Source organism: Pseudomonas baetica, from assembly GCF_051216495.1.
Classification (GTDB): domain Bacteria; phylum Pseudomonadota; class Gammaproteobacteria; order Pseudomonadales; family Pseudomonadaceae; genus Aquipseudomonas; species Aquipseudomonas baetica_B.
In genome coordinates this window covers 1-56,763 of record NZ_JBPKAM010000003.1, presented here as the reverse complement: position 1 = coordinate 56,763, position 56,763 = coordinate 1, and the positions used below count along the sequence as shown (strand labels likewise).

Here is a 56,763-nt window from a genome sequence, read left to right as displayed (position 1 = left end):
GAAGTGCTTCCGGCCACTTTGCCACTGAGCATCACGGCATTGCCGGCCTGGCTAGGCAGCCCCGAGTTGCCCGCACTCTTATCCACAGTCGATAGCAGTGTGTTGCAGGTGCATGCCGTGAGTGATCCACGTCTTGGCTTGTTTGATCCGGATCAGGCGCGGCAGTGGTCCGAGGCTTGGAGCCGTATCACTACCAAACGATTCTATCTGGCACTGCCGGCCTATGGCGTAGCGCTGCTACCGGATGCCGGCGGCGCGCCTATCGTAGAAAGTGAAGTGACCATCGAGCGTGCGGGTGAGCGTCGGGAGTTGCTCGCCGATCCTCGGCAACTGAGTCAGCTCAACACCCAATTGCGTTCTGATCCGCCAGCGCATCTGGCGGGCCTGATCTGGTTTCGCTTGCCACTGACCAACGACCGCCGAGCCTGGAGCCTGACCACCCTGCGTGCAGTGGCCCGTGGTGATGCCCTTGGCAGTCAACTGACGCTGAACCTCTTGACGCAAAAAGGACTCTACGAGATCGGCATCCGTAACGAGGGCAACCTCGACAGAGCCTGGCCCGAGCGCCTGACGCTTGCGGTTCGGGGGTGTGAGGGGGCCGACGCGCTGGCCGGTTATACATTGCAACAAAGTCCGGATCTGCTTACCTTCACTCGCCTGCGCGAAGGTCGGATAGCGGCCGGCGGGCAGCGCGCAATCGGTTGGGCGCGCTGCGCAAACGTTGATCAAGGAGCGTCGAATGTTCACCCGTAACTGGCCATGTCATCTGTTGTGCCTGAGCCTCAGCCTGCCGCTGGGTTCGGCGTTGGCTTGCGGCCCGGACTTCCCCATGCGCCTGCTGGACAACCGTGACCAGTCGTTGGCCGAAATGCCGGAAGGTAACTTCCGCTTTGAGATCAATCGGCTTGGTCATGGGATCGCGGGTCTGAAAAGTGTCAGCGAAATCACCTATGGCATGGACGCCACGGACTATGCAGAACAGCGCAGCCAGGCCGAGCAAGTCGGTTTGAGTGCCGAGCAACAAGCCTTGGTGACGCAGTTGCGTGGTCTAATCGATGCCCGTCAGGTTGAAGCGCAAGGCGCGAGTCTGCCTGCCGAACTCAGGTTGTATCTGGCCGGCGCTGTAGCCTTTGCTGCCGATGACCAGGGTTTGGCGGCGGAGTATTTTCAGAAAGTACTGGCACTGCCGGCAGATCAGAGAGCATTACGCAGCACCTGGGCGGCGTATTCGTTGGGGCGGGTGTTGTTTGCCATGAGCGCGCAGACGGGAGCAGATTCCGATCTGCTGACACGCTCAAGAAAGGCGTTTGAGCAAACCCGGCAACTGAGTATCGAGGGTTTCAGCGATCCGCTGGAACTGGGTGTCGCCAGCCTCGGTGAAGAGGCCCGTGTGGCTCGCACCGCCGGTGACTGGAACAGCGCCATCGAACTCTACGCTACGCAAAACCGCCATGGTTCGACAGTGGGCTACACCTCGTTGAAATTGTTGGCGGCCGATCTAGCGACGATGCCCGAGGCGCAACTGGCGGACTTGCTCAAGCATCAACCGGTGCAGCAACTGGTGACTGCGTCGTTGATCAGTCGACTGGGTTGGTCGTTCGGTGATCAGCCGCCGAACGAGCAAAAACTGGTCAAGCTCCTGCAAGGCAGCACACACGGCAGTCTCGACAACGCCGATCGCTTGGCCGCACTGAATTATCAACAGGGCGATTACGCTAGCGCCAAGGCGTTTCTCGAACACGCTGGCGATGGCGGCCTGGCCTGGTGGTTGCGGGCCAAACTGGCGGTGCGCGATGGCGATAAAAATGCGGCTGCTGCAGCGTACGCGAAAGCAGCCCAGGCCTTCCCGCAGAGTGAATCCTGGGGCGAGCGAAGGACCCCGGACTGGGCTTTCGAATCCTTGCAGCCCAAGTGTCGGGTCGAAGGCGAAAGCGCGATCCTGGCCCTGCAGCGCGGGGATTATCTGCAAGCGTTCGATCAGCTCTATCGCAGCAAAGACATCTATTGGTTCGATGCGGCAACCGTGGCCGAAAGGGTGCTGACCCTTGATGAACTCAAGCACTACGTCGACACCCAAGTGCCGGCGCCACCGCCGTTGACTCAACAGGAGCGCGACAACTATGTACCGTTGCCAGTGGCGGCGAGTTTGCGCAATTTGCTCGGGCGGCGATTACTGCGTGAGGGCCACTATGAGGAAGCACCGGCTTATTTCGACAACGACGGGCTGCGCCACAAAGCCAGGTTGTATGGCCAGCAACGCCTGGCTGCCGATTCGGCGTGGTGGCCAACGCGTCGCGCCGCTGCACTGTTCAATTCTGCCTGGACGGCGCGCGAGTGGGGCATGGATATCCTCGGTTATGAAATGGCCCCGGATTACGCCACGTTCGGGGGTAACTACAGCCTTGAAAATACTGAATTGAAAGTCGGGCCGCTGGTGGCTGAGGACGAAGTGAAGCGTCAGCAGGCCAGCGCCGCGCAACCCGATCAACGCTACCACTACCGGTTTGTCGCCACGGCATTGGCCAGTCGCGCCGCCGACAATTTGCCCCACACCAGCCAGGCGTTTGCCGCTGTGCTGTGCGAAGCGGCCGGGTGGAACAGCAGCCTGGATGAGCAAAGTGCCCTCTATCAGCGCTACGTCAAAGAAGGCCCGTTTGTGCCATGGGCGGCGGATTTCGGTCATCAATGTCCGTATCCCGACTTCGACAACGCTGACAAGCGTTATGTCACCCAGGTCACCGATGCGGTTCGTTCAACACTAAAACCATACAAAACAGCTCTGCAGGTCGGTGGTGTGTTGGCCGTTGCGGCAGCGGGGCTGATGCTGATCATTCGCCGCCGCAAGGTCCGGTGAATCTCAAGCCTGCTGAGCGAAGGTTAGCCGCACGGCGAAACCGATTAACAGACTGCCGAACAGCCATTGCTGCAAGCGTTGGGCCGATGGACTGCGTTGCAACCATCGGCCGAGCGCGGCACCGGTCAGGGCATAAGCGCTGTCGAACAGTAATCCCACGGCCACTAGCACTACTCCCAGAGTGGCGAATTGGGCGAGTACCGGTCCTGTGTGGGGATCAATGAACTGTGGCAGTAGCACCGAGCAGAACAGCAAGGCCTTGGGGTTTAGCAGGTTGGTCAGCAAGCCACGTTGGATGGCTTCCCGATATTGCGGTTTCTCGTCGGTTGAATTCGAACCGTTCAGGGTCGGCAACAGGGTCGTGCGCAGGCACTGGATGCCGATCCACAGCAGGTAAGCGGCGCCAGCCAGGCGTACCGCATCGAAGGTCCAGGGTGCCGCTTTGAAAAGGGCCGCCAGACCCAGTGCCGCCAACGCTACATGACAACCTCGTGCGATGGCCAAACCCACGGCGGTGGCCAGTGCCGTACCTTTGCCCTGGCGGGCGCCGGTCTGCAACAGCAGGATCATGTCAGGGCCGGGCAATAGGTACACCACCGCCAGCGCCATGAAAAACAGCCAGAGACCTGTCATGTTGCACCCCATTCGTTGTCGATTCGGTACGGCCAGTCTAGGGCGAAGGGGCGGGGCAGGTGCTTGCGTAGTTGGCTTCTAAAGCGCGTTCGTTTGGCATAACCTGCTATTAAATGACCGATAATCTCTCTGGATCTGCCAAATAATGAAACTCGATGCCTACGACCGAAAGATCCTCGCCGCGCTGCAACGGGACGGTCGCTTGAGCAATGTGCAACTGGCCGACGAGATCGGTCTTTCCGCGTCACCCTGCTTGCGCCGGGTAAGGATGCTGGAAGACGCCGGAGTGATTCGGGGCTATCAGGCCAACCTGGATCGCGATGAAGTCGGGCTCGGGTTGACCGTGTTCGTTGGCGTGAAAGTCGAGCGCCATAACGACGAACAGGCCGAAGCCTTTCGCCTGGCAGTGACGGCGCTGCCTGAGGTGGTCTCGGCGTTTCTGGTGTCGGGGGAATCGGATTTTCTACTGCAAGTGGTGGTCCCGGACCTGCGTGCCTATGACCGCTTTCTCACGGGATGCTTGCTCAAGTTGCCGGGAGTGAGCGATATCCGCAGCAACTTTGCGATTCACACGGTGAAGGCACCGGGGGCGTTGCCGTTGGGGCATCTGCCCGCTTGATACCGGGTTGACTTCGTTCGCGAGCAGGCTCGCTCCCACAGTACCTCGGTGATTTCCTGTGGGAGCGAGCCTGCTCGCGAAAGCGGTAGTCCGCGCACAGCGGGCCAACAGGCTTACATCTGCGTCGCCATCCCCTCCACATTCATCGCCGCTTGGCGCAACGCCTCGGAGCGGGTTGGATGTGGATGGCAGGTCAGGGCAATGTCTTCGGCTGAGGCGCTGAACTCCATGGCCACGCAATATTCGCCAATCATTTCACTGACGCTAGGCCCGACCAGGTGCACGCCGAGGATTTCGTCGGTGCGCTCATCGGCCAATACTTTGGCGAAACCTTCGGTTTCATGGTTGATCTTCGCCCGGCTGTTGGCGGTGAAGGGGAATTTGCCGACCTTGTACGCCCGGCCCTCGGCTTTCAGTTGTTCCTCGGTCTTGCCCACGCTGGCCAGTTCGGGCTTGGTGTAGATCACGTTGGGAATCAGCTCGTAGTTAACTTCGCCGGCCTTGCCGACAATCTGCTCGACGCAGGCCATGGCTTCGTCTTCGGCCTTGTGCGCGAGCATCGGTCCGGATGTCACATCGCCGATCACCCAGACGCCGGCGGCCTCGGTGCGATGGTCCTTATTGGCGAGCATGCCGCGTTTGTCGGTGGCGAGGCCGACGTTCTCCAGGCCCAGACCCTGTGTATAAGGCCGGCGCCCGATGGCCACCAGCACGTAATCGGCTTCGAGCGTTTCGGCGGTGCCGCCCGCGGCGGGCTCAACACTGAGCTGGACGCCGGTGTCGGATGTTGTCGCGCGGGTCACCTTCGAACTCAACTTGAAGCTGATGCCTTGTTTGCTCAATGAGCGCTGCAGGGTTTTCCCCGCTTCACCGTCCACGCCGGGGCAGATTCGGTCAAGGAACTCGACCACGGTCACCTGTGCGCCCAAACGTCGCCACACCGAGCCCAGCTCCAGTCCGATCACGCCAGCGCCGATCACCACCAGGTGCTTCGGCACTTGCGCCAGTGACAGTGCGCCGGTGGAATCCAGGATGCGCTTGTTATCGATGTCCACGCCGGGCAGGGGAGTGGGCTCGGAGCCGGTGGCGATAATGATGTCCTTGGCGCTCAGCTCGGTCTTGCTGCCTGCGCTGTCCGTTACCGTAACTTTGCCCGGTCCGTCGATGTGGCCCCAGCCTTTGATCCAGTCGACCTTGTTTTTGCGAAAGAGAAACTCGATGCCCTTGGTCAACCCGGTCACGCTTTCATCTTTCTGTTTCATCATCTGGGCGAGATTGAGGCTGGGTTTGACCTCGATGCCCAGGTTGGCGAATTCCGCTCCCATGGCCGCGTCGTACAGTTCGGAGGCGTGCAGCAGCGCCTTGGAGGGCATGCAGCCGACATTCAGGCACGTGCCGCCGAGGGTGGCGCGTCCTTCTACGCAAGCCGCTTTCAAACCCAGTTGGCCTGCGCGAATCGCTGCGTTGTAGCCGCCGGGGCCACCACCGAGTATCACGACATCATAGGTGCTCATGGATCTACTCCTGGATCTTGAAGGGGGGCGAGAGGGGTAAACGTAGTCCTTGAATAAAATTACGAACGTAATATGTGTGTTTTCACGCATTTCGGTCAAGGCTTCAGCGAAGCGACAGGTTGGGCATCTTTAGATAGCGCGAATGAACACGAAAATTTCACCGATTTCGTTATATCGTAACGAATTGCGATGTGAGCAAAGCTGAGCACTGGGGTGGTATGCAAGTCGATCTCGATGTGGAAGGGGTGCAGGTAACCGAGCTACCGCGCTTTCAGCAGGCAGTTTTTCAAGGGCGACGATTGCGCCAGCTCGCGATTGGCTTCGGTGTGCTGGCGGCCTCGGGGTTGGTGCTGGGGTTCTTTGTCGGGCTGTTTGCGCCGCAATCTCTTTGGCCGGCGTTGTTGTTCAATCTCAGCGCTGCGCTCCTGGTATCGGTGGCGGGCCTGCAATCAGCGTGGTGGGTGACGCAATGGCGGGCGCGGGCGTTGAATCCCGCGGAACCTGTGGTTGTGACTGAAGAAGTCGAGTCTCCGATTGGCTGGTACGAACGACTGCTGGATCGTTTGGGCCAGCGATGGCTTCATCTAATGAGGCAGATCGGCGCGCCGACGCTGTGGTTCGGCGGTTGGGCATTGCTGGCGCTGCTATGCGTGGAACAGGCCTGGAACCTTGGATTGCCCGCTGCTGCCTTGGGGTTGTCAGCTACTGTTGGCGCGGCCCTGGCACTGTTGCTGGCTTTCAGTTTGCTGGTGCTGGAGCGGCACCTGGCCCAGGAAAATGCCGCTCAATGGCCCGAAGCGGGAGCATTGGCGCAACTGACGCGGATCGCCATTATCAGTCTGGTGCTCGGTGCGCTTTGCCTGCTGTTTGCCAATGAAACCTCGATCTGGCCCGTGCGTCTGGCGGTGCTGATCGGACTGCTGCCGGGGTTGGTCGCCATCGAGTTGCTGCTACGCGCCGTACTGTCATTGTTCAGTCCCCGTCGTGAACAACTTGAACCAGCATTGCTGGCGCGCAGTTTTGTTGCCGACATGTTGCGCTGGCCACCGCAGCCATTGCTGGCGTTGCAGCACGAGTTGCACAACCGTTTCGGTATCGATCTGCGGCAGATCTGGGCGTTCACGTACATGCGCCGTGCGTTTTTACCGGTGCTGGCTGTTGTTGGGGTTGTCGGCTGGTCACTCACCGGCATCCACGAAATACCGCTGCAAGGGCGGGGCGTGTACGAGCGTTTTGGTAAGCCGGTGGCGGTGTTCGGTCCGGGTTTGCACGCGGGTTTGCCATGGCCGTTGGGTCGGGTGCTGAGTGTCGAAAACGGCGTGGTTCACGAGTTGGCCACCAGTGTCGGCGAATCGCCTGCACCGATGCAGGCTGACCCTGCTGAGGGGCCGGCGCCGATCACTGCCAACCGTTTGTGGGACGCGAGCCATGTAAATGACAAGTCCCAGGTGATCGCCAGCAGCCGCGCCGACCAGCAGAGCTTTCAGATCGTCAACATGGACGTGCGTTTCGTCTATCGCATCGGTCTGAGCGATCAAGCAGCATTGGCGGCGACTTACAACAGCGCCGATGTACCGACACTGATCCGCAGCACCGCCAGCCGGATTCTGGTTCATGACTTCGCTTCGCGAACCCTCGACGGATTGCTCGGCGAAGACCGTGTTGGGCTTGCCGAAGAGATCGGTCGCGCGGTGCAGGCGGACTTGAGCACACTTCACAGCGGCGTGGAAATCCTTGCCACGGTGGTCGAAGCGATTCACCCGCCGGCGGGCGCCGCCAATGCCTATCACGGTGTGCAAGCGGCGCAGATCGGTGCACAGGCCTTGATTGCCCGTGAACGCGGAGCAGCCTCCGAAGCCACCAACCAGGCGCAGTTGCAGGCCAGCATCGCGCGGGATCAAGCAACGGCTAGCGCTCGTGAAATCAGTGCGGGGGCGCAAGCGGCCGACCTTAAATTTGCAGCCGAGCAGAAGGCTTATGCCAGCGCCGGGCAGGCCTTTGTGCTGGAGCAGTACCTCAGTCAACTTTCCCAGGGCCTGGCCAACGCCAGGTTGCTGGTGCTCGATCATCGTCTGGGTGGTAGCAGCAATGCGCCGACCATCGACCTGCGTACCTTCACGTTGCCGGCTGACCCTGCGCCGTCCCGTCAAACCGCTCAGCCAGGAGCTGCCCATTGAGCCAGACTCACACTCATGATCATGATGATCACGCCGGCCACGATCATGGCCATGGTGGGCATCACCACCACGGTCACCACCATCACCATCACGGCGACCCACAAGAAGCAGGTCCGTTTCCCTGGCGGCGAATGGGATGGGCGGCGTTGCTTGTGGCGTTCGCCGTTGCGGCAGCGAGTCTGGTGCAGGTGAGGTCGGGGGAGGCCACCGTGATCACGCGTTTCGGTAACCCTTCGCGGGTGTTGCTGGAGCCGGGGCTTGGCTGGCGCTGGCCGGCACCGTTCGAAGCAGCGATACCGGTGGATCTGCGGCTGCGCACCACGTCCAGTGGCTTGCAAGACGTGGGTACACGGGACGGTCTGCGCATCATCGTTCAGGCGTATGTAGCCTGGCAGGTGCAGGGCGACCCGGACAATGTGCAGCGCTTCATGCGCGCCGTGCAAAACCAGCCGGACGAAGCGGCACGGCAGATTCGCACCTTTGTCGGCTCGGCACTGGAAACCACAGCCAGCAGTTTTGATCTGGCCAATCTGGTCAACACCGATGCCAGTCAGGTCCGCATCGCCGATTTCGAAACGCAACTGCGCAAGCAAATCGATCAGCAATTGCTCACCACCTATGGCGTGCGTGTGTTGCAGGTCGGTATCGAACGCCTGACCCTGCCCTCCGTCACGCTCACTGCGACGGTCGATCGCATGCGTGCCGAGCGTGAAACCATTGCCACCGAGCGCACTGCCATTGGCAAGCGTGAAGCCGCGCAAATTCGTTCTGCTGCCGAACGTGATGCGCGGATCGTGCAGGCCGATGCCACGGTGAAGGCGGCGGATATAGAAGCTCAATCTCGAGTTGAGGCCGCGCAGATCTACGGACGTGCCTATGCCGGTTCACCGCAGCTCTACAACTTGCTGCGTTCGCTCGACACCTTGGGCACGGTGGTCACGCCGGGGACAAAACTGATTCTGCGCACCGATGCCGCGCCATTCCGGGTGCTGGTGGACGGTCCGCCGAGTCTAGAAAACAAATCCGGGCCGCAACCATGAGTGGGGTTCCACGTGGAACACATGCGTTGAGCAGTCCCTGGATTCAGGCCGGGCGCCTGGCATTTCTCGCGTTATACGGCGTGACGGTCCTGACCGCTTTGGCGTGGGCTTTCTCCAACGTGCGGCAGATCGATCCGCAAAATCGTGCGGTAGTTTTGCATTTTGGCGCGCTGGATCGCATCCAGAATGCCGGGTTGTTGTTGGCCTGGCCGCGACCGTTTGAACAGGTGATTTTGTTGCCAGCGGCAGAACGGGTCATCGAGCGTCGTGTGGAAAATCTGCTGCGCAGTGATGCGGCATTGCAAGCCGATCGCGTCGCGAGTTTTGCCACGCCGATCAGTGATGCACTGGCAGGGTCCGGTTACCTGCTGACCGGTGATGCCGGGGTGGTGCAACTGGATGTGCGGGTGTTTTACAAAGTCACCGATCCCTACGCTTTTGTGCTGCAAGGCGAACACGTGCTGCCGGCCCTGGATCGACTGGTCACTCGCAGCGCATTGGCACTGACGGCGGCCCGTGATCTGGACACCATTTTGGTGGCGCGACCGGAGCTCATCGGTGCCGATAGCAAGGCAGCAGAAAGGCGTGAGCGCTTGCGCGGCGACTTGGTGCAGGCCATCAACCAAAGGCTGGCCGAGCTGGCGACAACCGGGCAGGGGTTAGGAATCGAAGTCGCGCGGGTCGATGTGCAATCGAGTTTGCCCGGCCCAGCGGTGAACGCTTTCAACGCCGTGCTGACCGCCAGCCAGCAAGCCGACAAAGCGGTGGCCAACGCGCGTACCGAAGCCGAGAAACTCACCCAGACCGCCAACGAACAGGCTGATCGAACACTGCAGGTCGCCCACGCTCAGGCGAGTGAGCGTTTGGCCAAAGCGTCTGCCGACACCGCCACGGTATTGAGTCTGGCCAAGGCACAACAGCAGGGCACCGACCCGCAAATGTTGCTGCGGATTTACCGCGAGCGGATGCCGAAAATTCTGGGTCAGGCGGGGTCGGTGACCACGGTCGATCCGAAAGACGATTCCCGCCTGATCATTCAGGGAGCTTCACAATGACTGCGCAAACCGCCGCTGCCCCGAGCCTGTTGTCCTCGGCCGAACAACGCAGCGCCGCACGCCAGTTGACTCTGGCCATGCTCGCCCTTGGCTTGCTCGCCTTGGGCTTGGTCTGGCGCTGGTTGTCGCCCGAACAGACCGGTGTCAGCCAACTACTGCTGGGTGTCGCTTCCGTGCTGGTGGCCGTACCCGTCATGCGTTCAGCCTGGTACAGCCTGCGCTATCCGAGTCTGCACGGCATCACCGATCAGTTGATCGCCCTGGCCATGCTCGGTGCCTGGGCGACCGGCGATCTGCTGACGGCGGCACTGCTGCCAATCATCATGATCTTTGGCCATGTGCTGGAAGAGCGCAGCGTGATCGGTTCGCAGGAAGCGATTCACGCCTTGGGAAAACTGACGCGCAGCCATGCACGAAAGATTCAGGACGACGGCTCCATTGTTGAAGTCGACAACGGCACGCTCAAGACCGGCGACCGGGTTGAGGTGCGCGCGGGTGATCGGGTGCCGGCGGATGGTCGGGTGTTGTCCGGTCAGGCGAGTCTCGACACCGCCTCCATCACCGGCGAATCAGTGCCGGTAGAGGCGGGCATCGGCATGACGGTGTTTGGTGGGGCCATCAACCTTGATGGCCTGCTGCGCATCGAAGTGACCCGTACCGGCCACGAGTCGACCCTTGGTAAAGTGATCGCGCTGATGCAAAACGCCGAGCGTTCCAAGCCGCCGATCACGCGACTGCTGGAGCGCTACGCCGGCAGCTACATGGTGCTGGTGTTGCTGCTGGCAGCGGTCACCTGGTTCATCACCAACGATGCCCAGGCCATGCTCGCGGTATTGGTAGCGGCCTGTCCCTGTGCGTTGGTTTTGTCAGCGCCGGCCACGGCGATTGCCGGTGTAGCGGTGGCCGCGCGACACGGCATTCTGATCCGCAGCTCGGCGTTTCTTGAAGAGTTGGCAGACCTGACCTCGCTGGTGGTCGACAAGACTGGCACCCTGACTTTCGGCACCTTGCGCCTGCAATCCATCGAGAGCCCGTTGGAGGATCGCAGTCCCGTCCTGAAGCTTGCCGCCAGTCTTGGTTCGGCCAGCAGCCACCCGGTCAGCCGTGCGCTGGCTGGATTGGTGACTCAGGAGCATTTTGTGTTGCTCACGGATATCCATGAACGGCAGGGATTGGGTGTGGTAGCCATGACGGAGCAGGGTGAGGCTGCACTTGGACGACCTGAGTTGTTCGCCCAATTGAAGATCCCCACTTCAACCGTTCCCGAACACGACGGCCCGATCGCCGGGCTGGCGCTTAACGGTGAGTTTCTCGCCTGGCTGCTGCTGGCTGACAGCGTGAAGCCCGAAGCCAGGTTTGCCCTGAATGAATTACGTGACCTTGGTTTGGGTCGGCAACTGTTGCTCACCGGCGACCGGCAAAGTGTTGCGCACACGCTGGCGCGGGATGTCGGGATCAGCGATGTCGAGGCACAGGCGTTGCCCGAGGACAAACTCAACCGTGTGCTGAAAGAAATCGGTAACGGTTTCCGGCCTATGGTGGTGGGGGATGGCATTAACGACTCGTTGGCCCTCAAGGCTGGCGTGGTCGGCGTGGCCATGGGGGCGGGTGGTGCGGATATCGCTCTGGCTTCGGCTGACATCGTGCTGATCGGCAGCGACCTGCGTCGCCTCGGTACATGCGTGCGTTTGAGCCGTCAGTGCCGGCAAACCCTTCAGGTCAACGTGATCATCGGCCTGGGCTGGACCCTGGCGATCGTTGCCTTTGCCGCATTTGGCTGGCTGGGTGCGGCTGGGGCGATGATTGCTGCGTTGCTGCATAACTTCAGCACGTTGTTGGTGCTGGGCAATGCCGGGCGATTGCTGCGGTTTCAGGAGCCGTTGCTCAAACTGTAGGAGCGAGCTCGCGATGGTCGTTAACGATTACGTGTGTTTTCTGGCTACACGCGGTGCGCTTGAGTCCATCGCGAGCAAGCTCGCTCCTACAATCGAACGGGTTAAAGGTTTAGAGAACTGCGCGTCGAATTTGTAGTCCTTTAAGGTAAGAGCGATCATTTCTGTGAATTCTCGGCCAGTTGTCGAGAGTGTCGTGATCATAGAAATCCGCTATTAATTCGATAGGCAGCTATTTTTCAAGGATGGTCTAACCTCTCAGCAGACGTCTGAAACAAGGGGGATTTTCCATGCTCGCGCAACTTCCACCGGCCTTACAGAATCTGCAGTTACCGCTACGCCTGCGCCTCTGGGATGGCCACGAGTTCAATCTGGGGCCGACGCCCAGCGTCACGATTGTGGTCAAGGACCCACTGATGGTCACCCAGTTTACCCAACCAAGCCTGAGCTCATTGGGAGCAGCGTTTGTCGAGGGCAAACTGGAGCTCGAAGGCTCCATCAGTGATGTGATCCGCGTCTGTGATGAATTGAGCCAGGCGTTGCTGGCGGATGAGGACAATCAGCCCGTGCGTACCGCCCACGATAAAGAGACGGACGCCAAGGCCATTTCCTATCATTACGACCTTTCCAACGCGTTTTATCAGCTGTGGCTCGACAGCGACATGGCCTATTCCTGCGCCTATTTCGAGACCGGCAGCGAATCCCTTGAGCAAGCGCAGCAAGCCAAATTCCGCCACTTGTGCCGCAAGTTGCGACTGCAACCGGGCGAGTATTTGCTGGATGTCGGCTGCGGATGGGGCGGATTGGCACGCTATGCCGCCCGGGAGTTCGGTGCGAAAGTGTTCGGCATCACCCTCAGTAAAGAGCAACTGGCCCTGGCCCGGGAGCGGGTAAAAGAAGAAGGATTGGAAGACCAGGTCGAACTGCAGTTGCTCGATTACCGAGACCTGCCACAGGATGGTCGATTCGACAAAGTGGTCAGCGTCGGCATGTTCGAACACGTCGGTCATGCGAACCTGGCCGAGTACTGCAAAACCCTGTTTGGCGCGGTGAAAGAGGGTGGCCTGGTGATGAACCACGGGATTACCGCCAAACACATCGACGGCCGTCCGGTGGGCCGTGGCGCCGGTGAGTTCATCGAGAAATATGTGTTCCCCAACGGTGAGCTACCGCACCTGTCGATGATTTCTGCCGAGATCAGCGAAGCAGGGCTTGAGATCGTTGATGTCGAGAGCCTGCGCCTGCACTACGCGCGCACCCTGGATCACTGGAGTGAACGACTGGAAGACAACCTTGAGGCCGCCGCCAAGCTGGTGCCGGAGCAAGCGCTGCGGATTTGGCGCCTGTACCTGGCCGGTTGCGCCTATGCATTCGCCAGGGGCTGGATCAATCTGCACCAGATCCTTGCCGTGAAGGCGCACCCCGATGGCAGCCATGAACTGCCGTGGACGCGGGACGACATCTACAACCCTTAGAGTATTGGAGAAATGAGCCGGGCGATCCGCATGCCGACCTGCTGCAGGCGTGCGGTCTCCCGGCCTTCTTCTTTTGCGATTTCGTGGGCCTGGGCGAAGTCATCGTTGAGCATCTGCTCCACCTTGGCGGCAAATGCATGGTCGACGGTCAGCAACATCACTTCGAAATTCAACCGGAACGAACGGTTGTCCATGTTGGCGCTGCCAATGGCGCTGATATCGTTATCGATCAGCACCACTTTCTGATGGAGGAAGCCGGGTTCGTAGCGGAACACCCGCACACCTGCGCGCACGGCTTCGAAGGCATAGAGGCTGGAAGCTGCGTAGACGATTCGATGATCGGGCCGTGACGGCAGCAAAATCCGCACATCGACCCCGCGCAATACCGCCAGGCGCAAGGCGGCGAACACCGGTTCGTCAGGGATGAAATACGGGCTGGTGATCCACACCCGTTCGGTCGCTGCGTGGATGGCTTCAACGAAGAACAGCGAACAGGTCTCGTAGGAATCCGCCGGCCCGCTGGCGAGCATTTGGCACAGCACGCCGGTGTCCGGGTAGACCTCCGGCAGAATCAGCGGCGGTAACGATCGGGCTGCCCAGAACCAGTCTTCAGCGAAGGATTCCTGCATGCAGGCCACCACCGGTCCGCGCACTTGTACGTGGGTATCGCGCCACGGCGCCAGGGGTGGTTTTTCGCCCATGTATTCGTCGCCCACGTTATGCCCGCCGACGAAGCCGAGTATGCCGTCGACCACCACGATCTTGCGGTGGTTGCGGAAGTTGACCTGGAAGCGATTGAGCCAGCCGCTACGGGTCGCAAAGGCTTTGACCTCGACACCGCCATCTCGCAACGCCTGTACATAACTGTGGGGCAGCGAGTGACTGCCGATCCGGTCATAAAGCAGATAGATCGCAACGCCCTCGGCGGCTTTCTCCAGTAACAGGTTGTGCAGGCGCTGACCGAGACGGTCGTCATGAATGATGAAGAACTGAATCAGCACCGCCTGTTTGGCCTGGCGGATGGCGTTGAAAATAGCATCGAACGTGGCCCGGCCATTGATCAGCAATCGCACGTCGTTGTTGGCCAGGCAGGGCATGCGGCCCAGCTTCGGCATCGCTCTCAGGGAGGCGTATGCGGTGGAAGCGCGCGCGGTGAGTGCTTCCTCTACCCATGGCCGCCAATTGAGCTCGGAGACGGCCTTGCGCATTTCTTCGTTGGCTTGGCGCCGGGCCTTGATGTAACCATCGAAAGTGCTACGACCGAACACCAGATAAGGGATGAGCGTCAGGTAGGGCATGAAGACCAGAGACAAGGCCCAGGCGATGGAGCCTTGGGCGGTTCGGACGGTCAACACGGCATGGATCGCTGCCAGTGTTCCCAGTGTGTGCAGCAATGCGATGGTGTAGCCAAAAATGTGCGGTCCAAAATAATCCATGGGGGGCAGCCTTGCTCCTGAAGATTCAATGCTTAACAGACCATGTTCCGTGCAGAATGTCGCTATTTAATTGGCCCATGAACCGAAGCCCGTGGCTGGCGTCTAACAGCCACCATTGATCAGGAGTTACTCGATGAACGTTCGTCTGCTGGGTTTGGCCATTACGCTGGGTTTGGCACTTCCTGTGGCTGCTCAGGCGCAGATGCTGCAGCCAGGTTTGTGGGAGTTGACCACCAGCAACATGAAGGTGGATGACCAGAATCTACCGGATCTGCAACTGATCCTCGGTCAGCTACAAAGCCAGATGACCCCTGAACAGCGTGCGCAGCTGGAAAAACAGGGCATCACCATGGGCGGCAAAGGCATTCGCGCGTGCCTGACGCCGGAGCAAGTCAAGACCGACGATATCCCGCTGACCGACCCGCAATCGGGCTGCAAGCAGGAAATCACCGATCGCACCGGCAACCAGTGGAAATTCCGTTTCAGCTGTCCGAAGGCGCAGGGTGCGGGCGTTGCAACGTTCCTCAGTGACCGTGAGTTCACCACCAAGGTCAACGGTACGTTCAATGCCACCGGCATTCAGCAGAAGGGTAGCCTTGAAAGTCGTGCCGTGTGGTTGGGGCAGGATTGCGGCACCGTGAAGCCAAGAGCTTAAAAACATAAAAGCTTCGTCGGAACGCCGCCCGGAGCCGGCTCGCTCCCACAGGGGAATGGTACTTAACTGTGGGAGCGAGCCTGCTCGCGAAGGCGTTCGTTCAGATACCGGCATTCCCAGGCTGACCCAACCATTCACACACAGCTTCAACCTTCATCCTTCCGAAATCCTCTCCATCGCGACTGCGCACACTGACAAACCCGCCAACCTTTTCCATCTCTCCAACCACGACCAGGTACGGCACTGACTGACTGTGATGGCGGATCTTATAGCGAACTTTTTCATTACGCAGATCTGAAAGGGCATGCACGCCACCGCGACGAAGGTGCTCGGTCACCGCGTGCGCATAACCGGTCTGACGATCGTCCATGCTGACGACCACTACTTTTGGCGGTAGGCGCCATTGCTGCAGTTCCTGGTGGCTCGACCAGCAGGTACCGTAGATGCGTTGTTGCAAGGTTCCGTTGACGTGGTCGAGGGCGAACGCCTGCAAGACCTTGGTGGTGGGGACGTGCGGGCCGGTCGTCAAATAGTCGGTATCCCCTAGACGGTAAAGCGACAGATTGTCGGGAGGAGCCGAAGAGGAGGGGATAGGGCGGCGGCGAATCGAGTGGTTGGTTGCGGCCAGGGATTGCATGCGCGCCTCGATCACTGGCAGGTCCGACGTCGTTAATGGGCGCTCGACATCGAACTCGCAATAGAATCCGTCACCCAACGCCGAACCCGTGCGCAGTTGCGCATGCGCGTGGAGTTGCTGGACAGCCATCGCCAGCATCAGTGAACAGGAGCGACGCATGATCTCCAGTCCGTCCGGCTCCTGCGCGGTCACGATACTGACCCGGGCATCCGCCTTGATCATGAACTCACAGTCCACCAATTCGCCGTCCACCCGACCCGCTACTGCTGCATTGGCCAATCCGGGGCCAATACTGGCCGCAACTTCATGCACGGACAGCGGTTGGTCGTACTCACGCAATGAACCATCGGGCAGGGTGATCTGGATCATGGTTATTGTTCTCGGATGCATCGATCACACGCGTTAGCGAATCAACAGTAGAGGCAAACCCTGGTCGTTGTCATGTAGACATTTGTCGTGTCCTGTCATTACAAGCTCAGAACTCATTTTGCCGGGCCTTGCAGCCACGCACCAGATCGACATTGGTGAGGGACACATTTTCAGAAAATTCCGAGGCACTGACTGGTGGGAATTGGTCATGCGGATCATGGTTTGCTCAACGCGTTGTAGAGGGTGTTGAGGTTGTATTCGAACAACCCGGTAAACGTACTGGCCGGTCCGCTCGCCGCGAGCGCATCGGAGTACAGGGTGCCGCCGATTTGCGCGCCACTTTCGTCAGCGATCTGCTTGAGCAAGCGAGCGTCCTTGATGTTCTCCATGAACACCGCTTTGACCTTGGCCTGACGAATCTGAGTGATCAACGCAGCGACTTCAGCGGCCGAAGGTTCGCGTTCGGTAGACAGCCCCTGCGGCGCCATGAAGTTGATTCCGTAGGCTTGGCCGAGGTAGCCGAAGGCGTCATGGGAGGTCACGATCTTACGGTTGCCCGGTGGGAGTGAGCCAAGCTTGGCCTTGGCTTCAGCGAGCAAAGCGTAGATCTGTTTCAGGTAGGCCTGGCTGTTGCGCTGGTAGTCGTCCTTGTTTGCCGGGTCGGCGGCGATCAAGGCTTTGGTGATATTGCGGATGTACAGCTCGGTGTTGGCCAGGTTGTGCCAGGCGTGGGGGTCGGGAACCTTCTCGCCGTCTTCATCCAGGGAGCGCGGAATCACGCCTTGGCTCGCGCTGATGACAGGTGCTTTGGTTTCGGTGCTGGTCACCAGGCGATCAAGCCATGGCTCGAATCCCAAGCCGTTTTTGATGATGAGGTTTGCCTTGAGCAGCGCTTGGCCGTCGTCCGGGGTTGGCTCATAGGTGTGAGCATCGGCGTCGGGGCCGACCATGTTGATGATCTGGACGTGATCGCCGCCGATCTGGTGGGTCATGTCGGCGAGGATGCTGAAGCTGGTGACCACTTGGAGTTTTTCCGCCGCGGACAACGACATCGATAACATCAAACTGAACAGCACGAATAAAGCGCGCATCGGGTAACACCTCATTGGGATGTAAGCAAAGGCGGGCGGCGCAGCAAACCGTGCACCGGCCCCAGCACCACGGACAGTAGGTAAAAAGTACCGGCAACCAGCACGATGGCCGGACCGCTGGGCAACGCGTAGTGGAACGACAGCAACAGTCCAAGCCACACCGAGAGGCAGCCGATCAGCGCAGCAATGGCCATCAACGTCGGCAAGCGACGACTCCAGAAGCGTGAGGCCGCGGCGGGTAGCATCATCAAACCGACCACCATCAAGGCGCCGATAGCCTGGAAACCGATCACGAGATTCAGCACCACCAACGTCAGGAATACACCATGGGCCAGTGGTCCCAGGCGGCTGACGGAATGCAGGAAGAGTGGGTCGAGGGTGTCCAACAGCAGAGGGCGGTAGATCAGCGACATGGCGATCAGGCTGATCGCCGAGACCCAGAGCATGCCGGTCAGGGTCGGGCCATCGACGGCCAATGCCGAGCCGAACAACAGGTGCAACAGGTCGAGGCGCTTGCCAGCGATGCCGAGGATCAGCACACCACCGGCCAGGGAAATCGGGTAGATCGCGGCGAGGCTGGTGTCCTCTCGCAAGCCTGTTCGACGTGTGATCCAGGCAGCGAGCCCGGCCATTCCAAGACCGGCACCAAGGCCTCCGAGGGTTAATGCGGGAAGGCTCAGGCCAGCGAACCAGAACCCCAGCGCAGCACCGGGTAGAATTCCGTGGGCCACGGCGTCACCGATCAGGCTCATTCGCCGCAGGATCAGAAACACACCCAAAGGCGCGGTGCTGCAAGCCAGAACCAGTCCGCCAAGCAATGCCCGACGCATGAAGACGAATTCGTGGAAGGGCTGCCACAGCTGAGCGGCGGCAAGCATCAAGCCACCTGCGCTTCAGGTTGTTGGCGGATGAGATCGGAGCTTGGAGCAAACACGCATCCGCTGCTTTTGATCAACAACGTGTAGGGAATGTGTTGGCGAACGGCGGCCAGGTCATGGCACACCACAACCAGGGTTCGACCTGTGGCATGCCAGGCATGGAGATGCTTCCACAGCAGCGACTGACCGAGTTCGTCAAGAGCCGCATGGGGTTCGTCGAGCAGCAACAGCGGCGCATCGGTGAGGCTCAAGCGAGCGAGCAGGGCGCGCTGCAATTCTCCGCCCGAGAGCGCCATCAAGGGGCGACTCTCGAGCCCGTCCAGGCACCAATCGTTCAGAACGGAATCAAGACGTTGCCTACGCTGCTCAGGCGATTGCTTGCTGCCCCAGAACCCGGCGGCGACCAGTTCTTCGAGGTTGATGGGGAACTGGCGATCCAGGTGTTGTTGCTGGGGCAGGAATGAGAGCGCGCCCTTGCGTGGAACATTCAGCATGACCTTGCCCGCGAGTGGCTTCTGCAGGCCGGCGATGACTTTCAACAGGCTGCTTTTGCCACAGCCGTTGGCACCGATCACTGCGGTCAGGCTTCCTTTCGGGAGTTCGATGTTCAGGGCGGGCGTCAGTGGCTGGCCGGGAGCGCCCCAACGCAAGGCTTGGCAGCGGATCATGCGGCCTCCCAGTTCCAGCGGCTTTCGGCGACTGCGTCGTGGGCGTGGAGGCTCTCAGCGTGAACCACTCGCAGGTGAAAACCCGTGATGCCCGGAGAGCGTTTCAGGGCCAGGTTCAAGCGTCGCGCGGCGTCCTCGCAGAACATCAGGTTCTGACCGTTGGCCAATGCGAAGGCTTGTTCATCGGCGCGTTTTACGGCGGTTTGCACGGCGGTGCCGAGGGCTGCTTCGGCGTCATTGATGAGTGCGATCAGCGGTAGCTCGTCCAGGTAGTCGTCCAGACGTAGGGACAATTGTGCGGTGCTGCGTTGGCTGTGGGGCGTGGCGACTATGCCTTTGGGGGAGCCGAGCCAAGCCAATACATCGGCGTGGTTGATTGCCCTGTTGGCAAAGTCATCGACGAATTGCTGCTGAATCAACTGTCGGGAAAGCGCGGCTGAACAGGGGCACGTCGAGGAATAAGGCACGTCGATTTTTAGTTCCACGTGGAACATTGCGCTTTTCAAACGCGCTTTGATGCTGACGGGATAGCTTTTCCAACCAGTCAAAGGGCTGACCAGCGCTGGCCTTTTCAGCAGTAAATCGAAGTGAATGTTCAAGTAAGCGCTGTTCGACAGTCCTTTATGACTGACCAGGAAACTCAGCAAAACGCGCCGAAGCAGATCGGGCGAAAGGGTGTCCTGCTCTAGCATTTCCAGCGCCAGGTAGAGCCTCGACATGTGAATGCCGCGTGCTTCGCCGTTATCCAGGCTCACACCGGCATCCGCCGTTGCAACCAGTCGTTTTCCATCAAACAAAACAGGAAGAGCAATGCCGCACATGCCCACCCACTCCAGTGGCAGGGCTTGGCGTGAGGCCTGCGCGGCGATATCCGGCAGAGTCAGCGCATTCATGAGCAGGTCCATCGAGGAAGTTGAATTGAATGTTATACTATAACAATCAATTCAACGATGTCTTTTTCATGAACAGGTTTTCATCAGGCGTGGACGCTGCTTGCTCGGTTTGATCTCGCCTAACAGCCAGCAATCCGATTGCAGGTGAACTTGCCACTGCTACCGCCGGAGCTGGAAAACCGATTGATCGTGGTCCAGCCGACGCGCCGGTTATAGCCGACCCAAGCTTCACCGTCGGAAGCGATGCCGGTGAAAAACGTCAACTGGCCGTAGCGACTGTTGGTCTGCGCCCAGTAGCGTTTTCCGGACGCATCGAAGCCCCTCAAATACATCGTGCTACCCGCGGTATTGACGCTGTAGGCGTTGCCGTCACCATCCACGCAGGCCAGCAGGTTGGCGCTGCGGGTGCATTTGGCCAGGGGAGGGATTTGCGCGCTGGCATCGAATGCGACCAGCAGTGAAGCGCTCAAGAGCGCGGATCTCAGGGCATTACGCATGGCACTTCTCACCAACAGAATGGGTTCCAGCATTGCACTCTTTTGTCGTTGCGGGCGAGAGAGAGTGGTTTGAATGTGTTGTTATACTATAACATTAATAGGAGCCCGACGAATTGACCGGGCACCCTGTGAGGAACATCTGATGCCCCATCGCCTCCCCGTTACCGTCCTGTCGGGCTTTTTAGGTGCAGGAAAAAGTACGCTTCTTAATTACGTACTACGTAATAGAAATAATCTGCGGGTCGCTGTCATCGTCAATGACATGAGTGAAATCAATATAGACGGCAGCGAAGTCCAGCGTGATGTCAGCCTTAACCGAGCCGAAGAGAAGCTCGTGGAGATGAGCAACGGCTGTATTTGCTGCACGTTGCGCGAAGATCTTTTGGAGGAAGTGGGCAAGCTCGCGAAGGACGGTCGATTTGATTATCTTTTGATCGAGTCGACGGGTATTTCCGAGCCAATGCCAGTGGCGGAGACCTTTACGTTCCGCGACGAAAGTGGCCAGAGCCTCAGCGACATCGCTCGGCTGGACACCCTGGTGACCGTGGTCGATGGCGTGAATTTCTTGCCCGACTACGAGGCCGCCGAAAACCTGGCTTCCCGTGGTGAAACACTGGGTGAAGAGGACGAGCGCTCGATTACTGATCTGCTGATCGAACAGATCGAATTCGCCGACGTCATCCTGATCAGCAAGATTGATCTGATCAGCAGCCGCGAACGCCAGGAGCTGATGGCCATTCTCGAACGCCTCAATCCTCAGGCGGACATTATCCCCATGGTCATGGGTGAGGTGCCGCTGGAGAGGATCCTCGATACCGGTCGCTTCAACTTCGAGAAAGCGTCGCAGGCGCCGGGTTGGTTGCAGGAATTGCGGGGTGAACACGTGCCGGAAACTCAAGAGTACGGTATTGCTTCCAGCGCCTATCGGGCACGTCGGCCCTTCCATCCTGAGCGTTTTTTCAGCTTTCTCGATCGTCCATGGCCCAATGGCAGGCTGCTGCGCTCGAAGGGGTTTTTCTGGCTGGCCAGCAAGCACATGGACGCTGGTAGCTGGTCCCAGGCCGGTGGGTTGATGCGTCATGGCTATGCCGGACGCTGGTGGCGTTTCGTGCCGAAGAATCAATGGCCGCAGGACGAAGAAAGCACCACCGCCATTATGAAAAACTGGTCTGCGGCCAGCGGTGATTGTCGGCAGGAGTTGGTGTTCATCGGCCAGGGCATCGATTTTGCGCAGCTCATCGCCGAGCTCGATGATTGTTTGCTGACCGATGATGAAATGGCATTAGGCGTTGAGGGCTGGCAACTGCTGCCGGACCCGTTCGGCCCTTGGTTTGATGAGGCCGCGTGACGCCCGGCAAATCAAGGCTTGAGCCAGGAACCTTGGCTCTGGGCTTCGCAAAACGGCTTAAGATAGGCCGCATCCGTAGCAACGCCGTAATAGTGAATATCCTGCCGGTAAGGCATATTGGCGACTTGGGCGTTGCTGCACACGCCGAACGCCCCGTTGGGGCATTGGTCGACGTACTGCACCTCGACTTTTTGCCCGGCCAGGGTCGGCTGGCAGAATCCGTCGGCGAATAGTTTTTCCGGGATGTTGCGGTTCTCCTGACAGACCTTCACGTCGAGCCGTTCCGCCTGGCTGTGGACGACGCAGGCTTGCGCCAGCGCTTCGCCGCATACCAGTGTCAGCAGTAACGACAATCCCATCCACCGCATTCTTGCCTCCTCAGAACCTGTGATCATGTTGCAGAACATCCCCACCCATGTCATCGCCGGGCCTTTAGGGGCCGGCAAGACCAGCCTGATCAAGCACCTGCTGGCGCAACGTCCGGCCGGTGAGCGCTGGGCCGTGCTGATCAACGAGTTCGGCCAGATCGGCCTCGATGCCGCACTGCTGACCCGCGATGCCGATGGTATCGCACTGGGCGAGGTGGCCGGGGGCTGTCTATGTTGCGTCAACGGTGCGCCGTTTCAGATCGGGCTTGGCCGGTTGCTGCGCAAGGCACGGCCGGATCGTCTGTTCATCGAACCATCCGGGCTGGGGCATCCAGCGCAGTTGTATAGGCAGTTAATTGAAGCGCCGTGGAAAAGTGTACTGACGGTACAGCCATGTGTACTGGTGCTGGACGCTCAGGCGCTTGCCGCCGGCAAGGCTCTACCACAGGCGCAACTGGAAGCATTGGACAGTGCTGGCCTGTTGCTGATGAACAAATCGGACAGTCTCGATGAAGTCACTCGTCAGCGCCTCGCCGCGCAAATGCCAGCTCGTCCTATGTACTGGACACAGCACGCGGCGATGCCATTGAGTAAATTGCCAGGTTTGGCGGCTCAGGCCGTGTCAGGTGTGGGTCATTTAGTGCTGCCCAAGGGACTGGCGCAGATTCCGGCGATCTGGACCGATCCGGCGCTGCCGATTTGCCTGAGCCAGGAACAGGAGGGCGGGTGGAGCATCGGCTGGCGTTGGCATCCGAGCCAGACATTCGATGTGGCGCTTGTCAGTCAATGGCTTGCAAGCCTTGCCTGGCGGCGGGCGAAGCTGGTTATCCACAGCGTCGAGGGGTGGGTTTCAACAAATGCAGTGGATAACTCGGTACAGGAATGGCAGCCAAGTGAGTGGCGGCAGGATTCGCGGATTGAATTGATTTTCAGTGAACCGCAGGAAGTTGGGGTGCTGCAAAGAGGTCTGGCCGGCTGCCGGTCGGGTTAACGTTCAAAAGATCGCAGCCTGCGGCAGCTCCTACATTACGAAGCAACCTGCCGTAGGAGCTGCAGCAGGCTGCGATCTTGTATTTTCAAGGCCGCCACTTGTTATGTTCCTGCCGCCAATGACTCAGCTCAATCACTTCGGCGCTGGGCCTGACCACATCGACGACAGGAGGGGTGTCGTCGAATGGCATCGGATAGGGTGCCAGTTCAATTTGTGCGCTGTGAGCACCGAACTGGGTGATGGTGCCGTTATGGCGAGTCTCGCCGGTCACGGTAAATTCAAAGTTGTACACACGGGCCAGGCGACGCCGACCGCGTGCATCCTTGATGAACGTGATTTTTTTCAGCGCCACGTTACCATCCAGCAACTCGACCCCGACGTTGCTGCAATGCTGCTTGACCCGCTCCAGCGCGCGTTCGCGCAAGCCGTGGTTGTGCCACAGCCAGCCGCCAGCGGTGGCGAACAGCATCAGCACGAAAATATTCTCAAGGGTCAGCATCAACAGGGCGCTCCAACTAGATAGTGTCAGCTTAACTGCGTCGCCGGTCTGTCGTACAGGCTGCGTTTGGTCGCATACTGCGCCGTTAGAATTTCAATCGTTTTACGGAAACTCACCGCATGAAACGTACGCCCCATTTGCTTGCTATCCAGTCCCACGTGGTGTTCGGTCACGCTGGCAACAGTGCCGCGGTTTTCCCGATGCAGCGGATCGGTGTGAATGTCTGGCCGCTCAACACCGTGCAATTCTCCAACCACACCCAGTACGGCCAGTGGGCTGGCGAGGTGCTGGCTCCGCACCAAATCCCCGATCTTGTCGAAGGCATCGCGGCGATCGGCGAACTGGGCAATTGCGATGCGGTGTTGTCGGGCTACCTCGGCAGTGCGGCCCAAGGCCGGGCCATCCTCACGGGGGTAGCCCGGATCAAGTCGATGAATCCCAAGGCGCTGTACCTGTGTGACCCGGTGATGGGCCACCCGGAGAAGGGCTGCAGCGTGCCTGCGGAAGTCAGCGATTTCCTGCTGGAGGAGGCCGCTGCGGTGGCCGACTTCATGTGCCCGAATCAACTGGAGCTCGACAGTTTTTCGGGGCGCAAGCCGCAGTCGCTGTTCGATTGCCTGGCGATGGCGCGGGCACTGTTGGTCCGTGGGCCTAAAGCGGTGTTGGTCAAGCACCTGGACTATCCAGGCAAGACACCGGACGTGTTCGAGATGTTGTTGGTGACAGCCGAAGGCAGTTGGCACCTGCAGCGCCCACTGCTGGCGTTTCCGCGCCAGCCTGTGGGTGTAGGCGATCTGACGTCCGGGTTGTTTCTGGCGCGCGTGTTGTTGGGTGACAGCCTGGTGGCCGCTTTTGAATTTGCTGCGTCGGCGGTGCATGAGGTACTGCTGGAAACGCAGGCCTGCGCCAGCTACGAGCTGGAGTTGGTACGGGCGCAGGACCGGATCGCGCATCCTCGGGTTCGGTTTGAGGCAATCCCGATCAGTCTTTGATTTCGCGCTGACGCCATTCGCGAGCAGGCTCGCTCCCACAGGAAGAACGTAAGCCCATGTGGGAGCGAGCCTGCTCGCGAAGACTATCTAAAGAGCGTCCATCAAACCTCAGGCGTCGCCCTTGATTTCCTGATAGCGCTTTTCCAGCTCCTGACGAATCTGGCGACGCTGCTGGGCCTGGATAAAGCGGCGCTTGCTTTCGCTGTTATCCGGTTGCAGTGGCGGTACCGGTGCGGGTTTGCGCTGGTCATCCACGGCAACCATGGTGAAGAAGCAACTGTTGGTGTGGCGCACCGAGCGTTCGCGAATGTTCTCGGTCACCACCTTGATGCCCACCTCCATCGAGGTGTTCCCGGTGTAATTGACCGAGGCCAGAAAGGTCACCAGCTCGCCGACATGGATCGGCTCACGGAAAATCACCTGGTCCACCGACAGGGTTACCACGTAACGACCGGCATAACGGCTGGCGCAAGCGTAGGCGACTTCGTCGAGGTACTTGAGCAGGGTACCGCCGTGAACATTGCCAGAGAAGTTGGCCATGTCGGGGGTCATCAATACCGTCATCGACAGTTGGGCGTTTCCAGGTTCCATAGCATTCTCACGGATCAAGGCAAGGTTTGAGGGAGGCACCTCTGCGGGTGCCTGCGTGGTTTTTTCAAACCAACAGTTATCGGGACGCCGGGCGGGAAGCCGCCGTCACGCCGGATCGATCTGTTTCCATATATTGCACCGCCTTTCTGCCGGAAGTCGCGGTGTTACCCTGCAAAAGCCCGGCTATAGAGGCAATTTCCTACGCGAATAGCGAGTTTTTTCTCTGCTTGATCGGACGTTTCCTACGTTCGCGATTGAGCGATGTGACCAAGGAGCCCCATGCCATGCATGCCATCAGTTTTATTCAGGACCTGGCAGTGATCATGTTGGTCGCAGGTGTGGTGACCGTACTATTCCATCGCCTGAAACAACCGGTGGTGCTGGGCTACATAGTCGCGGGCTTCATCATCGGTCCGCACACGCCTCCGTTCGGCCTGATCCACGACGAAGACACCATCAAGACCCTCGCGGAGCTTGGGGTGATTTTCCTGATGTTCTGCCTGGGGCTGGAATTCAGCCTGCGCAAGCTGTTCAAGGTGGGCGCCACGGCGTTTATCGCCGCGTTCCTGGAAATCGTGCTGATGATCTGGATCGGCTACGAAATCGGCCGGTGGTTCGACTGGAACACCATGGATTCATTGTTCCTCGGTGCGATCCTGGCCATTTCCTCGACCACCATTATCGTCAAGGCACTCAACGATCTGAAGATGAAAAACCAGCGGTTTGCGCAGCTGATTTTCGGTGTGCTGATCGTTGAAGACATCCTTGGCATTGGCATTATCGCTTTGTTGTCGAGCATCGCAGTCAGCGGCACGGTCAGCTCGGGCGAAGTGTTTTCGACCGTCGGCAAGCTCTCGCTGTTCATGATCGTAGCGCTGGTGATTGGCATCTTGCTGGTGCCGCGATTGTTGGCCTACGTGGCCAAATTCGAAAGCAACGAGATGCTGTTGATTACCGTGTTGGGGCTGTGTTTCGGCTTCTGTCTGCTGGTGGTCAAACTTGAATACAGCATGGTGCTCGGTGCGTTCCTGATCGGCGCGATCATGGCTGAGTCCCGTCAGTTGCTGAAAATCGAACGCCTGATCGAACCGGTTCGCGACTTGTTCAGTGCCATTTTCTTCGTGGCGATCGGGTTGATGCTCGACCCGCTGATCCTCCTGCAGTACGCCTGGCCAATTGCGGTGATCACGGTGGCGGTCGTACTCGGCAAGATGTTGTCCTGTGGCCTGGGGGCATTTATTGCTGGCAATGACGGACGCACGTCTTTGCGCGTAGGGATGGGGCTTTCGCAGATCGGTGAATTCTCTTTCATCATTGCATCGCTGGGCATGACCCTGCAGGTCACGAGCAACTTTCTTTATCCGGTCGCTGTAGCGGTTTCGGTGATCACAACGCTGCTGACGCCGTACCTGATTCGGGCTGCGGATCCGTTGTCGATCAAGTTGTCCGCGGCGATGCCTCAGCGCGTGGGGCGGGTCCTGGGGATGTATGGCGAATGGTTGCGCAGCATTCAGCCGCAAGGCGAGGGCGCGCTATTGGCTTCGATGATTCGGCGGATTTTGCTGCAGGTGGGGGTCAATCTGGCGTTGGTGATCGCGATCTTTTTTGCTGGGGCCTATTTCGCCGAACGTATCTCAACTTACTTGCAGGGCTGGATCAGCGACCCGAGCTGGCAGAAAGCGTTGATCTGGGGCGGGGCGCTACTGGTGTCGCTACCGTTTTTGATTGCGGCCTATCGCAAGCTCAAGGCGCTGTCGATGCTGTTGGCGGAAATGGGTGTGAAGCCGGAAATGGCAGGACGTCACACGCAGCGAGTGCGTAGGGTGATCGCCGAAGTGATCCCGATCCTCTCGCTGCTGGTGATTTTCCTGCTGTTGGCAGCCTTGTCGGCCAGTATTCTGCCAACCAACAAGTTGCTGGTGCTGATCGCTGTGGTGGCGGCCGCCGTGGCGGCGCTGCTGTGGCGCTGGTTTATCCGTGTCCACACGCGCATGCAGGTGGCCTTGCTGGATACCCTGGATAACCACAAAGATTCGCCAGGGCACTGACACCGCGAGGGCGTCAGCCGACTCAGCTTTCCAGCCAGACGTCCCGCGCCCAGTGCCACACCGATTCCCAGGATTCTTCGGTGATCAACTCTTCTTCGCCCGACCACAGCACGACGGTGCCATCTTCTTCGACGCAATAGTAGTCGTCACCGTCCTGGCAGATCGGGATCAGGTCACGCGGTACGCCGGCATCCCAGGCATTGGCGGCAACGTCCGGCAGGTAAGTATGGGATTGCGGGTCGGTGACGGTCACTGGTTCAAGGCTGCCGTAGACCACGTCGCTGACCGTCAGCAGGAATTCCTTGAAGACAAACGGGATGTTGATGAAGAGTTCTTCTTCGACTTCGACCAACTGGTCTTCGTCGGGCAATTCCAAGGGGACCGGTACCGGTTCGTTGGCTTCACGCAGTTGTTCGATGATTTCTTCCACGTCCGGGATCCTCTTGCTTGAATGGCGCGGTTTATATGGGGCGGTTTATACAGTAGCTTGCTATAGATGCAACCGCGAAATAGAAAACCCCGGCAGAGGCCGGGGTTTTTATTACAGCACGTGAAGCGAGGAGGGTTATCAGCCGTTCTGGCGGATACCTGCCACCAGCCAAGGCTGGTTTTCGCCTTGGGCACGTTCCATGTTCCAGCTTTCGCTGAACACTTCGCCCTGGTCGAAACGCGAGGTTTTCGACACGCCACTGAACGTCAGGGTAGCGATGGTCTTGTCGGCGCGATCATCCACACCGTCCAGTTGTACATTGAGGTTATCAATGTAGGTGGACTGGAAGCCGTCGCCCAGATCCGCACGTTCACGCTTGAGGAACTCCAGCATCTGCGGGGTCACGAACTCGGCGATCTTGTCCATTTCGTTGGCGTCCCAATGCTGTTGCAGGGACTGGAAGTGATTGCGGGCCGCTTCGACGAAGTTCCTTTCGTTGAACCAGGCAGGCGCATTGATGATCGGGCGAGCGGCAGCAGGAGCAGCCGAGCCACCGAAGATCGAGCCCATGGCCGGTTTCTGTTCGAACACTTCACGCTGCATCGGCGCGTGACCGGCCGGAGCGTATTGCTCCTGCTGCTTGCGACGACGGGCGGCGATGAAACGGAAGACCAGGAACGCGATGACCGCCATGATCAGGATGTCGAAGATCTGCATGCCCTGGAAGCCGTCGCCCATGAACATGGACGCCAGCAGGCCACCGGCGGCGATGCCGGCCAGAGGGCCGAGCCAGCGCGAAGCACCGCCGGCCTTGGCAGCAGCGCCAGCGGCACCGGCAGCACCAGCGGTCGCCGCAGCGCCGCCCATGCCTGGAGAAGAAGGAGCCATTTGGCTGGTCTGGTGAGTCGGCGCAGCGCCTGCGCTTTTGCCACCACCGAAGCGCTTGGCGGCATTGACGTCGAGACTCATCGTCAGGCCGATGCACAACGCCATGGCGATGCTAAGAAAACGTTTCATAAAGGGAATTCCCGTTTGTGGAAGGCACGCGCGCCATGTTGCACAGCTGAAGTGTTACTGGCTAGCGGCAGAGTGTTTCGGGCTTTTGCCTGACAGGTTCGGTTCAGCTTCCGTCAGCGCAATAAGGCGTGTTCACTTTGGTCTGTAGGATGAGTGGATAAGTTCTGTAGGAAGGATGCTTAACGTCGCAGCGCTAAAAGGATGACCCCGGCTGTGATCAGGCCGATTCCGCCCCATTGGCGCAGGTCGAGCTTTTCGCCCAGTAAAATGGCGCCGAGCAAGGCCACCAGCACCACGCTGAGTTTGTCCACCGGAGCGACCAGTGACGCCGGGCCGACTTTAAGGGCGCGGAAGTAGCAGATCCATGAAGCTCCGGTCGCCAGACCAGACAGCAGTAAAAACAGGTAGCTCCTGGCCGAAATCGATCCTAATGCCTGATATTGGCCCGTGGCGTACAAAATCAAGGCCAGACTGACCAGTACCACCACCGTTCGCAGCAGCGTGGCAAAATCTGAATTGACGTTTTCTACGCCGATCTTCGCGAAAATGGCGGTCAATGCGGCAAATGCAGCTGATAACAGGGCCCAGAATGTCCAGGAAGAAAAGAAGCCTGAGCCCATGACTTTTTCCTTTAGTCAGACACAATTTGTGGGAGCGAGCCTGCTCGCGCAGACCACACCGCGGTTTTCCAGAAAGACCGAGGTGCTTTCATTCGCGAGCAGGCTCGCTCCCACAAAATGCACCCCGGCGTAACTGTCAGATCGCTTCCAGCTTCGCATACCCCAGCATCAGCCACTTGCTGCCTTCGCTGAAATTCACCTGAACCCGTGCCTGAGCGCCGGCGCCTTCGAAGTTGAGGATCACGCCGTCACCGAAGATCGAGTGGCGTACAGTCTGGCCCAAGCTGAAGCCTGTCTGTGGAATCTCGCTGCCGCTGAACAGGTTGCTGCCACTCATCGACTGGTTGCTGCCGTACGGACGGCTGACGCTGTTGGAAAGCCGCACTTCCTGGATCAGGCCTTTCGGCACTTCACGTACGAAGCGTGACACCTTGTTGTAAGTCTCACTGCCGTAAAGGCGTCGAGTTTCAGCATAGGTCATCACCAGGTTATGCATCGCCCGGGTGACGCCGACATACGCCAGGCGGCGCTCCTCTTCAAGACGACCGGGCTCTTCCAGGCTCATCTTGTGCGGGAACAGGCCTTCTTCCATGCCCACCAGGAACACGTACGGGAATTCCAGGCCCTTGGCGCTGTGCAGGGTCATCAACTGGATGCTGTCTTCGTGTTCGTCGGCCTGGGTGTCCCCGGCCTCCAGCGAGGCGTGACCGAGGAACGCCGCCAATGGCGTCAGGTCCTCGTCTTCCTCGCTGTTTTCGAAGTTGCGTGCGGCGCTGACCAGTTCCTCAAGGTTTTCTACCCGGGCCTGGCCTTTCTCGCCTTTTTCCGCTTCGTGGTAGGCAATGAGCCCCGATTGCTCGATGACGGTCTGGGTCATCAGGTGCAGCGGCATTTCCATGCACTTGGCAGCGAGGTTTTCGATCAGTTCGATAAACGCGCCAAGCGCGCCGGCCGCGCGACCGGTAACGCCCTTGTTGGTCACCAGTTGGCGCATCGCTTCCCACATGGAGACATCGCTGTGGCGCGCATGGTCGCGAATCGCTTCGACGGTTTTTTCGCCGATGCCACGGGCCGGTACGTTGATCACCCGCTCCAGCGCGGCGTCGTTACCACGGCCTTCGAGCAGGCGCAGGTAGGCCATGGCGTTCTTGATTTCGGCCCGCTCGAAGAAGCGCTGGCCACCATAGATGCGGTACGGAATGCGTTCGCGCAATAAGGCTTCTTCCAAAACCCGCGACTGGGCGTTGGAGCGGTACAAAATCGCGATATCACTGCGGGCAAGGCCAGTTTTCAGCGCGCTTTCGATGGTTTCGACAACATAGCGTGCTTCGTCGTGTTCGTTGAACGCGGCGTATAGATTGATGGCTTCGCCGTCGCCACCATCGGTCCACAGTTCCTTGCCCAAGCGCCCGGTGTTGTTGGCAATCAGGGCGTTGGCGGCCTTAAGGATGCCTGCGGTGGAGCGATAGTTCTGCTCCAGGCGAATGGTCTCGGCGTCCGGGAAATCGTCGGAATACTGGTAGATGTTTTCGATTTTCGCGCCGCGCCAGCCATAGATCGACTGGTCGTCGTCGCCGACCACCATCAGGCTGTCGCCACCTTTGGCCAGCAGGCGCAACCACGCGTACTGCACGGCGTTGGTGTCCTGAAACTCGTCCACCAAAATGTGCCGGAAGCGCTTCTGATAGTGCGCCAGCAGCCCGGGATGGTCGCGCCAAAGGTCAAGGGCGCGCAGCAACAATTCGGAAAAATCGATCACGCCGGCGCGCAGGCACGCGGCCTCGTAGGCTTCATAAATGCTGCGCATGGTGGCCAGGAACAGATCGCCGCTGGCTTGAATGTGTTGCGGGCGCAGACCTTCGTCCTTCTGCCCGTTGATGAACCATTGGGCCTGACGGGCCGGCCAGCGTTGCTCGTCCAGACCGAGCTCGCGGATCACCCGCTTGACCAGGCGCTGCTGGTCATCACTGTCGAGAATCTGGAAAGTCTGGCTCAGCCCGGCTTCCTGCCAGTGCGCCCGCAGCAACCGGTGCGCCAGGCCGTGGAAGGTGCCGACCCACATGCCGGCCGGGTTGATACCCATCAACTGCTCGATGCGATGACGCATCTCGGCAGCCGCCTTGTTGGTGAACGTCACCGACAGGATGGAGTGGGGGGATGCGTTTTCGACCTGGATCAACCAGGCGATACGGTGCACCAGCACTCGGGTTTTACCGGAACCAGCACCGGCCAGGACCAACTGACGACCCACGGGGGCCGCTACGGCCTGACGTTGGGCATCGTTGAGGGAGTTCAGCAGAAGGGAGAGATCATCGCGCATCGGGGCATTCTAGGGGGCGGCGCCACACCGGGCAAACCCCGCTTTGCTTTAGCCGATGAAAGAGGCGTGCGGGACGACCGGTCAGTCATCCCCTGCAAGCGTTAGCCGGCTTCGCGTACGGCTATTGAGTGGAGCGGGGCGTTCGGCGCTTTTGTCTGTTTTTTGATCTGTAGCAGTTTGGTCCGGGCATTGGCTTGTGTATGCTCCGTCGACGTTTCGGGCCTCAAGCCCATCATTATAAGAACAAGAAATTACCTATGACCCTCAGCTCAGACCTGTCGGGCCCTACTGTGGAGCCTCGGGTTATCCGTAAACAATACGCCATGGAAATGGCGGTCGAACGCACGCGCCTGTTGTATCAGGGCTCCTTGTTACCCACGCTGTTCATGCTGATCAATGGTCTGGTTTGCGCCGGTTTGCTCTGGAGTCCGCAGCGCTACTTCCTGGTCTCTGTCTGGCTGGTGTGGTTGTTGTCGCTCGTGGCATTACGGGTAATTCAGGTCGCAGCCTTCGACTCGGCGATTCCCAATCGTCAGGCTCATCCGATTTGGCAGCGCATGTTTTGGCTGGGCTCGGGTCTCACAGGCCTGACGTTGGCCGGTGCCGGCATCGCGCTGGTTCCCGCCGACAATTTCATTCAGCAAGCTTGGGTTTTCGGCCTGATCGGTGCGGCGGCCCTTTCGGCCAGTGTCGCCTACGCCGTCAGCCTGCCGGCGTTTCTGTCGTTTACCTTGCCCTGTCTATTGCCGGCCATTGCCTTCATGTTCTGGGGGCAGGAGCAGGGATGGGGCTGGTTCGGCCTGATCCTGCTGGGTGCATTAAGTGTGGTCGCCTGGCAGGTCAATCGGTTGATCGATCGCAGCTTGTTGCAACGCTTCCAGAATCAGGCGCTGATCGAGCATTTGCAGCAGGCGCAAAATCGCAGCGATCAACTCAATCGCAAACTGGCCAGGGAGATCGACCAGCGTCGGCGTGCTGAAGAGGAGCTGCGCGAAATCCAGGTCGAACTGGAAAGTCGTGTTGCCCAGCGCAGCCTTGAGCTGGACGCCGCGAACCAGGCGCTGAGCAAGAGCGAGGCGCGTCTGGCACTGGCGTTGAAGGCCAGTGAGCTGGGGTTGTGGGACTGGAATCTGCAAACAGACGAAGTCCACCACACGCATATTCAGGAATTGTTCGGTCTGGCGCCCGAATACGTGACGGCGATGCTGCGCCACCTCAAGCCACGCCTGCATCCGGAGGACCTTCCTGCGCTGAGAAAGGCGTTGGTCGAGCATTTGAAGGGCCGCACCGAGGATTACCAGGTCGAGTACCGCGTGCGGCATGGCGACGGTCACTGGGTCTGGATCGAGGACCGCGGGCGCGCGGTCGAGCGTGCCGAAAATGGCCGGGTGATCCGCATGGTCGGCACTCGCCGCGACATCAGTGTCAGTAAAGCGCTGGAAGAACAGCAGCAACTGGCCGCAACCGTGTTCGAGGCCGCCAGCGAAGGCATTGTGATTTTCGATCCCGACTATGCCCTGATCGCCGCCAATCAAGCCTTCAGCCGGGTCACCGGTTACGAAATAGAAGACATGCTCGGTCGCAAGGTTGTCGAGTTGCCATGCAGTCGCGATGCGCGCCGCCATTACACGGTCATTCACCAGGCGCTGGAACAGCACGGCAGCTGGCAGGGTGAGCTGGTGGAAACTCGTAAGAACGGTGAGATGTACCCGCAATGGCTGCAGTTGAGCACCGTGCGCGATACCAAGGGAAATGTGAGCCATATTGTCGGTTTCTTCGCGGATCTTTCGGCTCGCCGTGAGTCCGAAGAGCGCATGCGCTACCTGACTCACTACGACGAACTCACAGGCCTTGCCAACCGCTCCATGTTCCGCGAACGGCTCAGTGAAGCGCACCAGCGTGTGCGTCAGGGTGGCTACCGCAGCCTGGCGTTACTGCACATCAATCTGGACCGTTTCAAGCAGCTCAACGACAGCCTCGGCCATGAAGTGGCCGACCAACTGTTGCAAAAAATGGCCCGGCGACTGGTCAATGCGCTGCCGGAAGCGGACACCATCGCACGCTTGTCCGGCGACGAGTTTGCGGTGTTGTTCAATACCTACGGCAACCTTTCGAGCCTGGCGCGAGTGGCGACCCGCTTGTCGAACAAGCTGCGCATACCGGTAACGGTCGAAGGTCATGAGCTGGTGGTCAGCGCGTCGATGGGCATCAGTTTGTTGCCGGACAACGCCCGGGAAATTTCCGCCTTGGTCAGCCAGTCGAACATGGCCATGCAACACGCCAAGCATCTGGGTGGAAACAACTTCCAGTTCTACACCGACAGTCTGCAAGCCAGCACACTGGAGCGTTTGCAGCTGGAAAACCAACTGCGTAAAGCCGTTGAAGAGCAGCAGTTGAAGGTGTTTTACCAGCCGAAACTGTGTCTGGCCACGGGCAAGCTGAATGCCGCCGAGGCGCTGGTGCGTTGGGATCATCCAACCATGGGGCGCGTGCCCCCCGGGGATTTCATCGGCCTGGCCGAAGAAACCGGATTGATCGGTCCGATCGGCGAATTCGTGTTGCGCCAGGCGTGCTTGCAAGCCTGTGAGTGGCAGCGGCAGGGGCTTGAACCTATTCGGGTATCCGTCAACTTGTCGGTGCATCAGCTGCGTCAGGGCAAACTGGTCAGCCTGGTGCGGCAAGTGCTGGAGGAAACCGGGCTGGCGCCGCACTACCTGGAGCTGGAGCTCACCGAAAGCCAGTTGCTGGACAGCGTCGAGCACATCATTGCGACTTTCCAGCAACTGCGTGATCTGGGGGTGAAGCTGGCGATTGACGATTTCGGCACCGGCTATTCATCCCTGAGTTACCTCAAGCGAATTCCGGTGGATTACGTGAAGATTGATCAGGCCTTCATTCGCGGCCTGGGGGAGGGCACGGAGGATGCGGCGATCACCCGGGCGATCATTGCCATGGCCCATGGTTTGTCGTTGAAGGTGGTGGCGGAAGGGGTTGAGCGGCACGAGCAGCTTGAATTTCTCAAGAATGAGCAGTGTGATGAGGTGCAAGGGTACCTGATCAGCCGTCCAGTCGAGGCGGACGGGCTGGCAGGCCTGCTACGCGAACAAGGCACGGAGTGAGGGGAAACTCCCCACCGCCCTTTTTTCGAGGGGCGATGGGAAGCCAGGAAGCGGATGTTTTCTTAGTGGGTAATTAGAATTTCATCGATATGGTGCAGTAACTTTCCTTCGTGGAAGATACTAACCCCAGTGACATTTGAATCGCCCATTACTTTATATTCGACAACTTTGTCGGTTACGACTTGCAGTGCAATGTCCTGGGGCTTTGCAAGTACTAAATTCAGTCGCAGATTAAAGGATTTATCCTGCATGGGGCTGAATTCCAGTTTTGGTATTACACTCGGATCGGCAACGGTTACGGTGCCGTAGACGCGGAAAGATTGGTTGCCAGGCATCCGGTCGATTTGTGCGGTCCAGTCTTTGGTTTTAATGCTCATAGTTAAACTCCAGTGATTAGTTATATTGCTTCCTGCCGAGTCAATATATCCATCCGAAGTTGCGATTGATAAATTTTTTAGTTTGGTTTTGTAAGGCTGTGTGTTCCGGTAGTTGTCCTTTGATTATCGACATGCGACGCATTGATGGAGGGAGCGCTGTCCCCTCCAGTTATGTTGCGATGGTGCGCATGAGCATCGTGTGCGAGTGCTACATGAGGTGCGAGCACCTGAAATCGAGGGATCCGGTTACGCATTGAGCAGGCAAAAAGCCGATTCATGTAGTATAACTACAAGCGTGCTACATCCCCGGCACCTGCCAATAACAAAGAGTCCATCCCTTTGAATCTGCTGCAACACATCGCCCAGTCTCGTCACCTGTTACGCAAGTCGGAGCTCAAGGTCGCCGATCACGTGCTGCTTGACCCCGCGGCCGTGATGCACAGCTCCATGGCTGACCTGGCCCATAGCGTCGGTATCAGCGAGCCGACCATCGTGCGTTTTTGCCGTGCCATCGGCTGCTCCGGGTTCCAGGACCTGAAGTTGAAGTTGGCTCAGAGTCTGGCGGCAGGCGCGAGCTTCGGGCAGTTCGCGATCCACGAAGATGATTCAGTCGCCGACTACAGCCTCAAGATTTTCGACACGACCCTGCACACCCTGATGGAGGTTCGTGAGAAGCTCGATCCGGTGGAACTGCAGCGAGCGGTGACGCTGATGTCCCAGGCCCAGCGTGTGGAGTTCTATGGCTTCGGTGCCTCGGGTGCGGTCGCGGCAGATGCGCAGCACAAATTCTTCCGTTTGCTGCTGACCGCGGCGGCGTATTCCGACCCGCACATGCAAGCGATGTCGGCGGTGACCCTGAAGCCGACCGATGTGGCGATCTGTATTTCCCAGTCCGGGCGTTCCAAGGATCTGCTGATCACCGCCAACCTGGTGCGTGAAAGCGGGGCTTCGTTGATTACCCTGTGTCCAAGCCAGACGCCGTTGGCCGAACTGTCGACCGTCAACCTGGCGATCGACGTGCACGAGGACACGGAAATCTACACACCGCTGACCTCGCGGATCGCGCACTTGGTGGTGATCGATGTATTAGCGATGGGTGTGGCCATGGCGCGCGGGCCGAGCCTGGTCAACCACCTCAAGAGCGTCAAGCGCAGTCTGCGCAGCTTGCGGTTGTCGCCCAAGTCGGTGAAGGCGCTGGACGACTGACGTCGTCCTCAGGTCGTTCCGACCTGAATCGCGAGCAGGCTCGCTCCCACAGGATTTAGTGGTGTGCACAACTTCTGTTAACACCGAAGACCCACTGTGGGAGCGAGCCTGCTCGCGAAGACTTTCTTGAATTCACCGCAACATTCATCAGTATGTAACGCCCGAGCCGCCAAACCGTCATCCCCCGCGCCTATCTTGAAGCTCCCGTACTCGCCTTGGGAGACTCGAAATGGTTCAGCCCTACGAAGAACGCAACAGCGCTGTCAAAACCCGCCGCCAGCAGGAAGACCAGCGCCGCATGGCGTTCCGCCGTGCTATCGAAGATCGCTGCGAGCAGCGTCAACTTCTCGCCGAAATTGGCGAATTTCCCGAAGAGTTCGAACTCAATTACTGGCAAGCCGCCTCGACGACCTCCCGTCGAAGCGCTCAACCAGGGCGCTGATCTGCACCCGCTCGCTGCGCACGAACGCAAGGAATGCATGAGCCACCGGTGACAGCCGTTTAGCCTTGGCCTGCACCACGCACCAGCTACGGAATAGCGGCAGCTCCTCGACCGGCAACTCAATCAACCCGCCGGTCGCCAGTTCCAGGTTCAGGGCGTGGCGCGTCAACAGTGCCACGCCCAGGCCCGCCAACACACATTCACGCTGGGCTTCGGCTGAAGAGACTTCCTGGGTCTGGTTGAAGTGCACGCGTTTCTCCTTGAAATACTCCTCGCACGCCAGGCGCGTACCCGAGCCGGGCTCACGCAGCAGCAGTGTGTAGGGTTCAAGATCCTGAAGGCGCAACGGGCCCATGTGGCACAGCGGGTGATCAGGTGGTGCGACAGCGACAATGGGATTGTTGAGGAACGGCAGAAACTCCAGCCCCATGTCTTGCGGCACCATGGACATGATCACCAGGTCATCCCGGTTGTCGGAGAGCCGGCGTATCACCTGTCCGCGATTGACCACCGTCAGCTGCAGGTTAACCTCCGGGTGTTGGCGCTTGAACGCGGCAAACAGGTGCGGGACGAAGTACTTGGCGCTGGATTCCACCGCCAGTTTCAACTGACCCTGCAGCGAGCCCTGCATGTCGGAAAGCTGCATGTCGAGGTTTTCAAGGCGGCCGAAAATGTCCCGGCTGGCGCGTTGCAGTGCTTCGGCCGCTTCCGTCATGTAGAGTTTTTTGCCGACGTAATCGAACAAAGGTTGACCAATCAGCTCTTCCAGCTGACGAATCTGTAGGCTGACGGCCGGTTGTGTGAGTGACATTTCGTCGGCTGCGCGGCTGTAGGATCGCAGATCACAGACTTCATTGAAGATCTGCAATTGACGCAATGTCATACGCATCAAGGACTTACGCATTTTCCAAGCACTCTTGCCGCAGGCTGATGCGATAACTATAAGTCTTTACTTATGCGTGACCCAATAATTATTCATTTTTGTTAATCCCTTGTCGGCGCTAGTGTTGGCCTGCGACCAGATTGAAACATTTGGTCACGCGTCGACCTGGGTCTAGCAGGTCGTGGGTACCACCGGCTCAAGGGAAACTCCAAGTGATAAAAAAGATCCTGATCGCCAACCGTGGTGAGATTGCCGTACGAATCGTACGAGCTTGCGCCGAGATGGGTATTCGCTCGGTGGCGATTTATTCCGACGCCGACCGCCATGCCCTGCATGTGAAGCGTGCGGACGAGGCTCATAGCATTGGCGCCGAACCACTGGCCGGTTACCTGAACCCGCGCAAGCTGGTGAACCTGGCGGTGGAAACCGGTTGTGACGCACTGCACCCCGGCTACGGCTTCCTCTCGGAAAACGCCGAACTGGCGGAGATCTGCGCCGAGCGCGGTATCAAATTCATCGGTCCATCGGCTGAAGTCATTCGCCGCATGGGCGACAAGACCGAAGCGCGCCGCAGCATGATCAAGGCCGGCGTACCAGTCACTCCGGGTACCGAAGGCAACGTCTCGGGCATCGAAGAAGCCCTGAGTGAAGGCGATCGTATCGGTTATCCGGTGATGCTCAAGGCCACGTCCGGTGGCGGTGGCCGGGGTATTCGTCGCTGCAACAGCCGCGAAGAACTCGAACAGGCTTTCCCGCGAGTCATTTCCGAGGCCACCAAGGCCTTCGGTTCGGCGGAAGTATTCCTGGAAAAATGCATCGTCAACCCGAAACACATCGAAGCGCAGATCCTTGGCGACAGCTTTGGCAACGTGGTGCACCTGTTCGAGCGTGATTGCTCGATCCAGCGTCGCAACCAGAAGCTGATCGAGATCGCCCCGAGCCCGCAACTGACCCCTGAACAGCGCGCCTACATCGGCGACCTGTCGGTGCGTGCAGCCAAGGCCGTGGGTTACGAGAACGCCGGTACCGTGGAGTTCCTGCTCGCCGAGGGCGAGGTGTACTTCATGGAGATGAACACCCGGGTCCAGGTGGAACACACCATCACCGAAGAAATCACCGGCATCGACATCGTGCGTGAGCAGATCCGCATCGCGTCCGGCCTGCCGCTTTCGGTGAAACAGGAAGACATCCACCACCGTGGTTTCGCCCTGCAATTCCGGATCAACGCCGAAGACCCGAAAAACAACTTCCTGCCGAGCTTCGGCAAGATCACCCGTTACTACGCCCCCGGCGGTCCTGGCGTGCGTACCGACACGGCGATCTACACCGGTTACACCATTCCACCGTTCTACGATTCCATGTGCCTGAAACTGGTGGTGTGGGCGCTGACCTGGGAAGAGGCGATGGACCGTGGCTTGCGCGCCCTGGACGACATGCGCGTGCAAGGGGTCAAGACCACTGCCGCCTATTACCAGGAAATCCTGCGCAACCCGGAATTCCGTAGCGGTCAGTTCAATACCAGCTTCGTTGAAAGCCACCCTGAATTGACCAACTACTCGATCAAGCGCAAACCCGAAGAGCTGGCCCTGGCCATCGCCGCCGCCATCGCCGCCCACGCAGGCCTGTGAGGAATAGAACAATGAGCAAGAAGATTCATGTAACCGACACCATCCTGCGCGACGCCCACCAATCGTTGCTCGCGACCCGCATGCGCACCGAAGACATGCTGCCGATCTGCGACAAGCTCGACAAAGTCGGCTACTGGTCGCTGGAATGCTGGGGTGGCGCCACCTTCGACGCCTGTGTGCGCTTCCTGAAAGAAGACCCGTGGGAGCGTCTGCGCCAGCTGCGCGCCGCGCTGCCGAACACCCGCCTGCAAATGCTGCTGCGCGGCCAGAACCTGCTGGGCTACCGCCACTACAGCGACGACGTGGTCAAAGCCTTCGTCGCCAAGGCGGCGGTCAACGGCATCGACGTGTTCCGTATCTTCGACGCCATGAACGACGTGCGTAACCTGCGCGTGGCCATCGAAGCGGTGAAAGCGGCGGGCAAGCACGCCCAAGGCACCATCGCCTACACCACCAGCCCGGTGCACACCATCGACGCCTTCGTGACCCAGGCCAAGCAAATGGAAGCCATGGGTTGCGACTCGGTGGCAATCAAGGACATGGCCGGCCTGCTGACTCCATACGCCACTGGCGAACTGGTCCGGGCATTGAAAGCCGAGCAGTCGCTGCCGGTGTTCATCCACTCCCACGACACCGCTGGCCTGGCCGCGATGTGCCAACTCAAGGCCATCGAAAACGGTGCCGACCACATCGACACCGCGATCTCCAGCTTCGCTTCGGGCACCAGCCACCCTGGCACCGAGTCGATGGTCGCGGCCCTTAAAGGCACCGAGTTCGACACCGGCCTGAACCTGGAATTGCTGCAAGAAATCGGCTTGTACTTCTATGCCGTGCGCAAGAAGTACCACCAGTTCGAAAGTGAATTCACCGCGGTCGATACCCGCGTGCAGGTCAATCAGGTGCCAGGCGGCATGATTTCCAACCTGGCCAACCAGCTCAAAGAGCAGGGCGCGCTCAATCGCATGAGCGAAGTGCTGGCAGAGATCCCGCGTGTTCGCGAAGACCTCGGCTTCCCGCCACTGGTGACCCCGACTTCGCAGATCGTCGGCACCCAGGCTTTCTTCAACGTGCTGGCTGGCGAGCGTTACAAGACCATCACCAACGAAGTGAAACTGTACCTGCAAGGTGGCTACGGCAAGGCGCCGGCCCCGGTGAACGAGCAACTGCGTCGCCAGGCCATCGGCAGCGAAGAAGTGATCGACGTGCGTCCGGCCGACCTGCTCAAGCCGGAAATGGCCAAGCTGCGTGAAGACATCGGCGCGCTGGCCAAGTCCGAAGAAGACGTGCTGACCTTCGCCATGTTCCCGGACATTGGCCGCAAGTTCCTCGAAGAACGCGCCGCGGGCACCCTGACCCCGGAAGTGCTGTTGCCGATTCCGGAAGCCGGCAAGGTGGCATCGGCTGGCGGCGAAGGCGTTCCGACCGAGTTCGTCATCGACGTTCACGGCGAAACCTACCGCGTCGACATCACCGGTGTTGGCGTCAAGGCCGAAGGCAAGCGTCACTTCTACCTGTCCATCGATGGCATGCCGGAAGAAGTGGTGTTCGAACCGCTCAACGAATTCGTCGGCGGTGGCAGCAGCAAGCGCAAACAGGCTAGCGCCCCCGGCCACGTTAGCACCACCATGCCGGGCAACATCGTCGATGTGCTGGTCAAGGAAGGCGACACCGTCAAGGCCGGCCAGGCTGTGCTGATCACCGAAGCGATGAAGATGGAAACCGAAGTCCAGGCCGCCATCGCCGGTAAGGTCACCGCTATCCACGTGGCCAAGGGCGACCGGGTGAATCCGGGCGAAATCCTGATCGAGATCGAAGGCTGAGATAACGGCCTCGATACAACGCTTTAAACCTCGGGGGAGCATGTGCTCCCCTTTTTTTTGCCTTGAAGAAATGCAGGTTCCCTGTGGGAGGGCGTCAGCCCCTGCACTCGGCAAGCGTCTTCACCTGCCCCGACCCCATCTGATTTTCATCACTCAACCACTTCTCGAACCCTGCCCCGATCGCCGGCCATTCCGAGTCAAGAATCGAGTACCACGCCGTATCCCGGTTCTGTCCCTTGACCACCATGTGCTGACGGAACACCCCTTCAAAACTGAACCCCAGTCGCTCGGCTGCATATTTAGAGCGGGCGTTGCCGTTGTTGCATTTCCATTCCAGGCGACGGTAGCCGAGGGCGAAGGACTCCTTGGCCAGCAGATAAACCGCTTCGGTGCTTTTCGGTGAGCGCTGCATCGGGGCGCCGAAAGTGACGTGGCCGATTTCGATGCGGCCTTGGGCCGGGACAATGGACATCAGGCTGAGGATGCCTTGCACCTCGCCACTGGCGCGGTCGATCACGCTGAAGAAATACGGGTCGCTCTGGGCCGCATGGTTGTTCAGCCAGTCATTGAAGGCGCTGCGTTCCGGGAAAGGACCGTATGGTAAATAATCCCAGAGTTTCGGGTCGGCGCCGGGGCCTTGCAGGGCTTTGAACAAGGCGTCGCCATGGCGCGCCGGATCGAGTTTTTCCAGGCGGATGAAACGGCCCTCGATGGTTTGAACCGTTGGCGCCGGGACGCCTTTCCAGTCCGCGAGTGAAGTCGACATGCTGTTCTCCTTGAACCTTAAATGGCTTTGCGAAACTGGATGAAACCGGGGCGTTCCGCGATGCGCTCGTAGAGCTGGATCGCGGTGGCGTTGGTTTCGTGGGTCAGCCAGTGGACCTTGCAGCAGCCGTCGGCCTTGGCGGTGGCGTAGACGAACTCGATCAGTTTGCGACCGATGCCGGTGCCGCGGGTTTCAGGCGCCACCAGCAAGTCTTGCAGGTAGCAGGAGTTTTCGATGCTCCAGTTCGAACGATGGTAGATGAAGTTCACCATGCCGACCGCTTTGCCATTGACCCACGCCAGGGCGGAATGGGTCGTTTCATTCGGGTCGAGCAGGCGCTGCCAGGTGCTGTCAGTCACAGCCTCGGGCAGTTCGGTGTTGTAGAAGCGCAGATAGGCCTGCCACAGCGGCAGCCAGGAAGCGTGGTCATCGACGCTGACCGGACGAATTTCAACTTGGCTCATGTTCATTCCTTATCGCATCAATTGGGCGAGTGCCTGGTCGTGCACGTCTGGGCTGGCGGCCAGCCCTTCGCGCACGCCGGCGATATCTTCGGTGCTGCGGTTCTGGCTGAGCTTGCGCTTGCCTTCCAGGCGTTCGATTGGCACGGCGAAACCGACGATGGCCTTGAGCATGCCGTCGATGTAATCGGCGGGCGCATCGTCAACTTTCCATGGCTGGGCACGGCCGCTTTCATGGCGGTCGGTCAAGGTGCTGACGATGTCCAGCAGCCGTCCGCCATCGCTGAAGGTTTCGGCGCGGCCATAGGCGTGTACGGCAACGTAGTTCCAGGTCGGGACGACTTTGCCGTGCTCGGCCTTGCTCGGGTACAAGCCCGGGCTGACGTAGGCGTCGGCACCGGCAAAAATCAGCAGGGCTTCGGCGCCGTCGCGCAGGTCCTTCCACTGCGGATTGGCCTTGGCCAGATGCCCGTACAGCGTACCGTTCGGGCCTTGTTCGCGATGGAGCAGCACGGGAACATGACTGGCTTGCAAGCCGTGTTCGCCGTGGGTCACCAGGATGGCGAGGCGGGTGGCGAGGATCAGTTCGTGCAACTGGTCCAGCTCATCGATGGCAAAAGCGCGGGGCGTGTACATGGCGAGATTTTCCTTGGCGAATGTTTGCATCGTAGGCAGGCTATTGGTCTGTTGTAAGAGCCATTAATGACCAATTTCATAGGTCCATTGCTATGACGGATTCGCCTACACTGTCGTTGCCATTCAATCCGGCTGGAATTGAGCTCGACCGCCGGAAAGGCTTGAGTCGCCAACTCTATGAGGCGTTGCGCGTGCGCGTGCTCGATGGACGGCTCGCCAGTGGCACACGGCTGCCTGCGACCCGGGATCTGGCGACCGCCCTGTCGATTTCCCGCAACAGCGTGGTGCGCGCCTACGATCAGCTCTACGCCGAAGGTTTCATTGAAGGGCGAGTCGGTGATGGCACTTACGTTGCGCGGTTGCCCCAGGCGGGAAAACTATCCACAAAAATATCCACAGGCTTTTCAACAGGCTTACCCACAGCCTTATCCACAAAAGCGACGGATTTACCTGGAATTTCATCCAGTAAAGTTATCCACAGTGGCGCGTTGCAGCGATTGGAAAACAACCATTTGCCCCAACCTCCGGGTGGACCACCGAAGGCTTTTCGGGTGGGTGTTCCGGCCTTCGATCTGTTCCCGTTCGACGTCTGGGCCAAGCTGAATGCGGCTTTCTGGCGCAAGCCGGATCTGCAGCAGCTGTGTTATGGCGACCCGGCCGGCGACGCGCGGTTGCGGGGCATGATTGCCGCGTATTTGCGCAGTTCCCGTGGCATGCAGTGCACGGCTGAGCAAATTGTGATCACCAGTGGTGCGCAGCAGGGAATCAGTCTTTGTGCACAGTTGCTGGTGGAGCCGGGCGATGCGGTGGCGATTGAAAACCCGGGCTACCGAGCCGCAGGTCATGCCTTTGCCGTCGCCGGGGCACGCTTGCATGGCGTGGCGGTGGATAGCGAGGGCATTGATTGTGCCCAATTGAATGCGATTGGCGATTGTCGCCTGGCTTATGTCACACCTTCGCATCAGTACCCGACTGGCGTGGTCATGAGCCTGGCGCGGCGCCTTGAATTACTGGCGTGGGCCGAACGTACCCAGGGTTGGATCGTGGAAGACGACTACGACGGCGAATACCGCTACAGCGGTGCGCCGCTGGCGCCGTTGGCGGCTCTCGACCGGCAGGGACGGGTTCTGTACGTCGGGACCTTTGGCAAAGTCGCGTTCCCTGCATTGCGCCTGGGTTATCTGGTGTTGCCGCCGACGCTGGCGCAGGCGTTTTCTCAACGTCGAGCGGTGGACGTCCGACATTCCGAGGTCAGCACTCAGGCGGTAATGGCCGAGTTCATGGCCGCCGGGCATTTCCAGCGGCACATTCGTCGCATGCGGCGTGCCGCCTTGAGCCGACGCAATTGTCTGCTGGGCGGTTGGCCAAAAGGCATCCCCGGCGTGGGCAATCTGCCCAGTGTCGCGGCGGGGCTGCATTTGTCGATTCCGGTGCAGAGCGTGGCTCGTGAGCGTGAGTTGATTTTTCAAGCCGAGGCGGTGGGGGTTGAGATCAATGCGTTGAGCAGCTATTGGCTACCGGATTCGACACGACCGGCGGATGAGCGCGCCGGGTTGGTGCTGGGGTTCGCCGCTGTACCGGAAGCTGACATAGAGGCGGCATTGGGCCGGCTACGTTCGGCCTGGAAAGTTCTTCTGTAGGAGCGAGCATGCTCGCGATGGTCGTTAACGATATCGCGTGTTTGCTGGTTAAACGCGTCGTTTTCGAGTCCATCGCGAGCAAGCTCGCTCCTACAGAAAGGGCGTTGTGTCAGGTACCGGACTTGATCTTGGTCCAGGCCCGGGTCCGCGCACGTTCAGCATCTCGCGGCAGCGGTTGCAGGGTATAGAGCGTGCTCATCGCCGCTTCGGTCGGGTACAGGTTCGGGTTGTTGCGAATCGCCGGGTCGACCATTTCCGTGGCGTCCTTGTTCGGGTTCGGATAACCGACGAAGTCGCTGACCGGCGCGATCACTTGGGGTTGCAGCAAGTAGTTGATGAAGGTGTAGGCGTCTTCCGGGTTCTTTGCGCCTTTTGGAATCGAGAGCATGTCGAACCAGATCGGCGCGCCTTCTTTCGGCAGGCGCATGTCGACGACCACACCGTTCTTGGCTTCCTTGGCGCGGTTGGCGGCTTGGGAGAAGCTGCCGGAATACCCGACAGCGACGCAGATGTCGCCGTTGGCGATGTCCGCCATGTACTTGGATGAATGGAAGTAGGTGACGTACGGACGGATCTTCATCAACAGCGCTTCAGCCTTGTCGTAGTCCGCAGGTTTCTTGCTGTTGGGGTCCAGGCCAAGGTGTTGCAAGGCCAGTGGCAGGATCTCCGAGGGCGAGTCGAGCAGGGCGACACCGCACTGCTTGAGCTTGCTGATGTTCTCTTCCTTGAAGATCAGATCCCAGCTGTCCACCGGCGCATCGGCGCCCAGTGCGGCCTTGACCTTATCTGGATTGAAGCCGATCAGGATGGTGCCGTACATGTACGGCACGGCGAACTTGTTGCCTGGGTCGTTGGCCTCGATCAGCTTCATCAGCTTGGGGTCGAGGTGATTCCAGTTTGGCAACTTGCTGCGATCCAGAGGCTGGAACACGCCGGCTTCGATCTGCTTGGCGAGGAACACGTTGGATGGCACCACCACGTCATAGCCGGAGTTGCCGGTCAGCAACTTGGCTTCCAAAGCTTCGTTGGTGTCGAAAATGTCGTAGACCAATTTGGTCTGGGTGTTCTGTGCTTTGAAGTCTTCCAGGGCCTTCGGGGTGATGTAGTCGAACCAGTTGTACACGCGCAACGTTCGCTCTTCGGCGTGGACGGCGCCACTGAGCACCGTGGCGCACAGTGCTGGCGCGATAAAACGCTTGAGTGTGTTCATGTTGTTACTTCCCCTGGGCGCTTTCAAAGCCTTCGAGAACGTTCACGGCGTTGATGCCGATTTCTTCGACTGCGTAACCGCCTTCCATCACGAACAGTGTCGGTATGCCGAGTGCCGCGATGCGCTTGCCCATGGCCAGATAGTCCGGGCTGTCGAGTTTGAATTGCGAGATCGGATCGTCCTTGAAGGTGTCGACGCCCAGGGACACGACGATGATGTCGGCACCGTAGTTCTCGATCTCTTTGCAGGCCTTTTCCAGTGCTGCACTCCAGACGTCCCAGCCGGAACCTGCGGCCAACGGATAGTTGAAGTTGAAGCCTTCGCCGGCGCCTTCGCCCAATTCATCGTCATAGCCGAGGAAGAACGGAAATTCGGCTTCCGGGTGACCATGAATCGAGGTGAACAGCACGTCGCTACGCTCGTAGAAAATCGATTGCGTGCCGTTGCCGTGGTGATAATCGACGTCGAGGATCGCGACTTTTTTGTGGCCTTGATCGAGGAACGCTTGGGCGGCGATGGCGGCGTTGTTGAGGTAGCAATAGCCCCCCATCAAATCGCTGGCGGCGTGGTGTCCCGGTGGACGGCACAGGGCGAAGGCACTGCGGGCGCCGCGCTGGATTTCCGCTTGAGCGGTCAGCGCCACTTGCGCCGCGCTGTACGCCGCTTGCCAGGTGCCGGCGGTGATCGGTGCGCCACCGTCGAAGCTGTAGTAACCGAGTTCGCCATGCAGGCTGGTGGGTTTGATGCGGCGCAAAGTACGGGCTGGCCAGGTGTAGGGCAGCAAGTCGCCGTCGGTGTTGAACGCGGTCCAGCGGGCCCAGGCGCCTTTGAAGAAATCCAGGTAGTCGCGGCTGTGGATGCGTGCAATCGGATCGAGGCCGAAATCCTTCGGCCCTTCGACCGGGCCCAGGTTCTGGTTTTGCACACGGGCCAGTACGTGGTCGGCACGGGACGGCATTTCGAAGCAAGGCTTGAGTTGCCCGTCGATCAATTCACAACGGCCGTGGTGCAGGTGGTGATCATCAGAGTAAATCGTCAGCATTTCTTGTTCTCCGCAGGCTGATTCGGTCGAACACAGTCTTGCGGCGCGCACGGTTTTGGAGAACGGCAGGAAAGGCCAAAAGGGGATCGATATGGCCAAAACATTTGACCGAAATTCGCCCCTTGATGATGCGGCTGTGCCCCTGTTCTGGGCATGGAATGCAAAAACTGCGGGAGGGTTAGTGCGGGCGGAACTGACTCGGCGCCACGCCACTCCAGCGCACGAACGCATGGCGGAAACTCGCGGTTTCGCTGAAGCCCAGCGTTTCGGCGATACGGTAGATCGGCATCTGATCCTCGCAAAGCATTTGCTTGGCTTGTTCGAAGCGAAGTTCGTCGAGCAATTCCTGATAGCTGCAGCCCAGGTCCTTCAAGTGGCGGCGCAAGGTGCGCGCCGAGCAGTTCATCTGTTCGGCCAGGCCTTCGAGGCCCGGCGCCGCATTCAATTGCGCACTCAGCAGTTGGCGAATCCGCCCCAGCCATGCCTGGCGTCCGGTGAATTCGGTGTTCTGCTTGCGGCAGCGTTCGGCCATGGCTTGATGGGTAATGACGTCCGCCAGTGGCAAAGGTTGATCAAGCCACTGTTTGTCGAAGGCGAAGGCGTTGTTTTGCGCCTCGAAATGCAGCATGCAGTCGAAAGGCTCGGCGTAGCTCGCCTCGTAATCGGGGGCCGCATGTTCGAAGCGTGCCGACAGCAGCGGCAAGGGGTGCCCGAGCAGGTCGTCACAGATGACTTTCAGCGAGACCAGGCAGAATTCGGCGTTGAACACTGCCAGTGCCGGGTTCTCCCGATAATCGGCAGCGACGAACCAGACACGGTCGCCGTCGTCCTCGAGGCTCAGCTCGAAAAGTGTTCCCAGTAGCGCCGGATAGCGCATCGCCAGGCGTAACGCGTCACCGAAGGTGGCACAGGTGAGCAATGCGTAACCGAGCATACCGTAGGACGAAACGTGCATGCGCCGACCCAGCTCCAGGCCGATATCGCGTTTGAGCGCGACGGCGTTGGCGCACACCTGCATCTCCTGGGTGGTGGTGATGCGCGTGTCGGCCCGGTTGAGATCCGCTGCGCTGATGCCACTGCCGGCTAGCAAGGCGTCGCTGGACAGTCCTTCGGTCTTGAAGGTGTTGAGCACCAAGGATACGGCGTTGAGGGTGGTGAGGTGGGAGTGAAGCATAGGAGGGCCTCGATTTCCTTTGATCGAAACCGAGCAAGTAGCATGCCGTGATTCAACGCCCTCATGGTGGCAAGGGCGCTGAAGGTTGTCGGATATTCACGACGCCTGATTTCTCAGCCTGCGCTGAAAAACAGATTCTGAGCCTGTTCCAAGCCAATCATGCTGCGGTAATAGGCAAGCAATTGTGCACCATTGAGCCCTTTGGGGGTGTCTGCACTCAGCCCCAGACTTTGTTCCGCCGGGGTTTTCAAGCGTGCGTATAGGAAGGACTTGGCGGGTACCCACGAAGTGGAGTAAAGGAAATGTGCATACCAGAGAGTTTCTCCGCTTTTCCGGTCACGGATCGTGTATTCATCCAGATATCGAGACTTGCCCCCTTTGAGTCGACGCCGATCGATAGTTTTCGTAATCCTTATTTCCTGCTTGTTTTTTAGCCACTCAATACCCGAGAGGGTGGGCGGTTGTTCTTTGATTAACTTCAGCATGTTGCTGGTGGCTTGCTGGTCGATGTTCTGCACGGCGTTCTTGAGCGCTTTGTTGACGAGTGCGGCTGAGCTTGAGCTGCTCTCGATCGCATTGTTATCGGTCAACGCTTGTTCAATTGTGCTGCTGGCCTGTTCCAGCTTTATCGCATGCTGGTGAAACAGGTATTCGATCCCGAACGGTGAGCGCCCTGTTTGTTTCGATTGTTCGACCATGCGCGCATTGAAAGCCGGTAGTTCATCGAGCAGTGCCTGGCCTTGATTGACACTGGCCTCCAGATCCGGAGCCGCTGGGACGGTCGAGGTCACTTCCACATGCTTGACCCAGATATCCGAGTCTTTGCGATGGAAGGTGGCTATGACCTTGTTAGTGAGCGGCGAAGTGATGTCGACCAGATCGGTTTCCAAACCCTGCGGCGTAAGTCGCGGCTCTCCGATGAGCACGCCGTTGTAACGTGTCCGGATAAACTTCTTTCTTGGCCTTGGCGGTTGCACAGGGAGGGAAGGGCGGGCACGCAACACATCTCTTTCTTCTAGCGTCACTATCAGATTGCGCGCAGCGCGATGCTTGAACCCATTGAGCTGTTGACGCAGGCGTGTGACCGGTGCTTCAAGGACATCCCCGGAGTATGTTCCGTTGAAATCCATCAAGCGCTCATCAATGACATTGAATTGTTCGATCAGATTGTTGAGGATGTCGATGCGTTCGTCGAGACGGTTGACACTGCGCTCGTCCAGCGTGTCTCGCAAAACCTGAACGGACATGTCGGCGCTATCGACGATTCTGTCCAGGATGGACCATGCCTCTGCCATCGTGGCGACGGAATGTTCGGGCAGGCACAGATTGCGCGTGATCGTTATCTGGAGTGCCTTGAGATCATCGACGGTGTACGAGGGCAGAAGTTGTTTGGTCTGTTGGATCAGGCGCATCCCCTCTTTTTCAAAGCCTCTGAGTTCCTTTATCCCTGATTCGATACTGCCCAGGCGGCTGATCATGTCCTGACTCATGTCCATCATTTGTCGAGCCTCTTCGAAGTGACGCTCTTGTGGGGCCTCGGCCTGACGCTCGATTTGATTCAAGGCTGCTCGTACTTTTGGGGTGAAGGTGGTGAGCGTTTCCCGAATGCCGGCATGGACGAGTTCCAGTTGAGCTTTCAGGTAGCCAAGCGACTTTTGCTGATAGTCCGCCGTTGGCGAAAAGACATGCAGTGATTTGAGATCACTCAGGGCTGCTGCGTATTCCGCTCGCTGAGACTCCAGCGTTTGCAGGTACAGTTCCCGCAAGGCTTGAGCGGTCTCGGAAGTGGCGCCGGCCATCGCCTGATGGGCCTGTTGCAACTCCTTTTGCATGGCTGCTTTGCGGCTTTCGAATGTGGTTAGTTTTGTACGCATTTCGTTAGCTTTGACAATTGCTTGAGACTGGGCCGACCTGGCCAGGCTTTCCCATCCTCCACCGCGCAGGCGCAGGCGTGTATCGATAAACCATTCACCCCGTGCGCTGTGCATCAGGGCCGGACCCGATCGTGTGGGTTGCCTGGCGTCGATGATTGCGACGTTACCGCTGTCGTCCACCGAGACTTCGAACCATCTCTGTCCTACGGGTGCATACCATTTCTGGTTGAGTCCGTAGAGATGTCTATGAACGCCTTCCTCGGTATGGGCGGTGCCAAGTCCCTCGGGTCGGGTGATTTTGAAGCGATCCAGCACCGTTCCCAGGGGGCCGGGCGTTCGGTTTACCGCTCCACTGATGATCAGTGTTTGCTGGAGGCCGGTCGCGTCATGGAGGGTGGTGCTGGGCAGTTGCTTGACACTGGCTTTCACGACTTCGGGTGTCTTGTTGATGGGCGATTCAGTCGTTGGTTCATCGTTCGCCTGACGCTTGCCTGACGCGCCTTGGGTGGCGATATGCAACGTGATTGCCATACCGAGATTGAGCAGTACATCAGCAAGGGCTGCCCATTGCGCCTGCTCGTCGTCCCGCTCGTGTGCATCATGCAGTTCTTGTAGCTGATCCATGATTTGCCAGATCCAAACGCTAGTGCCCACGGTACGCCCCAAAAAGGGCAGGACGGCGTTTAACACCATCCAGCCAGCCCGTTTGAAACTGGCCCAGCGGCTTTCCGCGTTAGATACCGATTGGCGATTGGCGAGCTCAACCAGCGCATCCGTGTTGGCTTTGAACAGGGCTGTGAACTGATCACCCTCCAGGGCCTTGTTTCCCAAGGCGATTGGCCCCGTCATTGTCGTGAGCTTTGTGGGGTCGACCAAAAACTCGATAACAGCCCACGGCGACGGCAGTGAGCCAGGGAAAACATAACTGGCGTAGTCGCTGCGCACATCGTCCGGCAACCACGCCAGAACGGACTCTCGCAGGCTGGTGGACTGCTGAATGGCATAGAACAAATTGGAGGGTGAAGGGTATTGGGACAACGGCTGGTCAAGCATGGGCCGATACAACAGGCATGGGCCGGCAGTCGGGTCCTGAGGGCCTATCACGAACATATTGGCAGCCACGTCCTGGGAGTCATCACTTCGGCGTTTAGGTATGAAAGCCAATGGACGAATAACGATGGTCTGTCCGTCGACCACCCGGTCCTCGGCCGCAGGCTCCATCACAGCAGCGACATAACGGTATCCGCGTGAGTCGATTCCGGCCTGCTGGCGAATCTTGCATTGCAAGGCCAGCAACGGTAGCTGGATGCGCAAATGTTGGGTGTACAAGTCCTGTCGACGTGTCGACTCTGTCGCATCGTCAAGCAACTTGCTCTTTATCAAAGTCGGATAGGTGCTGCCGATATCCGCTTTGCTGACGAGCCCTTCCACATACTCTACGGTCATCCACGCCGGTAGCGGTTTTCGGTTGGTGGAGAGAATGAACTTGTCACCGGACGGGAGGGCAATGAGGTTTTGCAGGGCGAGATCGGCAATGCTGAAGGTAGAAGTGTCGAGCTTGCCCGGGACGACAAATGTGCCCCAGACGACAAGGCTGCGGACGCGAATTTCCATCGCGGCAAGGTCCGGCGTCGCGATGCCTGGATGGTCTTTGTCCATTTCGGCTTTCAGCGCATCGAGTGCGTACTGCTCGATAGGCGGGATACCATCCAGGTAGGTCTTGCCTGCGTTCTGGCTGTGCAGCACTGCCAGGTCCTTCAAGTATCGGGAGTAGTTGTTCAGGTCCGGGAGGGAGGCGGAGCTGAGCCAGTCAGGCAACGCGTCTTTAAACCATTCCAGCCCGGGGCCTGTTGTTGTGTGGGTGGCCTCTGCTTCAGGAGTGAGGAGCGGTTTGCTCGGTCTGGTGTATCTGAGGTCGGAGAAATCGAGAGATCCAAGCGCATCAATCTGGATCGATATCAGTGCGCACGCCTGATAGTCAAACACGTTGCCCACGGACTCCACCAACCGCCACTGAATGCTCTGGTGAGGTATTGATTTCACGTGGTCGGGTAGCGTTGCGCCAAGCTCTTCCAGGGTGTCGAACTTTTCATAACCCTTGAGCAGCGAATGGGTGAGGATGACCGTGCGGCCCTGTTGTTTGCCGATCAGTACCACGATCGACGCCTCATTCCAATGTAGTGTGTCCTCGCCAGCTGTCAGGTCGATTGCAACCAGATAGGCTTTGCATTGATAGGGGTCGGCAACCCCGGTTTCCAAGTCCGGTGTGCGGAACAAGGTACGAGCCATGTTGCAGTCATCGTTACTCCATCCGGTGACCTGATCGACATTCCAAAGATTGCGCAATGTGTTCGATAGTTCGTGCCAGCGGGGGCCGGAAGAGCCTTCGGCCTTGTTCCAGAACTCCAACTGTTGTTCCTGATAGGCCTTGAGCATCACGGGAGCCAGCAGGTTGAGCATTTTGGCGATTTCGTCGATTCGTACCGGAAGATGAATCGTGGGTTCAGCAATCGGTTGTTGGGTCAGGAAATGCTCACCCTCAATGTACAGGGCCGGCACCGCATACACCGTCTGATGGGCAAGGATTTCGGTCAGCGCTTGATAGCGGGTGGGGCCGGCCACGATTTCTTCGAAGAGGATATCCCATGAAGGCGTGGCGACCATGGTGATGTTCGGGTCGAGATCCAGTGCCGGATAGAGTTTTTGCAAAGATTGGCGAAGCAATACCGCTGCAACATCGTTCAAGTCGGGGCCGATGCTGAGTTGGGTGATCAGGGCATCGGTGATGTTTTGGTGGGAGGGTGTTTGCGTCCTGGTGTTTGAGGCTGATGTGCTCATCGTGCATCCCTGCGAGTCAAAAAAACATGGAGGTTGCTCGAGGACAAACCTCGGGCAACCTCCATGCTAGGGAGTCATCAGCCAGGGAAGGTGGTAATTAATTACACCCCAATATTTTTAGACTCAGCTCAATTCACCGCACAAATCCAGTTCGACCAGACGGCGCACTTCAGCGAAATCCAGGTTGGCGCCCAACAGTGCATGTAACTTGCCGAATGCAGCTTCACGGGTCATGCCGCCGCCCGAAAGCACGCCAACGCCACGCAAGCGACTGCCCGCTTCATACACACCCAGTTCGACGCCCCCTTCATGGCATTGCGTAACCGCCACTACCACTACACCCTTATCCCGCGCCCGTTCCAGGCTGGCGAGAAACGACGGGTTGTTGCTCGGACCCGTGCCGCTGCCGTAACACTCCAGCACCAAACCTTGAATGCCGCTTTCGAGCAAGCCATCCAGAATCTCGGCGCGGATGCCGGGAAACAGCGGCAGCACGGCGACATTCGCCAGGTGCTTGTTTTGGTTGTAGTTCAAGGCGGCTGGCAGTGAAGGGGCTTTTGCACCGCCGCCCTGACGCTCCAGGCGCTTGAATGGATGCCGGCCGAAACTGCGCACCTTCGCGCAACGGGTTGGGTCCAGGAGTTCGCCGTGGAAGTACAAGTGCACACCCGGCGCCAGGCCTTGGCCCAGGGCAACCAACGCGCCGCCAAGATTTTCCCAGGCATCGCTGTCGGTGACGCCGGCGGGCAGCATCGAACCGGTGAAACACACGCGGGCGTGCAAGCCGAGCAATTGGAAGCTCATGGCAGTAGCGCTATAGGCCAGGGTGTCGGTGCCATGCAGGATCAGCACACTGTCGCAGCCCTGCACATCAACTGCATCGACCACCGCTTCACGCAGTTGCTTCCAGTAGGCAGGCGTCATGTTGGCACTGTCGATCAGCGGCGACATCTCGCGGAAACGCCACGGCGGCACCACTAGATCAGGCTGGCTGTGCAGGTAGTCGCGCATCCGCGCTTCGAAACCGGACGCCGGGGCCAGGCCGTTGGCGCTGGCTTGCATGCCGATGGTGCCGCCGGTGTAGAGCACCATGACGTTTTGGGCGGCAGGGTAGGTCGAGGAATTCATGGAGACGCTCCGAGAACAATGACTTCCCTTGTGGGAGCGAGCTTGCTCGCGAATGCGGTTGCGCATTCAACATTGATGTCGACGGACACACCGATTTCGCGAGCAGGCTCGCTCCCACAGGGCTTTGCGCACTGTAACCGATCAGCGGAGAGGCCAGCACGAGCACTGCAAAATCCGACCAAAAAAAAGGGCCTGGAGAGTGATCTCCAAGCCCTCAAAAGGTGAGAGGTGTCTAGTCCCTCGACCTGGTGAGCGGTGCTACAAGTAACGCGTCGGTTCAGGCTTTAAGCGGAACCAGACGCGGAGCAATCATGTTTTCCGGGCGCAGGATGTCGGCGAGCATGGCGTCGTCGAGCAAACCTTCTTCGCGCACCAGTTCCAGCACGCCGCGACCGCTTTCAAGGGCGATACGGGCAATGCGTGTGGCGTTTTCATAGCCGATGTACGGGTTCAGCGCGGTGACCAGGCCGATCGAGTGCTCGACCAGTTCGCGGCAGCGTTCTTCGTTGGCGGTGATGCCGACGATGCAGTGCTCGCGCAGCATGTCCATGGCGCGTTGCAACAGGCGGATCGAGTCGAGGATCTTGAAAGCGATCAACGGCTCCATCACGTTCAGTTGCAGCTGGCCGCCTTCGGCCGCCATGGTCAGGGCCAGGTCGTTACCGATGACCTGGAACGCAACCTGGTTCACGGCTTCCGGGATCACCGGGTTGACCTTGCCTGGCATGATCGAACTGCCTGGCTGACGCGCCGGCAGGTTGATTTCGTTGATGCCGGTGCGTGGGCCGCTGGACAGCAGACGCAGGTCGTTGCAGATCTTCGACAGTTTGACCGCGGTGCGCTTGAGCATGCCGGAGAACAGTACGAAGGCGCCCATGTCGGAAGTGGCTTCGATCAGGTCGGCTGCCGGCACCAGCGGCTGACCGCTGATCAGGGCCAGGCGTTGAACGGCCAGGTGCTGGTAACGCGGGTCGGCGTTGATGCCGGTGCCGATGGCGGTACCGCCCAGGTTCACTTCGGTCAGCAGTTCCGGGGCCAGCGTCTTCAGACGGGCCAGGTCTTCGCCCAATGTAGTGGCGAATGCGCGGAATTCCTGGCCGAGGGTCATTGGCACGGCGTCTTGCAGCTGGGTACGACCCATCTTCAGAACGTGTGCGAATTCTTCACCCTTGGCCGCGAACGACTGGATCAGGCTGTCGAGGCTGGCCAGCAGGGAGTCGTGACCCAACAACAGGCCCAGGCGGATCGCCGTCGGGTAGGCGTCGTTGGTCGACTGCGCCATGTTCACGTCGTTGTTTGGGTGCAGGTATTGGTATTCGCCCTTCTGGTGACCCATGGCCTCCAGCGCGATGTTGGCGATGACTTCGTTGGCATTCATGTTGGTCGAAGTGCCAGCGCCGCCTTGAATCATGTCCACCACGAACTCTTCGTGGAAATCGCCGCGGATCAGACGGGCACAGGCTTCGCTGATGGCCGCGTGCTTGGCTTCGCTCAGGTGACCCAACTCGCGGTTGGCGTCAGCAGCGGCTTGTTTGACCATCGCCAGGCCGACTACCAGCTTCGGGTAATGCGAGATCGGAACGCCGGAGAGACGGAAGTTGTTCACTGCTCGCAGGGTCTGGATGCCGTAGTAGGCATCAGCCGGTACTTCGAGTACGCCAAGCAGGTCTTTTTCTGTGCGGAAGGATGCAGCGGAGGACATGATAGAAATCATCTCGATATGGACCCGGTCTGTGCCGGAACACTGCAAATGCTAGGCTTGTGGAGAATTTAGAGCCAATGCTGTTAAACACTGCCCTATGCATATTCGGCATAATGCCCGTGTGACGCCGCGTTGGCGGCAAGCGTGTGACCTAATTTGGTGCGTGTTCGGGAGGACGTGATGAATCTGGAAAGTAAATGGCTGGAGGACTTCAGTGCCCTGGCCGCCACCCGCAGCTTCTCCCAGGCGGCGGAGCGACGCTTCGTGACCCAGCCGGCGTTCAGTCGGCGGATCCGCAGCCTCGAAGCTGCGCTGGGGCTGACGCTGGTCAACCGCTCGCGCACGCCGATCGAACTGACGGCGGCGGGGCAGTTGTTTCTGGTGACCGCGCGCACCGTGGTTGAACAGCTCGGCGAAGTACTGCGTCATCTTCATCACCTGGAAGGCGGGCAGGGCGAAGTGATGCAAGTCGCTGCCGCGCACTCGTTGGCGCTGGGGTTCTTTCCGCGCTGGATCGCACAGTTGCGCAACGAAGGTCTGAACATCGCCACGCGGTTGGTGGCGACCAACGTCGGCGATGCGGTGCATGCGCTGCGTGAAGGTGGCTGCGACCTGATGTTGGCGTTCTACGACCCGGATGCGGCCATGCAGATGGACCCGGAAATCTTCCCGTCGCTGCACCTTGGCCAGACCGAGATGCTGCCGGTGTGTGCGGCGGACGCCGATGGCAAGCCGCTGTTCGATCTGGAAGGCGAGGGCAGCGTGCCGTTGCTGGCGTACAGCGCCGGGGCGTTTCTCGGCCGCTCGGTGAACATGCTGCTGCGTCAACGTGCATTGCGTTTCACCACCATCTACGAAACCGCCATGGCGGACAGTCTCAAGAGCATGGCGCTGGAAGGGCTGGGCATTGCCTGGGTGCCGCATCTCAGCGTACGGGCAGAGTTGGCGCGCGGTGAACTGGTGGTGTGCGGTGGTCCGCAGTGGCATGTGCCGCTGGAGATTCGTTTGTATCGTTGCGCCTTGGTACGCAAGGCCAATGTGCGGTTGTTATGGCGCAAGCTTGAAGGCGGTGCAGCCCAAGGCACGACAGGCTCCTGAGGCAAGTGATTACCCCTGTGGGGGGGGGGGGGGGGGGGGGGGGGGGGGGGGGGGGGGGGGGGGGGGGGGGGGGGGGGGGGGGGGGGGGGGGGGGGGGGGGGGGGGGGGGGGG

47 protein-coding genes and 1 pseudogene (1 of these 48 only partly in view) are annotated in these 56,763 nt (G+C 59.3%); 20 read left to right on the top strand and 28 right to left on the bottom strand.

Annotated elements, in window-relative coordinates:
- Window positions 1-753: the 3' portion of a DUF3142 domain-containing protein gene (locus ACSFE6_RS02700; protein WP_435426146.1), read on the top strand. It extends 444 nt beyond the left edge of the window; the window shows 753 of its 1,197 coding nt (coding positions 445-1,197); its start codon lies beyond the left edge, outside the window; its stop codon occupies window positions 751-753.
- The gene (locus ACSFE6_RS02695) at window positions 740-2,854 is read left to right on the top strand and encodes a hypothetical protein (RefSeq protein WP_435426145.1); all 2,115 of its coding nucleotides are present in this window, start codon (window positions 740-742) and stop codon (window positions 2,852-2,854) included. Before ACSFE6_RS02700 ends, ACSFE6_RS02695 begins: the two co-directional genes overlap by 14 nt.
- 3 nt (window positions 2,855-2,857) lie before the next feature.
- Here the strand turns inward: ACSFE6_RS02695 and ACSFE6_RS02690 are convergent, their stop codons facing one another.
- Window positions 2,858-3,487 carry a LysE family translocator gene (locus tag ACSFE6_RS02690; protein ID WP_435426144.1) on the bottom strand — a complete coding sequence of 210 codons (630 nt, stop codon included), beginning with the start codon at window positions 3,485-3,487 and terminating at the stop codon, window positions 2,858-2,860.
- Window positions 3,488-3,632: 145 nt separating this feature from the next.
- Between ACSFE6_RS02690 and ACSFE6_RS02685 the strand changes: the two genes are divergently transcribed.
- Window positions 3,633-4,106, top strand: a complete 474-nt coding sequence (locus tag ACSFE6_RS02685; protein ID WP_435426143.1) for an Lrp/AsnC family transcriptional regulator — start codon at window positions 3,633-3,635, stop codon at window positions 4,104-4,106.
- Between the two features lie 113 nt (window positions 4,107-4,219).
- Here the strand turns inward: ACSFE6_RS02685 and lpdA are convergent, their stop codons facing one another.
- On the bottom strand, window positions 4,220-5,620 hold the full coding sequence (gene lpdA, locus ACSFE6_RS02680) for a dihydrolipoyl dehydrogenase (RefSeq protein ID WP_435426142.1): 1,401 nt from the start codon (window positions 5,618-5,620) through the stop codon (window positions 4,220-4,222).
- A gap of 218 nt (window positions 5,621-5,838) precedes the next feature.
- Here lpdA and hflK (ACSFE6_RS02675) point away from each other — a divergent pair, with 218 nt between their 5' ends.
- The 5 genes from hflK (ACSFE6_RS02675) (at window position 5,839) to cfaB (ending at window position 13,259) form a co-directional block, all read left to right on the top strand.
- Window positions 5,839-7,797 carry a protease modulator HflK gene (hflK, locus tag ACSFE6_RS02675; protein WP_435426201.1) on the top strand — a complete coding sequence of 653 codons (1,959 nt, stop codon included), beginning with the start codon at window positions 5,839-5,841 and terminating at the stop codon, window positions 7,795-7,797.
- Entirely contained in the window at window positions 7,794-8,837 is a 1,044-nt protein-coding gene (hflC, locus tag ACSFE6_RS02670) for a protease modulator HflC (RefSeq protein ID WP_435426141.1), read from the top strand. The genes hflK (ACSFE6_RS02675) and hflC overlap by 4 nt, the downstream gene beginning before the upstream one ends.
- Window positions 8,834-9,892 (top strand): protease modulator HflK, encoded by a 1,059-nt coding sequence (hflK, locus tag ACSFE6_RS02665; protein WP_435426140.1) that lies wholly within the window; start codon window positions 8,834-8,836, stop codon window positions 9,890-9,892. The genes hflC and hflK (ACSFE6_RS02665) overlap by 4 nt, the downstream gene beginning before the upstream one ends.
- Complete coding sequence (locus ACSFE6_RS02660) at window positions 9,889-11,787, top strand: cation-translocating P-type ATPase (RefSeq protein ID WP_435426139.1); 1,899 nt, start codon at window positions 9,889-9,891, stop codon at window positions 11,785-11,787. The genes hflK (ACSFE6_RS02665) and ACSFE6_RS02660 overlap by 4 nt, the downstream gene beginning before the upstream one ends.
- 287 nt (window positions 11,788-12,074) lie before the next feature.
- Entirely contained in the window at window positions 12,075-13,259 is a 1,185-nt protein-coding gene (gene cfaB / locus ACSFE6_RS02655) for a C17 cyclopropane fatty acid synthase CfaB (protein ID WP_435426138.1), read from the top strand.
- On the opposite strand, the gene cls is transcribed toward cfaB, so the two are convergent.
- Window positions 13,256-14,695 carry a cardiolipin synthase gene (cls, locus tag ACSFE6_RS02650; protein ID WP_435426137.1) on the bottom strand — a complete coding sequence of 480 codons (1,440 nt, stop codon included), beginning with the start codon at window positions 14,693-14,695 and terminating at the stop codon, window positions 13,256-13,258. The genes cfaB and cls overlap by 4 nt on opposite strands.
- 133 nt (window positions 14,696-14,828) lie before the next feature.
- On the opposite strand from cls, the gene ACSFE6_RS02645 reads away from it, so the two are divergent.
- Window positions 14,829-15,350, top strand: a complete 522-nt coding sequence (locus tag ACSFE6_RS02645) for a DUF3617 domain-containing protein (protein ID WP_435426136.1) — start codon at window positions 14,829-14,831, stop codon at window positions 15,348-15,350.
- A gap of 100 nt (window positions 15,351-15,450) precedes the next feature.
- On the opposite strand, the gene ACSFE6_RS02640 is transcribed toward ACSFE6_RS02645, so the two are convergent.
- From ACSFE6_RS02640 to ACSFE6_RS02610, 7 genes and pseudogenes are all read right to left on the bottom strand, one after another.
- Complete coding sequence (locus tag ACSFE6_RS02640) at window positions 15,451-16,356, bottom strand: His/Gly/Thr/Pro-type tRNA ligase C-terminal domain-containing protein (protein ID WP_435426200.1); 906 nt, start codon at window positions 16,354-16,356, stop codon at window positions 15,451-15,453.
- Between the two features lie 106 nt (window positions 16,357-16,462).
- Window positions 16,463-16,549: pseudogene (locus ACSFE6_RS02635) on the bottom strand (carbonate dehydratase); the annotation flags it as partial.
- 22 nt (window positions 16,550-16,571) lie between these two features.
- Window positions 16,572-17,447 carry a metal ABC transporter substrate-binding protein gene (locus ACSFE6_RS02630; RefSeq protein WP_435426135.1) on the bottom strand — a complete coding sequence of 292 codons (876 nt, stop codon included), beginning with the start codon at window positions 17,445-17,447 and terminating at the stop codon, window positions 16,572-16,574.
- 11 nt (window positions 17,448-17,458) lie between these two features.
- Window positions 17,459-18,325, bottom strand: coding sequence for a metal ABC transporter permease (locus ACSFE6_RS02625; RefSeq protein WP_435426134.1), 867 nt, complete (start codon window positions 18,323-18,325; stop codon window positions 17,459-17,461).
- Window positions 18,325-18,993 (bottom strand): metal ABC transporter ATP-binding protein, encoded by a 669-nt coding sequence (locus ACSFE6_RS02620; RefSeq protein ID WP_435426133.1) that lies wholly within the window; start codon window positions 18,991-18,993, stop codon window positions 18,325-18,327. Before ACSFE6_RS02620 ends, ACSFE6_RS02625 begins: the two co-directional genes overlap by 1 nt.
- The gene (gene folE2 / locus ACSFE6_RS02615; RefSeq protein WP_435426132.1) at window positions 18,990-19,886 is read right to left on the bottom strand and encodes a GTP cyclohydrolase FolE2; all 897 of its coding nucleotides are present in this window, start codon (window positions 19,884-19,886) and stop codon (window positions 18,990-18,992) included. The genes ACSFE6_RS02620 and folE2 overlap by 4 nt, the downstream gene beginning before the upstream one ends.
- 119 nt (window positions 19,887-20,005) lie before the next feature.
- A complete protein-coding gene (locus ACSFE6_RS02610; protein ID WP_435426199.1) occupies window positions 20,006-20,383 on the bottom strand; it encodes a glutamine synthetase in 378 nt (125 codons plus the stop codon).
- 142 nt (window positions 20,384-20,525) lie between these two features.
- On the opposite strand from ACSFE6_RS02610, the gene zigA reads away from it, so the two are divergent.
- On the top strand, window positions 20,526-21,731 hold the full coding sequence (gene zigA / locus ACSFE6_RS02605; protein WP_435426131.1) for a zinc metallochaperone GTPase ZigA: 1,206 nt from the start codon (window positions 20,526-20,528) through the stop codon (window positions 21,729-21,731).
- A gap of 11 nt (window positions 21,732-21,742) precedes the next feature.
- Here the strand turns inward: zigA and ACSFE6_RS02600 are convergent, their stop codons facing one another.
- Window positions 21,743-22,099 (bottom strand): NADH:ubiquinone oxidoreductase, encoded by a 357-nt coding sequence (locus ACSFE6_RS02600; protein WP_435426130.1) that lies wholly within the window; start codon window positions 22,097-22,099, stop codon window positions 21,743-21,745.
- A gap of 25 nt (window positions 22,100-22,124) precedes the next feature.
- Here ACSFE6_RS02600 and ACSFE6_RS02595 point away from each other — a divergent pair, with 25 nt between their 5' ends.
- Window positions 22,125-23,090, top strand: a complete 966-nt coding sequence (locus ACSFE6_RS02595) for a CobW family GTP-binding protein (RefSeq protein WP_435426129.1) — start codon at window positions 22,125-22,127, stop codon at window positions 23,088-23,090.
- 85 nt (window positions 23,091-23,175) lie between these two features.
- On the opposite strand, the gene ACSFE6_RS02590 is transcribed toward ACSFE6_RS02595, so the two are convergent.
- On the bottom strand, window positions 23,176-23,589 hold the full coding sequence (locus tag ACSFE6_RS02590) for a DUF3301 domain-containing protein (protein ID WP_435426128.1): 414 nt from the start codon (window positions 23,587-23,589) through the stop codon (window positions 23,176-23,178).
- Window positions 23,590-23,708: 119 nt separating this feature from the next.
- Here ACSFE6_RS02590 and pdxY point away from each other — a divergent pair, with 119 nt between their 5' ends.
- A complete protein-coding gene (gene pdxY, locus ACSFE6_RS02585) occupies window positions 23,709-24,581 on the top strand; it encodes a pyridoxal kinase PdxY (RefSeq protein ID WP_435426127.1) in 873 nt (290 codons plus the stop codon).
- A 108-nt stretch (window positions 24,582-24,689) separates the two neighbouring features.
- Here the strand turns inward: pdxY and ACSFE6_RS02580 are convergent, their stop codons facing one another.
- Window positions 24,690-25,172, bottom strand: coding sequence for an acyl-CoA thioesterase (locus tag ACSFE6_RS02580; RefSeq protein WP_435426126.1), 483 nt, complete (start codon window positions 25,170-25,172; stop codon window positions 24,690-24,692).
- A gap of 284 nt (window positions 25,173-25,456) precedes the next feature.
- Between ACSFE6_RS02580 and ACSFE6_RS02575 the strand changes: the two genes are divergently transcribed.
- The gene (locus ACSFE6_RS02575) at window positions 25,457-27,220 is read left to right on the top strand and encodes a cation:proton antiporter (RefSeq protein WP_435426125.1); all 1,764 of its coding nucleotides are present in this window, start codon (window positions 25,457-25,459) and stop codon (window positions 27,218-27,220) included.
- 22 nt (window positions 27,221-27,242) lie between these two features.
- On the opposite strand, the gene ACSFE6_RS02570 is transcribed toward ACSFE6_RS02575, so the two are convergent.
- The 4 genes from ACSFE6_RS02570 to uvrD form a co-directional block, all read right to left on the bottom strand.
- Window positions 27,243-27,650, bottom strand: coding sequence for an SMI1/KNR4 family protein (locus tag ACSFE6_RS02570; protein ID WP_192562898.1), 408 nt, complete (start codon window positions 27,648-27,650; stop codon window positions 27,243-27,245).
- Window positions 27,651-27,788: 138 nt separating this feature from the next.
- A complete protein-coding gene (locus tag ACSFE6_RS02565) occupies window positions 27,789-28,667 on the bottom strand; it encodes a Tim44 domain-containing protein (RefSeq protein ID WP_435426124.1) in 879 nt (292 codons plus the stop codon).
- A gap of 179 nt (window positions 28,668-28,846) precedes the next feature.
- On the bottom strand, window positions 28,847-29,287 hold the full coding sequence (locus tag ACSFE6_RS02560; RefSeq protein ID WP_435426123.1) for an EamA family transporter: 441 nt from the start codon (window positions 29,285-29,287) through the stop codon (window positions 28,847-28,849).
- 136 nt (window positions 29,288-29,423) lie between these two features.
- Window positions 29,424-31,607, bottom strand: coding sequence for a DNA helicase II (gene uvrD / locus ACSFE6_RS02555; protein WP_435426122.1), 2,184 nt, complete (start codon window positions 31,605-31,607; stop codon window positions 29,424-29,426).
- 257 nt (window positions 31,608-31,864) lie between these two features.
- Between uvrD and ACSFE6_RS02550 the strand changes: the two genes are divergently transcribed.
- Entirely contained in the window at window positions 31,865-34,726 is a 2,862-nt protein-coding gene (locus tag ACSFE6_RS02550; RefSeq protein WP_435426121.1) for an EAL domain-containing protein, read from the top strand.
- 62 nt (window positions 34,727-34,788) lie between these two features.
- Here ACSFE6_RS02550 and ACSFE6_RS02545 read toward each other — a convergent pair whose 3' ends face one another.
- Window positions 34,789-35,103, bottom strand: coding sequence for a hypothetical protein (locus ACSFE6_RS02545; protein WP_435426120.1), 315 nt, complete (start codon window positions 35,101-35,103; stop codon window positions 34,789-34,791).
- Window positions 35,104-35,442: 339 nt separating this feature from the next.
- Here ACSFE6_RS02545 and hexR point away from each other — a divergent pair, with 339 nt between their 5' ends.
- Both hexR and ACSFE6_RS02535 read left to right on the top strand, forming a co-directional pair.
- Window positions 35,443-36,309 (top strand): transcriptional regulator HexR, encoded by an 867-nt coding sequence (gene hexR / locus ACSFE6_RS02540; protein WP_007927594.1) that lies wholly within the window; start codon window positions 35,443-35,445, stop codon window positions 36,307-36,309.
- Window positions 36,310-36,538: 229 nt separating this feature from the next.
- A complete protein-coding gene (locus tag ACSFE6_RS02535; protein ID WP_435426119.1) occupies window positions 36,539-36,751 on the top strand; it encodes a PA3496 family putative envelope integrity protein in 213 nt (70 codons plus the stop codon).
- Here the strand turns inward: ACSFE6_RS02535 and ACSFE6_RS02530 are convergent.
- Window positions 36,693-37,655: a LysR family transcriptional regulator gene (locus tag ACSFE6_RS02530; protein WP_435426118.1), complete on the bottom strand. Its 963-nt coding sequence runs from the start codon at window positions 37,653-37,655 to the stop codon at window positions 36,693-36,695. The two genes, ACSFE6_RS02535 and ACSFE6_RS02530, sit on opposite strands and share 59 nt — an antisense overlap.
- Window positions 37,656-37,846: 191 nt before the next feature.
- Here ACSFE6_RS02530 and ACSFE6_RS02525 point away from each other — a divergent pair, with 191 nt between their 5' ends.
- A complete protein-coding gene (locus ACSFE6_RS02525; RefSeq protein ID WP_435426117.1) occupies window positions 37,847-39,262 on the top strand; it encodes an acetyl-CoA carboxylase biotin carboxylase subunit in 1,416 nt (471 codons plus the stop codon).
- An 11-nt stretch (window positions 39,263-39,273) separates the two neighbouring features.
- Complete coding sequence (oadA, locus tag ACSFE6_RS02520) at window positions 39,274-41,082, top strand: sodium-extruding oxaloacetate decarboxylase subunit alpha (RefSeq protein WP_435426116.1); 1,809 nt, start codon at window positions 39,274-39,276, stop codon at window positions 41,080-41,082.
- Window positions 41,083-41,176: 94 nt separating this feature from the next.
- On the opposite strand, the gene ACSFE6_RS02515 is transcribed toward oadA, so the two are convergent.
- Genes ACSFE6_RS02515 through ACSFE6_RS02505 form a run of 3 tightly spaced genes read right to left on the bottom strand, consistent with a single transcriptional unit; the run spans window position 41,177 to window position 42,945 of the window.
- Window positions 41,177-41,848: a GNAT family N-acetyltransferase gene (locus tag ACSFE6_RS02515; protein WP_435426115.1), complete on the bottom strand. Its 672-nt coding sequence runs from the start codon at window positions 41,846-41,848 to the stop codon at window positions 41,177-41,179.
- A gap of 17 nt (window positions 41,849-41,865) precedes the next feature.
- Window positions 41,866-42,312 (bottom strand): GNAT family N-acetyltransferase, encoded by a 447-nt coding sequence (locus tag ACSFE6_RS02510; RefSeq protein WP_435426114.1) that lies wholly within the window; start codon window positions 42,310-42,312, stop codon window positions 41,866-41,868.
- 9 nt (window positions 42,313-42,321) lie between these two features.
- A complete protein-coding gene (locus ACSFE6_RS02505; protein WP_435426113.1) occupies window positions 42,322-42,945 on the bottom strand; it encodes an FMN-binding negative transcriptional regulator in 624 nt (207 codons plus the stop codon).
- Window positions 42,946-43,037: 92 nt separating this feature from the next.
- Between ACSFE6_RS02505 and ACSFE6_RS02500 the strand changes: the two genes are divergently transcribed.
- Window positions 43,038-44,585, top strand: coding sequence for a PLP-dependent aminotransferase family protein (locus tag ACSFE6_RS02500; RefSeq protein ID WP_435426112.1), 1,548 nt, complete (start codon window positions 43,038-43,040; stop codon window positions 44,583-44,585).
- 109 nt (window positions 44,586-44,694) lie between these two features.
- Here the strand turns inward: ACSFE6_RS02500 and ACSFE6_RS02495 are convergent, their stop codons facing one another.
- From ACSFE6_RS02495 to aspA, 6 genes are all read right to left on the bottom strand, one after another.
- Window positions 44,695-45,795 carry a polyamine ABC transporter substrate-binding protein gene (locus tag ACSFE6_RS02495; protein WP_435426111.1) on the bottom strand — a complete coding sequence of 367 codons (1,101 nt, stop codon included), beginning with the start codon at window positions 45,793-45,795 and terminating at the stop codon, window positions 44,695-44,697.
- Window positions 45,796-45,799: 4 nt separating this feature from the next.
- Window positions 45,800-46,837, bottom strand: coding sequence for a histone deacetylase family protein (locus ACSFE6_RS02490; protein WP_435426110.1), 1,038 nt, complete (start codon window positions 46,835-46,837; stop codon window positions 45,800-45,802).
- Window positions 46,838-47,015: 178 nt separating this feature from the next.
- Window positions 47,016-48,011: an AraC family transcriptional regulator gene (locus tag ACSFE6_RS02485; protein ID WP_435426109.1), complete on the bottom strand. Its 996-nt coding sequence runs from the start codon at window positions 48,009-48,011 to the stop codon at window positions 47,016-47,018.
- A 113-nt stretch (window positions 48,012-48,124) separates the two neighbouring features.
- The gene (locus tag ACSFE6_RS02480; protein WP_435426108.1) at window positions 48,125-52,723 is read right to left on the bottom strand and encodes a dermonecrotic toxin domain-containing protein; all 4,599 of its coding nucleotides are present in this window, start codon (window positions 52,721-52,723) and stop codon (window positions 48,125-48,127) included.
- 123 nt (window positions 52,724-52,846) lie between these two features.
- Entirely contained in the window at window positions 52,847-53,851 is a 1,005-nt protein-coding gene (locus ACSFE6_RS02475; protein WP_435426107.1) for an asparaginase, read from the bottom strand.
- 277 nt (window positions 53,852-54,128) lie between these two features.
- The gene (gene aspA, locus ACSFE6_RS02470; RefSeq protein WP_435426106.1) at window positions 54,129-55,553 is read right to left on the bottom strand and encodes an aspartate ammonia-lyase; all 1,425 of its coding nucleotides are present in this window, start codon (window positions 55,551-55,553) and stop codon (window positions 54,129-54,131) included.
- A 180-nt stretch (window positions 55,554-55,733) separates the two neighbouring features.
- Between aspA and ACSFE6_RS02465 the strand changes: the two genes are divergently transcribed.
- Window positions 55,734-56,651, top strand: coding sequence for a LysR substrate-binding domain-containing protein (locus ACSFE6_RS02465; protein WP_435426105.1), 918 nt, complete (start codon window positions 55,734-55,736; stop codon window positions 56,649-56,651).
- The last annotated feature ends 112 nt before the right edge of the window (window positions 56,652-56,763 follow it).

What these genes read in the sequence shown, in the direction of transcription:
- ACSFE6_RS02695 (WP_435426145.1), top strand. Translation starts at nt 740, where the DNA reads ATGTTCACCCGTAACTGGCCATGTCATCTGTTGTGCCTGAGCCTCAGC.
- ACSFE6_RS02690 (WP_435426144.1), bottom strand. Translation starts at nt 3,487, where the DNA reads ATGACAGGTCTCTGGCTGTTTTTCATGGCGCTGGCGGTGGTGTACCTA.
- ACSFE6_RS02685 (WP_435426143.1), top strand. Translation starts at nt 3,633, where the DNA reads ATGAAACTCGATGCCTACGACCGAAAGATCCTCGCCGCGCTGCAACGG.
- lpdA (WP_435426142.1), bottom strand. Translation starts at nt 5,620, where the DNA reads ATGAGCACCTATGATGTCGTGATACTCGGTGGTGGCCCCGGCGGCTAC.
- hflK (WP_435426201.1), top strand. Translation starts at nt 5,839, where the DNA reads ATGCAAGTCGATCTCGATGTGGAAGGGGTGCAGGTAACCGAGCTACCG.
- hflK (WP_435426140.1), top strand. Translation starts at nt 8,834, where the DNA reads ATGAGTGGGGTTCCACGTGGAACACATGCGTTGAGCAGTCCCTGGATT.
- ACSFE6_RS02660 (WP_435426139.1), top strand. Translation starts at nt 9,889, where the DNA reads ATGACTGCGCAAACCGCCGCTGCCCCGAGCCTGTTGTCCTCGGCCGAA.
- cfaB (WP_435426138.1), top strand. Translation starts at nt 12,075, where the DNA reads ATGCTCGCGCAACTTCCACCGGCCTTACAGAATCTGCAGTTACCGCTA.
- cls (WP_435426137.1), bottom strand. Translation starts at nt 14,695, where the DNA reads ATGGATTATTTTGGACCGCACATTTTTGGCTACACCATCGCATTGCTG.
- ACSFE6_RS02645 (WP_435426136.1), top strand. Translation starts at nt 14,829, where the DNA reads ATGAACGTTCGTCTGCTGGGTTTGGCCATTACGCTGGGTTTGGCACTT.
- ACSFE6_RS02640 (WP_435426200.1), bottom strand. Translation starts at nt 16,356, where the DNA reads ATGATCCAGATCACCCTGCCCGATGGTTCATTGCGTGAGTACGACCAA.
- ACSFE6_RS02630 (WP_435426135.1), bottom strand. Translation starts at nt 17,447, where the DNA reads ATGCGCGCTTTATTCGTGCTGTTCAGTTTGATGTTATCGATGTCGTTG.
- ACSFE6_RS02625 (WP_435426134.1), bottom strand. Translation starts at nt 18,325, where the DNA reads ATGCTTGCCGCCGCTCAGCTGTGGCAGCCCTTCCACGAATTCGTCTTC.
- ACSFE6_RS02620 (WP_435426133.1), bottom strand. Translation starts at nt 18,993, where the DNA reads ATGATCCGCTGCCAAGCCTTGCGTTGGGGCGCTCCCGGCCAGCCACTG.
- folE2 (WP_435426132.1), bottom strand. Translation starts at nt 19,886, where the DNA reads ATGAATGCGCTGACTCTGCCGGATATCGCCGCGCAGGCCTCACGCCAA.
- ACSFE6_RS02610 (WP_435426199.1), bottom strand. Translation starts at nt 20,383, where the DNA reads ATGCGTAATGCCCTGAGATCCGCGCTCTTGAGCGCTTCACTGCTGGTC.
- zigA (WP_435426131.1), top strand. Translation starts at nt 20,526, where the DNA reads ATGCCCCATCGCCTCCCCGTTACCGTCCTGTCGGGCTTTTTAGGTGCA.
- ACSFE6_RS02600 (WP_435426130.1), bottom strand. Translation starts at nt 22,099, where the DNA reads ATGCGGTGGATGGGATTGTCGTTACTGCTGACACTGGTATGCGGCGAA.
- ACSFE6_RS02595 (WP_435426129.1), top strand. Translation starts at nt 22,125, where the DNA reads ATGTTGCAGAACATCCCCACCCATGTCATCGCCGGGCCTTTAGGGGCC.
- ACSFE6_RS02590 (WP_435426128.1), bottom strand. Translation starts at nt 23,589, where the DNA reads ATGCTGACCCTTGAGAATATTTTCGTGCTGATGCTGTTCGCCACCGCT.
- pdxY (WP_435426127.1), top strand. Translation starts at nt 23,709, where the DNA reads ATGAAACGTACGCCCCATTTGCTTGCTATCCAGTCCCACGTGGTGTTC.
- ACSFE6_RS02580 (WP_435426126.1), bottom strand. Translation starts at nt 25,172, where the DNA reads ATGGAACCTGGAAACGCCCAACTGTCGATGACGGTATTGATGACCCCC.
- ACSFE6_RS02575 (WP_435426125.1), top strand. Translation starts at nt 25,457, where the DNA reads ATGCATGCCATCAGTTTTATTCAGGACCTGGCAGTGATCATGTTGGTC.
- ACSFE6_RS02565 (WP_435426124.1), bottom strand. Translation starts at nt 28,667, where the DNA reads ATGAAACGTTTTCTTAGCATCGCCATGGCGTTGTGCATCGGCCTGACG.
- ACSFE6_RS02560 (WP_435426123.1), bottom strand. Translation starts at nt 29,287, where the DNA reads ATGGGCTCAGGCTTCTTTTCTTCCTGGACATTCTGGGCCCTGTTATCA.
- uvrD (WP_435426122.1), bottom strand. Translation starts at nt 31,607, where the DNA reads ATGCGCGATGATCTCTCCCTTCTGCTGAACTCCCTCAACGATGCCCAA.
- ACSFE6_RS02550 (WP_435426121.1), top strand. Translation starts at nt 31,865, where the DNA reads ATGACCCTCAGCTCAGACCTGTCGGGCCCTACTGTGGAGCCTCGGGTT.
- ACSFE6_RS02545 (WP_435426120.1), bottom strand. Translation starts at nt 35,103, where the DNA reads ATGAGCATTAAAACCAAAGACTGGACCGCACAAATCGACCGGATGCCT.
- ACSFE6_RS02535 (WP_435426119.1), top strand. Translation starts at nt 36,539, where the DNA reads ATGGTTCAGCCCTACGAAGAACGCAACAGCGCTGTCAAAACCCGCCGC.
- ACSFE6_RS02530 (WP_435426118.1), bottom strand. Translation starts at nt 37,655, where the DNA reads ATGCGTAAGTCCTTGATGCGTATGACATTGCGTCAATTGCAGATCTTC.
- oadA (WP_435426116.1), top strand. Translation starts at nt 39,274, where the DNA reads ATGAGCAAGAAGATTCATGTAACCGACACCATCCTGCGCGACGCCCAC.
- ACSFE6_RS02515 (WP_435426115.1), bottom strand. Translation starts at nt 41,848, where the DNA reads ATGTCGACTTCACTCGCGGACTGGAAAGGCGTCCCGGCGCCAACGGTT.
- ACSFE6_RS02510 (WP_435426114.1), bottom strand. Translation starts at nt 42,312, where the DNA reads ATGAGCCAAGTTGAAATTCGTCCGGTCAGCGTCGATGACCACGCTTCC.
- ACSFE6_RS02505 (WP_435426113.1), bottom strand. Translation starts at nt 42,945, where the DNA reads ATGTACACGCCCCGCGCTTTTGCCATCGATGAGCTGGACCAGTTGCAC.
- ACSFE6_RS02500 (WP_435426112.1), top strand. Translation starts at nt 43,038, where the DNA reads ATGACGGATTCGCCTACACTGTCGTTGCCATTCAATCCGGCTGGAATT.
- ACSFE6_RS02495 (WP_435426111.1), bottom strand. Translation starts at nt 45,795, where the DNA reads ATGAACACACTCAAGCGTTTTATCGCGCCAGCACTGTGCGCCACGGTG.
- ACSFE6_RS02490 (WP_435426110.1), bottom strand. Translation starts at nt 46,837, where the DNA reads ATGCTGACGATTTACTCTGATGATCACCACCTGCACCACGGCCGTTGT.
- ACSFE6_RS02485 (WP_435426109.1), bottom strand. Translation starts at nt 48,011, where the DNA reads ATGCTTCACTCCCACCTCACCACCCTCAACGCCGTATCCTTGGTGCTC.
- ACSFE6_RS02480 (WP_435426108.1), bottom strand. Translation starts at nt 52,723, where the DNA reads ATGAGCACATCAGCCTCAAACACCAGGACGCAAACACCCTCCCACCAA.
- ACSFE6_RS02475 (WP_435426107.1), bottom strand. Translation starts at nt 53,851, where the DNA reads ATGAATTCCTCGACCTACCCTGCCGCCCAAAACGTCATGGTGCTCTAC.
- aspA (WP_435426106.1), bottom strand. Translation starts at nt 55,553, where the DNA reads ATGTCCTCCGCTGCATCCTTCCGCACAGAAAAAGACCTGCTTGGCGTA.
- ACSFE6_RS02465 (WP_435426105.1), top strand. Translation starts at nt 55,734, where the DNA reads ATGAATCTGGAAAGTAAATGGCTGGAGGACTTCAGTGCCCTGGCCGCC.